This is a genomic window from Pseudonocardia charpentierae, assembly GCF_031845345.1.
Classification (GTDB): domain Bacteria; phylum Actinomycetota; class Actinomycetes; order Mycobacteriales; family Pseudonocardiaceae; genus Pseudonocardia; species Pseudonocardia charpentierae.
Genome location: NZ_JAVREJ010000001.1, coordinates 113,573 through 170,308, shown reverse-complemented (window position 1 = coordinate 170,308; position 56,736 = coordinate 113,573). Strand labels below are relative to the sequence as shown.

General features: G+C 72.4%; 53 protein-coding genes (1 of these 53 running past the window's edge). 27 read left to right on the top strand and 26 right to left on the bottom strand.

Translation table 11 applies throughout. The annotated features are described in order from the left end of the window. Positions 1-27: 27 nt before the first annotated feature. Positions 28-420: a PPOX class F420-dependent oxidoreductase gene (locus RM445_RS00835; RefSeq protein WP_311553967.1), complete on the bottom strand. Its 393-nt coding sequence runs from the start codon at positions 418-420 to the stop codon at positions 28-30. A 146-nt stretch (positions 421-566) separates the two neighbouring features. Between RM445_RS00835 and RM445_RS00830 the strand changes: the two genes are divergently transcribed. Together RM445_RS00830 and RM445_RS00825 are read left to right on the top strand one after the other, a co-directional pair. After that, complete coding sequence (locus RM445_RS00830) at positions 567-1,139, top strand: Rv1733c family protein (RefSeq protein WP_311553966.1); 573 nt, start codon at positions 567-569, stop codon at positions 1,137-1,139. A gap of 44 nt (positions 1,140-1,183) precedes the next feature. Next, positions 1,184-1,309, top strand: a complete 126-nt coding sequence (locus RM445_RS00825) for a hypothetical protein (RefSeq protein WP_311553965.1) — start codon at positions 1,184-1,186, stop codon at positions 1,307-1,309. A gap of 41 nt (positions 1,310-1,350) precedes the next feature. Here the strand turns inward: RM445_RS00825 and RM445_RS00820 are convergent, their stop codons facing one another. Then, positions 1,351-1,773 (bottom strand): VOC family protein, encoded by a 423-nt coding sequence (locus tag RM445_RS00820; RefSeq protein ID WP_311553964.1) that lies wholly within the window; start codon positions 1,771-1,773, stop codon positions 1,351-1,353. A gap of 147 nt (positions 1,774-1,920) precedes the next feature. Between RM445_RS00820 and RM445_RS00815 the strand changes: the two genes are divergently transcribed. Both RM445_RS00815 and RM445_RS00810 read left to right on the top strand, forming a co-directional pair. Further along, entirely contained in the window at positions 1,921-2,790 is an 870-nt protein-coding gene (locus RM445_RS00815; protein WP_311553963.1) for an aldo/keto reductase, read from the top strand. A gap of 36 nt (positions 2,791-2,826) precedes the next feature. Continuing rightward, positions 2,827-3,507 (top strand): alpha/beta fold hydrolase, encoded by a 681-nt coding sequence (locus RM445_RS00810; RefSeq protein ID WP_311553962.1) that lies wholly within the window; start codon positions 2,827-2,829, stop codon positions 3,505-3,507. Positions 3,508-3,511: 4 nt separating this feature from the next. On the opposite strand, the gene RM445_RS00805 is transcribed toward RM445_RS00810, so the two are convergent. Next, positions 3,512-4,060 (bottom strand): PadR family transcriptional regulator, encoded by a 549-nt coding sequence (locus RM445_RS00805; RefSeq protein WP_311553961.1) that lies wholly within the window; start codon positions 4,058-4,060, stop codon positions 3,512-3,514. A gap of 74 nt (positions 4,061-4,134) precedes the next feature. Here RM445_RS00805 and RM445_RS00800 point away from each other — a divergent pair, with 74 nt between their 5' ends. Both RM445_RS00800 and RM445_RS00795 read left to right on the top strand, forming a co-directional pair. Then, complete coding sequence (locus RM445_RS00800) at positions 4,135-5,514, top strand: carotenoid oxygenase family protein (protein ID WP_311553960.1); 1,380 nt, start codon at positions 4,135-4,137, stop codon at positions 5,512-5,514. Positions 5,515-5,539: 25 nt separating this feature from the next. After that, a complete protein-coding gene (locus RM445_RS00795; protein ID WP_311553959.1) occupies positions 5,540-5,668 on the top strand; it encodes a hypothetical protein in 129 nt (42 codons plus the stop codon). Here the strand turns inward: RM445_RS00795 and RM445_RS00790 are convergent. From RM445_RS00790 to RM445_RS00780, 3 genes are all read right to left on the bottom strand, one after another. Next, positions 5,654-6,454, bottom strand: coding sequence for a TIGR01458 family HAD-type hydrolase (locus RM445_RS00790; protein WP_311553958.1), 801 nt, complete (start codon positions 6,452-6,454; stop codon positions 5,654-5,656). The genes RM445_RS00795 and RM445_RS00790 overlap by 15 nt on opposite strands. 21 nt (positions 6,455-6,475) lie before the next feature. Next, on the bottom strand, positions 6,476-7,174 hold the full coding sequence (locus RM445_RS00785) for a Mut7-C RNAse domain-containing protein (protein WP_311553957.1): 699 nt from the start codon (positions 7,172-7,174) through the stop codon (positions 6,476-6,478). A gap of 81 nt (positions 7,175-7,255) precedes the next feature. Next, complete coding sequence (locus RM445_RS00780) at positions 7,256-9,280, bottom strand: TPM domain-containing protein (RefSeq protein ID WP_311553956.1); 2,025 nt, start codon at positions 9,278-9,280, stop codon at positions 7,256-7,258. Between the two features lie 150 nt (positions 9,281-9,430). Here RM445_RS00780 and yczE point away from each other — a divergent pair, with 150 nt between their 5' ends. After that, positions 9,431-10,084: a membrane protein YczE gene (gene yczE / locus RM445_RS00775; protein WP_311553955.1), complete on the top strand. Its 654-nt coding sequence runs from the start codon at positions 9,431-9,433 to the stop codon at positions 10,082-10,084. Here the strand turns inward: yczE and RM445_RS00770 are convergent. Then, positions 10,041-11,279 carry a multidrug effflux MFS transporter gene (locus RM445_RS00770; protein ID WP_311553954.1) on the bottom strand — a complete coding sequence of 413 codons (1,239 nt, stop codon included), beginning with the start codon at positions 11,277-11,279 and terminating at the stop codon, positions 10,041-10,043. The genes yczE and RM445_RS00770 overlap by 44 nt on opposite strands. Positions 11,280-11,405: 126 nt before the next feature. Here RM445_RS00770 and RM445_RS00765 point away from each other — a divergent pair, with 126 nt between their 5' ends. Together RM445_RS00765 and RM445_RS00760 are read left to right on the top strand one after the other, a co-directional pair. Continuing rightward, positions 11,406-12,572, top strand: coding sequence for a pyridoxal phosphate-dependent aminotransferase (locus RM445_RS00765; protein ID WP_311553953.1), 1,167 nt, complete (start codon positions 11,406-11,408; stop codon positions 12,570-12,572). Positions 12,573-12,647: 75 nt separating this feature from the next. After that, entirely contained in the window at positions 12,648-13,382 is a 735-nt protein-coding gene (locus RM445_RS00760) for a hypothetical protein (protein ID WP_311553952.1), read from the top strand. A gap of 75 nt (positions 13,383-13,457) precedes the next feature. Here the strand turns inward: RM445_RS00760 and RM445_RS00755 are convergent, their stop codons facing one another. Then, positions 13,458-13,724, bottom strand: a complete 267-nt coding sequence (locus RM445_RS00755) for a helix-turn-helix domain-containing protein (protein WP_311553951.1) — start codon at positions 13,722-13,724, stop codon at positions 13,458-13,460. Positions 13,725-13,757: 33 nt separating this feature from the next. On the opposite strand from RM445_RS00755, the gene map reads away from it, so the two are divergent. Continuing rightward, on the top strand, positions 13,758-14,528 hold the full coding sequence (map, locus tag RM445_RS00750; protein ID WP_311553950.1) for a type I methionyl aminopeptidase: 771 nt from the start codon (positions 13,758-13,760) through the stop codon (positions 14,526-14,528). Positions 14,529-14,534: 6 nt separating this feature from the next. Here map and RM445_RS00745 read toward each other — a convergent pair whose 3' ends face one another. The 8 genes from RM445_RS00745 to RM445_RS00710 form a co-directional block, all read right to left on the bottom strand. Continuing rightward, entirely contained in the window at positions 14,535-15,239 is a 705-nt protein-coding gene (locus RM445_RS00745) for a response regulator transcription factor (protein ID WP_311553949.1), read from the bottom strand. A 107-nt stretch (positions 15,240-15,346) separates the two neighbouring features. After that, a complete protein-coding gene (locus RM445_RS00740) occupies positions 15,347-18,166 on the bottom strand; it encodes a hypothetical protein (protein WP_311553948.1) in 2,820 nt (939 codons plus the stop codon). A 261-nt stretch (positions 18,167-18,427) separates the two neighbouring features. Continuing rightward, positions 18,428-19,129 (bottom strand): response regulator transcription factor, encoded by a 702-nt coding sequence (locus RM445_RS00735; protein ID WP_311553947.1) that lies wholly within the window; start codon positions 19,127-19,129, stop codon positions 18,428-18,430. Positions 19,130-19,233: 104 nt separating this feature from the next. Further along, positions 19,234-22,257 carry a phage tail protein gene (locus RM445_RS00730; protein ID WP_311553946.1) on the bottom strand — a complete coding sequence of 1,008 codons (3,024 nt, stop codon included), beginning with the start codon at positions 22,255-22,257 and terminating at the stop codon, positions 19,234-19,236. Positions 22,258-22,393: 136 nt separating this feature from the next. Further along, positions 22,394-23,272, bottom strand: a complete 879-nt coding sequence (locus RM445_RS00725; RefSeq protein ID WP_311553945.1) for a 5-oxoprolinase subunit C family protein — start codon at positions 23,270-23,272, stop codon at positions 22,394-22,396. 103 nt (positions 23,273-23,375) lie between these two features. Then, positions 23,376-23,993, bottom strand: coding sequence for a 5-oxoprolinase subunit B family protein (locus tag RM445_RS00720; RefSeq protein WP_311553944.1), 618 nt, complete (start codon positions 23,991-23,993; stop codon positions 23,376-23,378). Further along, positions 23,990-24,748 carry a LamB/YcsF family protein gene (locus RM445_RS00715; protein WP_311553943.1) on the bottom strand — a complete coding sequence of 253 codons (759 nt, stop codon included), beginning with the start codon at positions 24,746-24,748 and terminating at the stop codon, positions 23,990-23,992. The genes RM445_RS00720 and RM445_RS00715 overlap by 4 nt, the downstream gene beginning before the upstream one ends. After that, the gene (locus RM445_RS00710) at positions 24,745-26,070 is read right to left on the bottom strand and encodes an MFS transporter (RefSeq protein WP_311553942.1); all 1,326 of its coding nucleotides are present in this window, start codon (positions 26,068-26,070) and stop codon (positions 24,745-24,747) included. The genes RM445_RS00715 and RM445_RS00710 overlap by 4 nt, the downstream gene beginning before the upstream one ends. Before the next feature lie 132 nt (positions 26,071-26,202). On the opposite strand from RM445_RS00710, the gene RM445_RS00705 reads away from it, so the two are divergent. Beyond that, on the top strand, positions 26,203-26,892 hold the full coding sequence (locus RM445_RS00705) for a GntR family transcriptional regulator (RefSeq protein ID WP_311553941.1): 690 nt from the start codon (positions 26,203-26,205) through the stop codon (positions 26,890-26,892). A gap of 109 nt (positions 26,893-27,001) precedes the next feature. On the opposite strand, the gene ppc is transcribed toward RM445_RS00705, so the two are convergent. Then, complete coding sequence (gene ppc, locus RM445_RS00700; RefSeq protein ID WP_311553940.1) at positions 27,002-29,788, bottom strand: phosphoenolpyruvate carboxylase; 2,787 nt, start codon at positions 29,786-29,788, stop codon at positions 27,002-27,004. A 209-nt stretch (positions 29,789-29,997) separates the two neighbouring features. Between ppc and RM445_RS00695 the strand changes: the two genes are divergently transcribed. The 4 genes from RM445_RS00695 to RM445_RS00680 are packed head-to-tail and all read left to right on the top strand — an operon-like array spanning position 29,998 to position 35,452. Next, positions 29,998-32,133, top strand: a complete 2,136-nt coding sequence (locus RM445_RS00695; RefSeq protein WP_311553939.1) for a molybdopterin oxidoreductase family protein — start codon at positions 29,998-30,000, stop codon at positions 32,131-32,133. A gap of 35 nt (positions 32,134-32,168) precedes the next feature. Beyond that, positions 32,169-32,516 (top strand): molybdopterin oxidoreductase, encoded by a 348-nt coding sequence (locus RM445_RS00690; RefSeq protein WP_311553938.1) that lies wholly within the window; start codon positions 32,169-32,171, stop codon positions 32,514-32,516. A 3-nt stretch (positions 32,517-32,519) separates the two neighbouring features. Further along, positions 32,520-35,129, top strand: a complete 2,610-nt coding sequence (gene nirB, locus RM445_RS00685) for a nitrite reductase large subunit NirB (protein WP_311553937.1) — start codon at positions 32,520-32,522, stop codon at positions 35,127-35,129. Then, entirely contained in the window at positions 35,126-35,452 is a 327-nt protein-coding gene (locus RM445_RS00680; protein WP_311553936.1) for a Rieske (2Fe-2S) protein, read from the top strand. The genes nirB and RM445_RS00680 overlap by 4 nt, the downstream gene beginning before the upstream one ends. Before the next feature lie 106 nt (positions 35,453-35,558). Here RM445_RS00680 and RM445_RS00675 read toward each other — a convergent pair whose 3' ends face one another. From RM445_RS00675 to RM445_RS00660, 4 genes are all read right to left on the bottom strand, one after another. Then, positions 35,559-36,941, bottom strand: a complete 1,383-nt coding sequence (locus tag RM445_RS00675) for a right-handed parallel beta-helix repeat-containing protein (protein WP_311553935.1) — start codon at positions 36,939-36,941, stop codon at positions 35,559-35,561. Between the two features lie 359 nt (positions 36,942-37,300). Further along, entirely contained in the window at positions 37,301-38,131 is an 831-nt protein-coding gene (locus tag RM445_RS00670) for an ATP-binding cassette domain-containing protein (RefSeq protein WP_311553934.1), read from the bottom strand. After that, positions 38,128-39,192, bottom strand: a complete 1,065-nt coding sequence (locus RM445_RS00665; RefSeq protein WP_311553933.1) for an ABC transporter permease — start codon at positions 39,190-39,192, stop codon at positions 38,128-38,130. The genes RM445_RS00670 and RM445_RS00665 overlap by 4 nt, the downstream gene beginning before the upstream one ends. A 71-nt stretch (positions 39,193-39,263) precedes the next feature. After that, positions 39,264-40,355: a substrate-binding domain-containing protein gene (locus RM445_RS00660; RefSeq protein WP_311553932.1), complete on the bottom strand. Its 1,092-nt coding sequence runs from the start codon at positions 40,353-40,355 to the stop codon at positions 39,264-39,266. A gap of 151 nt (positions 40,356-40,506) precedes the next feature. On the opposite strand from RM445_RS00660, the gene RM445_RS00655 reads away from it, so the two are divergent. Then, positions 40,507-41,517: a LacI family DNA-binding transcriptional regulator gene (locus RM445_RS00655; RefSeq protein ID WP_311553931.1), complete on the top strand. Its 1,011-nt coding sequence runs from the start codon at positions 40,507-40,509 to the stop codon at positions 41,515-41,517. Here the strand turns inward: RM445_RS00655 and RM445_RS00650 are convergent. Then, positions 41,460-43,052, bottom strand: coding sequence for an FMN-binding glutamate synthase family protein (locus RM445_RS00650; RefSeq protein WP_311553930.1), 1,593 nt, complete (start codon positions 43,050-43,052; stop codon positions 41,460-41,462). The two genes, RM445_RS00655 and RM445_RS00650, sit on opposite strands and share 58 nt — an antisense overlap. A gap of 398 nt (positions 43,053-43,450) precedes the next feature. On the opposite strand from RM445_RS00650, the gene RM445_RS00645 reads away from it, so the two are divergent. Continuing rightward, the gene (locus RM445_RS00645; protein ID WP_449619172.1) at positions 43,451-44,647 is read left to right on the top strand and encodes a sensor histidine kinase; all 1,197 of its coding nucleotides are present in this window, start codon (positions 43,451-43,453) and stop codon (positions 44,645-44,647) included. 9 nt (positions 44,648-44,656) lie between these two features. Here the strand turns inward: RM445_RS00645 and RM445_RS00640 are convergent, their stop codons facing one another. Further along, a complete protein-coding gene (locus tag RM445_RS00640) occupies positions 44,657-45,337 on the bottom strand; it encodes a response regulator transcription factor (protein ID WP_311553928.1) in 681 nt (226 codons plus the stop codon). 90 nt (positions 45,338-45,427) lie between these two features. Here RM445_RS00640 and RM445_RS00635 point away from each other — a divergent pair, with 90 nt between their 5' ends. Beyond that, positions 45,428-45,817 (top strand): hypothetical protein, encoded by a 390-nt coding sequence (locus RM445_RS00635; RefSeq protein WP_311553927.1) that lies wholly within the window; start codon positions 45,428-45,430, stop codon positions 45,815-45,817. Positions 45,818-45,889: 72 nt separating this feature from the next. After that, positions 45,890-46,795 (top strand): aldose 1-epimerase family protein, encoded by a 906-nt coding sequence (locus RM445_RS00630; RefSeq protein WP_311553926.1) that lies wholly within the window; start codon positions 45,890-45,892, stop codon positions 46,793-46,795. 31 nt (positions 46,796-46,826) lie between these two features. Here the strand turns inward: RM445_RS00630 and RM445_RS00625 are convergent, their stop codons facing one another. Beyond that, positions 46,827-47,768 carry an anti-sigma factor RsbA family regulatory protein gene (locus tag RM445_RS00625; RefSeq protein WP_311553925.1) on the bottom strand — a complete coding sequence of 314 codons (942 nt, stop codon included), beginning with the start codon at positions 47,766-47,768 and terminating at the stop codon, positions 46,827-46,829. 290 nt (positions 47,769-48,058) lie between these two features. Here RM445_RS00625 and RM445_RS00620 point away from each other — a divergent pair, with 290 nt between their 5' ends. Beyond that, complete coding sequence (locus tag RM445_RS00620; RefSeq protein WP_311553924.1) at positions 48,059-48,304, top strand: hypothetical protein; 246 nt, start codon at positions 48,059-48,061, stop codon at positions 48,302-48,304. A gap of 89 nt (positions 48,305-48,393) precedes the next feature. Next, positions 48,394-48,870 (top strand): MarR family winged helix-turn-helix transcriptional regulator, encoded by a 477-nt coding sequence (locus tag RM445_RS00615; RefSeq protein WP_311553923.1) that lies wholly within the window; start codon positions 48,394-48,396, stop codon positions 48,868-48,870. Between the two features lie 64 nt (positions 48,871-48,934). Here the strand turns inward: RM445_RS00615 and RM445_RS00610 are convergent, their stop codons facing one another. After that, positions 48,935-49,465 carry an inorganic diphosphatase gene (locus tag RM445_RS00610; RefSeq protein ID WP_311553921.1) on the bottom strand — a complete coding sequence of 177 codons (531 nt, stop codon included), beginning with the start codon at positions 49,463-49,465 and terminating at the stop codon, positions 48,935-48,937. Between the two features lie 157 nt (positions 49,466-49,622). Between RM445_RS00610 and dacB the strand changes: the two genes are divergently transcribed. The 5 genes from dacB to hpt all read left to right on the top strand — a co-directional run bounded on the left by dacB (position 49,623) and on the right by hpt (position 54,842). Beyond that, a complete protein-coding gene (dacB, locus tag RM445_RS00605) occupies positions 49,623-51,044 on the top strand; it encodes a D-alanyl-D-alanine carboxypeptidase/D-alanyl-D-alanine endopeptidase (protein WP_311553920.1) in 1,422 nt (473 codons plus the stop codon). Between the two features lie 237 nt (positions 51,045-51,281). After that, positions 51,282-52,304 carry a zinc-dependent metalloprotease gene (locus RM445_RS00600; RefSeq protein WP_311554376.1) on the top strand — a complete coding sequence of 341 codons (1,023 nt, stop codon included), beginning with the start codon at positions 51,282-51,284 and terminating at the stop codon, positions 52,302-52,304. A 36-nt stretch (positions 52,305-52,340) separates the two neighbouring features. Continuing rightward, positions 52,341-53,114, top strand: coding sequence for an isocitrate lyase/PEP mutase family protein (locus tag RM445_RS00595; protein WP_311553919.1), 774 nt, complete (start codon positions 52,341-52,343; stop codon positions 53,112-53,114). A 96-nt stretch (positions 53,115-53,210) separates the two neighbouring features. Continuing rightward, positions 53,211-54,224, top strand: coding sequence for a tRNA lysidine(34) synthetase TilS (tilS, locus tag RM445_RS00590; protein ID WP_311553918.1), 1,014 nt, complete (start codon positions 53,211-53,213; stop codon positions 54,222-54,224). A 63-nt stretch (positions 54,225-54,287) separates the two neighbouring features. Further along, positions 54,288-54,842 (top strand): hypoxanthine phosphoribosyltransferase, encoded by a 555-nt coding sequence (gene hpt, locus RM445_RS00585; protein WP_311553917.1) that lies wholly within the window; start codon positions 54,288-54,290, stop codon positions 54,840-54,842. 1 nt (position 54,843) lies between these two features. On the opposite strand, the gene RM445_RS00580 is transcribed toward hpt, so the two are convergent. After that, positions 54,844-55,758, bottom strand: a complete 915-nt coding sequence (locus RM445_RS00580) for a trypsin-like peptidase domain-containing protein (protein WP_311553916.1) — start codon at positions 55,756-55,758, stop codon at positions 54,844-54,846. Between the two features lie 286 nt (positions 55,759-56,044). On the opposite strand from RM445_RS00580, the gene ftsH reads away from it, so the two are divergent. Then, positions 56,045-56,736 carry the 5' portion of an ATP-dependent zinc metalloprotease FtsH gene (gene ftsH, locus RM445_RS00575; RefSeq protein ID WP_311553915.1) on the top strand. 1,690 nt of this gene lie beyond the right edge of the window, so only the first 692 of its 2,382 coding nucleotides appear in the window; the start codon lies at positions 56,045-56,047; its stop codon lies beyond the right edge, outside the window.

The following is a 56,736-nucleotide window of genomic DNA, read 5'->3' as shown; positions in this document are numbered from 1 at the left end:
AGGCAGCCGGGCTCTCGCGGCGCAGCGTCAGCCTGACGTGTTGACCTTGTCCGCCGCGATCTTGAGGATGATCCGACCGTCGGGGCCGATGGGGTTGGGGTAGCTGTCGGCGTCGAGGTACTTCTTCGCCAGGAAGTCGATGTGGTCGCGGGCCTCCTGGCCGTCCACGGTGTCGGCGAGGTGGCCGCGGACCTCGGCCCAGTCCCAGGGGTTGTCGCCGAGGATCAGCACGGTGATCTTGGGATCGCGCTGGAGGTTCTTGAAGCGCTGCCGCTGGGGTTCGGTGTTGACCAGCAGGTACTCGCCGTCCGTGTCGACCCAGGTGTACTGCGCCTGCGGCTGCCCGTCGGGCATCAGGGTGACGACGGTTGCCAGGTTGGCGCCCTTGGCGAGCCGGACGACGGTGCTGTCGAGGGACAAGACGACTCCTTATCGGTGGGATGTGCTTCACGACCGTAATCGGGGCGGTGGTTCGACGCCCCCCGGATGGGGCACACTGCCTGTTGCCGCCGTGTTACATGCAGATGACGGCGATGAGCACGCTTGCAGCGAGGCGAGGTGTGGCGATGTCGCAGCACATCCCGGACCGTCCGACGGTCGACAGGCTCCCTCGTCGTCGGTCCGATCAGGTGCAGCGCGTCGTGGGTTGGCTGCTGGTTCTCGCCGGACTGTTGACGGTGGTCCTGGCCGTGGTCGCCGCGTCGGCGGCCTACGACGCGGGTCTCGACCGCATCAAGCAGGACGCCGCCACCCGCACGACCGTGGTGGGGGTGCTGCTCGACGACGCCCCGCCGATCGGTCCCGGTCCGAGCCGGCCCACCCGGGTCAGCTACGTCGACCAGACCGGACGCCCGCAGGTCGGGCAGGTGCCCGTGACCGGGAACCTGATCGCCGGGACGCCGGTGCGGGTCGAGGTCAACGGCAACGGGCGGGTGGGCATCGAGCCGCCCACACGGGGCGACGCGGTGTTCTCGGCCGTCGCCGCCGGTACGGCGGTGACCCTCGGCGGGATCCTGCTGCTGGTGTTCGCCTGGATGGGCGTGCGGGCCGTGGTCCTGGCCCGCAACTGCACGGCGTGGGAGCGGCAGTGGCGGCTGGTCGAGCCGCAGTGGAGCGGCCGGGGCACCGCCGCCCCCTGACTCCGTACCAGCGGTGGTCGGCGCGCAGGGCGTCGGCGAGGGTGGTGGCGGGCGGCCGAGCAGGCGCTCGAGGTCGCGCGGAGCAGGTGCGGGCGCTGGTGGAGCTGCTGGAGGGGGCGGTGCCCGAGGTCGTCGCGGCCCGGGACGCCTACGACGAGAGCCGGAGCTGACGGTCGGCGACACCCCCCGATGTCGCCGACCGTCAGGTCTCCTACATGTCGCCGGGCTTCGCGCCCGACGCGACGGCCGGGTCCATCCACATGACCTCCCAGATGTGGCCGTCCGGGTCGGCGAAGCTGCGGCCGTACATGAAGCCGTGGTCCTGCGGGTCGGAGACGAGGCTGCCACCGCCGGCCAGCGCCGCGTCGGCGATCCGGTCGACCTCGTCGCGACTGCACGCGCCGAGACAGAGGATGGCTTCGGTGGTCGTGCGCGCATCGGCGATCGCCCTCGGCGTGAAGTCCTTGAACCGGGCCTCGGTGAGCAGCATCGCGTAGATCGTGTCGCTGAAGACGACCGACGCGCACGTGTCGTCGCTGAACTGCGGGTTGATGGTGTAGCCGAGTGCGGTGAAGAACGCCTTCGAGCGCTCGAGGTCCGACACGGGCAGGTTGACGAAGATCGCGGTGGCCATCGGGGGATCCTCTCTCGGGGGTTTCGTCGGGTTCGACGCCCCGTCGACCGGGATCTCATCGGTGCGGCCGGAAGAATCTCGGCGGCCGCGGTGTCGAGGTCTAGGTGGGGCCGGGTGCGCCCCGAACACCGACCTGGAGGCTCGTCCATGACCCAGTCCACCTCGGCCGTCGATCGGTCGGGCACGTTCGCGATCGGTGGCGACCTGCCCGTCCACCGCCTCGGCTACGGCGTGATGCAGCTCCCCGGCCCCGGCGTCTGGGGCCCGCCGCGCGACCACGACGAGGCGATCCGCGTGCTCCGGCGCGTCGTCGAGCTCGGCGTGAACCTCATCGACACCGCCGACTCCTACGGTCCGTTCGTCGCCGACCACCTCATCCGCGAGGCCCTGCACCCCTACCCCGAGGGCCTGGTCATCGCCACCAAGGTCGGGTTCACGCGGCAGGGGCCGAGCAAGTGGGTGCCGGTCGGGCGGCCCGAGTACCTGCGCCAGCAGGTGGAGCTGAACCTGCGCCACCTCGGCCTCGAGCGCATCGACCTGCTGCAGCTGCACCGCGTCGACCCGAAGGTGCCGCTGGAGGACCAGATCGGCGAGCTCGCCGCCCTGCAGGGTGAGGGCAAGATCCGGCACATCGGGCTGTCCGAGGTGCCGGTCGAGCACATCGAGGCCGCGCGCAAGATCGCCCCGATCGTCTCGGTGCAGAACCGCTACAACCTCGCCGACCGCGCCGCGAGCGAGGTCCTCGACCACTGCGAGCGCGAGAACATCGCGTTCATCCCGTGGTTCCCGCTGGCGACGGGGGAGCTGGCCGGGGAGGGCAGCCCGGTCGCGAAGATCGCGGCGGAGAAGGGCGTGTCGCCCAGCCAGCTCGCGCTCGCCTGGCTGCTGCATCGTTCTCCGGTGATCCTGCCGATCCCGGGCACGTCGTCGGTGGCGCACCTGGAGGACAACGTGGCGGCGGCGGGCGTGTCGCTGACCGATGACGAGATGGCGGCCCTGACCGACGCGGCCGGCTGACCGATGATTCCCCGGCTCGCCGGGGGTCGGTACGGCATGACGTTCGTGCTGATCCCCGGCGCCGGGGGCGAAGCGTGGTACTGGCATCGGCTCGTCGCCGAGCTGGAACGGCGGGGCCACGATGCCGTCGCCGTCGACCTGCCCGCGGGCGACGACGGTGCGGGGTGGGCCGAGTACGCCGCCGCGGTGGTCGCCGCGGCGGGCGACCTGGACGACGTCGTGCTCGTCGCGCAGTCGATGGGCGGCTTCACCGCACCCCTGGTGTGCGACCGGTTGCCGGTGCAGCAGCTCGTGCTGCTCAACGCGATGATCCCGGCGCCGGGGGAGACCGGCGGCGCGTGGTGGGAGAACACCGGCCAGTCGACGGCGCAGGCGGAGTTCGCCGCGGCGGAGGGCCGGGTGGCGGGCGACGGGATCGACGTCATGGTCGACTTCTTCCACGACGTCCCGGACGACGTGACCGCAGAGGCGATGGACCGGGGTGACCCCGCGCAGTCCATGACGCCGTTCACGCAACCCTTTCCGCTCGACCGCTGGCCGGACATCCCGACCCGGGTGCTGGCGGGTCGCGACGACCGCCTGTTCCCGCTGAAGTTCCAGCGTCGCGTGGCCAGGGAGCGGCTGGGGCTGCCGACGGACGAGATCCCGGGCGGCCACCTGGTGGCGCTGAGCCGTCCGGGCGAGCTGGCCGAGCGGCTGGCGGCGTACGCGTCCTAGGTGGTCAGCGGTGCGCCGGCTCTGCCGTCTCGGCCGCGTCGAGCTGGGCCAGCGCCCAGAGCGCCCAGCCGTGCACGGCCTCGTACTGGCGCAGTCCGTACTCCGCGGCCAGCTGCCCGAAGCCGTCGGGGCCCGGACGCACCGGCCCGGCCTCGTCGCGGATCTGCCGTAGTTCCGCCGCCTCGTGTGCCGTGCCCGCGGCGATCCGCTCCAGGACGGCCCGGGCGTCGGCCGGGTCCAGCGCAGACAGCAGGAACATGCGCAGCACCTGCTCGTTGCGTACCCGCGCCCCCCGCCCAGGTGGGGAGAGCAGCCAGGTCCGCAGCTCGTCGCGCCCCGTCTCCGTCACCGCGTACGTCCGGCTGCCGCGTGCACCCTCGTGCATGACCTCGACCAGGCCCTGCTCGGCGAGCCGTCCCAGCTCGGGGTAGATGCTCGTGTGCCCGGCCTGCCAGGCGTAGCGGCCGAGGTCGCCCTCGAACGCCTTGGTCAGCTCGTATCCACTGCGCGGCCGCACGGCGAGTAGGCCGAGCAGCGCGTGGGGCAGTGACATGGCGCGTACTTTAACCTTCCGTTCTCCACATGTCAGTATTGACACGTGGAGAACGGCGGGAGCATCCTCTTGCCATGGCCGCGCCCACCACTGCCCTGCACATGACCGGTCACCTCGCGCCGGTTCCGGACGAGATCGACGCCGTCGACCTGCCCGTCGAGGGGGTCCTGCCGCCCGAGCTCATCGGCCGGTACCTGCGCAACGGCCCGAACCCGCTGCCCGGCGAGCCGTCACGGCACTGGTTCACCGGTCACGGCATGGTGCACGGGATCCGGCTCCGGGAAGGCCGCGCCGAGTGGTACCGCAACCGCTGGGTGCGCACGAAGGCCCTGGCCGGCGAGTCGATGATCAGCCCGACCGGGCGCGTCGACCATTCGGTGGGCGTCGCGAACACGCACGTCATCGCCCACGCCGGCCGGATCATGGCGTTGGTCGAGAGCAGCTTCCCGCACGTGCTGACGCCCGAGCTGGGCACCGTGGGGCCGTTCGACTTCGACGGCCGCCTCACCACGGCGATGACCGCACACCCGAAGACCGATCCGGTCACCGGTGAGCTGCACTTCTTCGGCTACGGCTTCGCGCCGCCGTTCCTGACCTACCACCGGCTCTCGGCCGCGGGCGAGCTCGTGACCAGCGCGGAGATCACCGTGCCGGGCCCGACGATGATGCACGACTTCGCGATCACCGACCGGCACGCCGTCTTCCTCGACCTGCCGATGACCTTCTCGCTGCAGCGCCTCGCCACCGGCATGCCGTACGGCTGGGACGACTCCTACGGGGCCCGGATCGGGGTCATGCCGCTGGACCGGCCGGGCGAGGTGCGGTGGTTCGACGTCGACCCGGCCTACGTCTTCCACGTCGGCAACGCCCACACCGACGCCGCGGGCCGGGTCGTCCTCGACGCCGCCCGCTACGCGCCCGCCGACGCGGTGGCGATGTGGGACGGGCTCCCGAATTCCAGCGGTCACGACCCCGCCGGCCACGCCGCCGCTGCGGCGGCCACCGGTGCCGCCCGGCTGCACCGCTGGACGCTCGACCCGGCGACCGGCGCCGTCACCGAGACGCCGCTCGCCGACCGCCCCGTCGAGTTCCCGACCGTCGACGACGAGCGCGTGGGCCGCGACGCCCGCTACCGCTACGCCGTGGCCGACACCGGCGACTCCGCCGGAATCGTCAAGTTCGACGCCGTGACGGGCTCCGTCGCCGAGCACACCGTCGGGGCGGACACGGTGGCCGGCGAGGCCGTGTTCGTGCCGAGCGCCGCGGCCGACCGGGCCGAGGACGACGGCTGGCTGCTGACGATCACCACGCGGCGCGACGGGAGCGCGTCGCAGCTGCTCGTGCTCGACGCCACGGACGTCGGCGGTCTACCGGTGGCAGCCGTGACGCTGCCTCGCGGGGTGCCGTCGGGCTTCCACGGGTCGTGGATCACGGACGAGGAGATCGGCGGCTGATGAGCGACGACCACCCCCGATCAGCGTGATGGTCGGGCTGAGCACCGTGATGATGGTCGCCGCCTTCGTCGCACTGATCGTGTGGAACGGCTGGTACATCCGGCGGCTGACCGTGCGGGAGGCCGCCGCGGAGGCCGCGTCACAGGCCGAGTAGTTCGGGGAGGTCGGCGATCGAGTCGACGACGTGCTGGGGACGGTCGTCGCCCTGCTCGTCGGAGTCCTGGCCCTCCTCGTCCTTCTCGGAGAACTTGCCCGTTCGCACCAGCACGCCCGTGATCCCCGCACGCTGGGCGCCGAGAACGTCGGCCTCGAGGTCGTCGCCGACCATCACGGCCTCGCTGCGGCCGACGCCGAGCGAGGAGAGCGCGGCGGCGAAGAACGCCCCGGACGGCTTGCCCAGCACCACGGCCTCGGTGTCGGCCGCCTTCTCCAGGCCGAGCAGGAAGGCGCCGGCGTCGAGCTGGAGCCCGGCGTCGGTGCGCCAGTAGAGGTTGCGGTGCATCGCCACCAGTGCCGCGCCGTGCTGGAGGTGCCGGTAGGCGGTGTCGAGGGCGTCGTAGGAGAACTCGGGGCCTGCGCCGCCGAGGACGACGACGTCCACGTCGTCGGCGTCCGGGTCGACCAGTCGGATCCCGTCGAGGTCGTCGGCGACATCACCGCTGGACAGCAGCAGGCAGGCCGCGCCGGGGTGGTGTTCACGCAGGTGCGCCGCCGTCGCCGCGGGGGCGCTGAGCACGTCGTCCGGGCCGACGGGGAAGCCGGCGTCCGCGAGGGTCTCGGCGATTCGGGCGCGGGTGCGCGAGGTGGTGTTGGTGACGAGCGCGAACGGCAGGTCCGCGCTCCGAAGCGCTTTCACCGCCTCCACCGCGCCGGGCAGCGGCTTCCAGGAGACCGTGAGCACCCCGTCGATGTCGATCAACACCGCGCGCACGCCGTCCATCCGCGAACGGTACCGGGCCGGTCAGGCCGTGAAGCGGGCGACGAGGCGGTCCAGCCGGCGCGAGTGCGCTCCGCGCCAGTAGACCCTCCCGCAGGAGCGGCAGCGGACGAAACGGACCTGGGTCCGCAGGGTCCCGGGTTCCAGGTAGGCCGCGACCTCGTCCTTGCCGACCTCCGCGATCTCGCCGTTGCACGCGGTGCAGCGCGTCCACGGCCGGAGCGTGAGTGCGAAGCGGTCGACCACGTCGGCGAGCTGGTCGTCGGGCCGGGATCCACGGACGTACGCCCCGGCCCACAGCGCGCGGCGCTTGAGCAGCCCGCGGTCCTGCGTGAGCAGCAGCCGCCGCTCGGCGTTCGCCCGGGCGACCAGTGCCGCGTCGCCGGCTTCGGCGGGGTAGGCGGTGTCGACGCCGAGGATCCGCAGGCGACGGGCGAGCGCGCCGAGGTGGACGTCGAGCAGGAACCGCCCGTCCCAGTCGGCGACCCGCTGTGGCCGGTGGACGGACTCGACCTCGATGACGTCGGTGGCGGCCGGCCGGTGCGCGGGCGGCAGCGCGGTACCGCCGACACGCAGCGACCCGATCTCCGTGAGCGGAATCCCGGCGGCCTCGACGACATGGCCGAGCGACGACGTGCCGTCGAACGGCGCCGCGAACTCGGTGCTGCGGCGGGCAGGGGGCAGGAAGAGCCACAGCGTCGGAGCCACCCGCAGCACGAGCACGCGCACCTCCCGACGACCGGCCCGTTCGTCCGAACCTAGGCGACGAGAGTGCCGCTCGTCGGATCGCCGCGCGGCCGTCCGTCAGAAGCGACCGCCGCCTCCGCGCCGGCCGCGGGTGCCCGAGCCACCGAAGCTGCCGGGCGAGAACCCGCCGCCCCGGCCGCCGCCGCGCCCACCCCCGTGCCCGCCGCCGCCGAAGCCTCCGCCGAAGCCGCCGCCGAACCCGCCGCCGAACCCGCCGCTGCGGCCGCCGAGCAGGATCCCGCCGAGCACGAGGCTGCCGAGGTCGATCCCGCTCGTCCCGCCACCGCCGGAGGGTGGCGACCAGCGCTGCACGTCGTCGCGGGCCAGCCGCAGGGCCTCCTGCGCCATGGCGTCGGCCTGCTGCGCCTCACGCAGCGCGTCCACCGGTGCCGAGCGGGCCAGCCCGGCGGCCGCGTCGAGGTGCCGCTGGGCCTCTGCCAGCCGGGTACGGGCGTCGCTCCCGACGGCGCCGCGGCGCGTGGCGATGAAGTCCGACGCCGCGGCGATCCCCGAGCGTGCCGCGATCAGGGTCCGATCCAGCTGGGCCGCCGCTCGCTCGCCCGCCACCCGCTCCTCGTGCGCATCCGACAACGCCTGGTCGAGCGCCGTCCCGGCCTCGTCGAGACGGCGTAGCGCGGCCAGCGGGTCACCGCCCGGGACGTCCGGGCCACCCACCTCGCGGCCCGCCGCGGTCAGTGCCGCGTTCGCCCGCGCCGCCGCGGCGGCGAGCTCCTCGCCCGGGAGCAGCTCGGCCTCCGCCAGGTCGGCCTCGATCTCCGCGCGGGCCTCGACCAGCCGGTTGGCGGCCTGGGACAGCTCGTCGGCGAACCGGCGCACCCCGTCGAGCAGCGTGCCGGCCTGCTCGATGGCCTCTTCCGCGGCCCGCGCCGACACCGCTGCAGCCGGCCGTTGGTCGGCGGCCAGCTCGGTGCCCGCCTCGTCGATCTCGGTGCGGGCGACGTCGAGCCGCGCCGCGGCCTGGGGGATGTTGTCGGCGACCGGCTCGAGAGCGGACTCCGCGTAGCGGGCCCGCAGCGCGTCGAGCGCCGCGGTCGTCACCGCCACCCGGCTCGCGGTGGAGTTCAGCTTGGGCTTCAGGGCCGCGAGCACGGTGGGCAGATTCTGCTCGAGGTCGCGGAGGCGGTCGAAGGCGGCCGACTGGGCGTCGAGACGCTGATCCGCAGTGCCGGACAGGTGCAGGATCTGGCTGAGCAGGTTGCGGCGCGTCGCCTCGTCCGGCTTCTCGTCGTCGATGCGCTGGCGCAGCGCGAAGGCCTGCACCAGCTCGGCGCGCGACTGCTCCAGCGCCGCGCGGAAGTCGCGCACCGCCTCGTCACCGAACTGGGTCTGCGCGAGGCCGAGCTCGTGCTCGGAGGTCTGCACGGCGTCGTCGAGCTCGATGAGCGCGCTGCTGGCGTGGTAGGCGAGATCGTCCGTGGTCTCGCCGGGCGCCGGGTCGGGGAGCGTCGGAGGCGCCGGAGCGGCTCCCGCGGGCGCCGTCTCGGGCTTGCGTCGTCGCCTGCGGGCCAGGGCGTAGGCCCCGCCACCGACCAACGCGACCCCGCCGACGACGAGCCCGACCGGCAGCGCGCTCCCACCGGAGTCGCCGCCCGCGCCGCCCGCTGCCCGGCCGGTGCGCAGTCCGTCGGCGAGCGCGACGGCCGCGCCCGCCCAGTCGCCCGCGGTCAGCCGCGGACGGACGTCCTGGGTCTCGATGGCCGTCACGACGTCGTCGGAGACCGGGAACGCCTCGTCGAGGGAGATGCCGTACGCGCGGTCGTCGATCGCGACCGCCAGCAGCGCGTCGCGCCGGCCGAGCTGCGACGCCTGGGCCGAGCGGTCCGCCCAGTCCTGGCCGCCCCGGCCGGAGAAGGAGCGCACGTAGACGACGTAGAGGCGTATGCCGGACTCGGTGCTGAGCCGGTCCAGCGCGGCCTGGACCGTGGAGGGATCGGATCCCAGCGCTCCCGCCGGGTCGGTGATGTCGCCGTTCACCCGCAGCGGGGCCTCGGCCGATGCCGTCGCACCCCCGAACGCCAGCAGCCCGAACACCAGCGCCGCCACCGCGGCCACCCTGCGCATGTGCACCCCCGGATCCGGCTACCGTTCCGCGAACGGCAGATCGTCGGAACCTAACGCACCCGCGGCCGCCCGGTGGCCTCCACGCCTCGACCAGGCCAGCGGCGTCGAATTGGCTCTGGTTCTTCAGGCCACTTCGCCGAGGATGGATCCGTGGCCCCCGTCGACCTGCGTCCCCTGTCCGTCAGAACCGCCCCTGCCCGGCGGCTTCCGCAGCTGCTGGGCGGGCTCGTGCTCTACAGCACCAGCATGGCGATGCAGATCCGCGCGGTGCTGGGCCTCGACCCGTGGGACGTCTTCCACCAGGGGCTGGCCCGGCACCTGCCGCTGAGCTTCGGGATGATCACCGCGGTCACCGGGGTCGCGGTGCTCCTGCTGTGGCTGCCGCTACGGCAGCGGCCCGGTATCGGGACCGTGGCGAATGTGATCGTCATCGCCGTCAGCGTCGACGCCGCGCTCGCCCTGATCCCGGAGCCCACCGGCCTGCCTGCCCGCGCTGCGCTGATGGCCGGCGGGATCGTGCTCAACGGTGTCGCCTCCGCGGCCTACATCGGCGCCCGGCTCGGCCCCGGCCCGCGCGACGGGCTGATGACGGGCCTCGCCGCGCGGACCGGCTGGTCAATCCGGCTGGTCCGCACCGGCATCGAGCTGACCGTGCTCGCGGTCGGTTGGCTGCTCGGCGGGACGGTCGGCATCGGCACCGTCGTCTACGCGCTGGCGATCGGCCCGCTCACGCAGGCGTTCCTGCCGTGTTTCGTGATCGCTACGCCTCGAGGTCCGCGAGGGTCCACGGACGAACTACGATGAGCAGCACGGCCAGCGCGACGAGCGTGCCGCCCGTCATCACCGCGCCCATCGCGACGGCGTCGTTGCCGAACACGCCGACCAGCGGCGACACGATCGCGCCGACGCCCATCTGGATCGCACCGAGCAGCGCTGCTGCCGTGCCCGCCGCCTCACCGTGCCGGGCCAGCGCCAGCGTGGGCGCGTTCGGCATGACGAGACCGACGGCGAACAGCACCGTCCAGAGCGGGGCCACGACGCCGACGATGCCGCCGGTGTCGGTCACGGCAAGGACCAGGAGGGTCACCCCCGCCAGCGTGCCGAGGACCAGGCCGGCCGGCAGGATGACCCGCGGCTCGAAGTAGCGCAGCAGGGCGGCGTTGAGCTGGGTCGCACCGATGAGGAACAGCGCGCCTGCGCCGAACAGCAGCCCGAACTGCTGCTGGTTCAGCCCGAACTCCTCCTGGAAGACGAACGAGCTCCCGGCGACGTAGCCGAACAGTCCTGCCATCGAGAGGCCGGCCACCAGGACGAGGCCGAGGAACGTGCGGTCACGCAGGAGACCGCGGTAGGTCCGCATGGTGTTGCGCACGCCGAGCGGGCGGCGGCGCACCGCGGGGAGCGTCTCGGGGAGGGCCTTCGCAGCGACCGCGACCAGGATGAGCCCGAGCACGGCCAGCACGACGAAGACGCCGCGCCACGAGGTGAACCGGAGCACCTCGCCGCCGATCGTCGGCGCGAGCACGGGGGCGACGCCGAGCACCAGCATCAGCCGGGAGAACAGGGTCGCCGCGGCGCGCCCGACGAACAGGTCGCGCACGATCGCCATCGTCACCACCGACGCCGCTGCCGCACCGACACCCTGCATCACCCGCAGGCCACCCAGCACGGCGACGTTCGGTGCCACGAGGCACAGGAGCGACGCCAGGACGTGCACGCCCACGCCGACCAGCAGCGGCCGCCGACGCCCGAAGGTGTCGGACAGCGGGCCGACCAGGAGCTGGCCCAGAGCGAGGCCGACCAGGGTGCCGGTCAGCGTGAGCTGCACGGCGGCCGAGGTCGTCCGGAGGTCGTCCACGATCGTCGGCAGCGCCGGCAGGTACATGTCGATGGTCAGCGGGCCGAGCGCGATCAGCGCACCGAGGATGAGGACCAGCCGCAGCCGCCCCCACCCGGTCGGTGCGACGACCGGAGCGGCCGGAGCCAGAGTCGCCGTCACGAAGTGCCTTTCGGGTTTTATGTGCATCAGGCAAGTACTTCCCTGTGCAATGCCTGAGGAACCGGTCTTGTTCCCGCGGTGACGACGACCACGGATCTTCTCGCCCCAACGGGCTACCGTGCGGTCATGCTCGTCGCGCGGATGGCGCCGTTCACGTCCACGATCTTCGCCGAGATGTCCGCGCTCGCCGTGCGGACCGGCGCCGTCAACCTCGGCCAGGGCTTCCCGGACACCGACGGCCCGGCGTCCCTGCTCGCCGATGTCGCCGCGAACGTCACCGGTGGGGTCAACCAGTACCCGCCCGGTCTCGGCGTCGCCTCCTTGCGCACCGCGGTGGCCGAGCACCAGAAGCGCTTCTACGGCATGGACGTCGACCCCGACCACGTGCTGATCACGACGGGGGCGACGGAGGCGATCGCGTCGGCGGTGCTCGCGCTGTGCGGGCCGGGCGACGAGGTGGTGACCTTCCAGCCGTACTACGACTCGTACGCGGCGACGATCGCCCTCTCCGGCGCGACCCTCCGCGCCGTCCCGCTGCGCCCGCCGTCCTTCGCCTTCGACCCGGACGAGCTGCGCGCCGCCTTCTCGCCGCGCACCCGCGTGGTGCTCGTGAACACCCCGCACAATCCGACCGGCACCGTGCTCTCCCGTGAGCAGCTGACGTACATCGGCGAGCTCGCCGTCGAGTTCGACGCGGTGATCGTCACCGACGAGGTCTACGAGCACATGACGTTCGGCTCCGGGGACGACGTTGTGGAGCACGTTCCGATGGCCACGCTCCCCGGGCTCGCCGACCGCACGCTGACGATCTCGTCGGCGGGCAAGACGTTCTCGGTGACGGGCTGGAAGGTCGGCTGGGTACACGGACCGATCGGGCTGGTCAACGCGGTGCGGGCGGTCAAGCAGTTCCTCACCTACGTCAGCGGCGCGCCCTTCCAGCCGGCCATCGCGACCGCTCTCGGGCTGCCCGACACCTTCTACCGCGACCTGGCCGACGAGCTGGCCCGCAAGCGCGACCTGCTCGTCGCGGGCCTGCGCACCGCCGGGTTCACCGTCTTCCCGACGCGCGGCACGTACTTCGTCGTGACGGACGTGGCCCCGCTCGGGTTCGACGACGGCGCGGCCTTCTGCTGGCAGCTGCCGGAGCTGATCGGGGTCGCGGCCGTGCCGGTGTCGGTGTTCTGTGCGGATCCGGACCTGGGCCGGACGCTGGTCCGGTTCGCGTTCTGCAAGCGCGACGAGGTGCTGACCGAGGCGGTGTCGCGGCTCGCCTGTCTTCGGTCGCTGAGCTGAGGTACGTCTCAGTCCTCACCCCGGCCGGACACGGGCCGGGCTAGCGTCCCGGATGAAGCGACACGGGAGGCGCGGATGGATCCCGACGGCGGTTGGCGCTATCACGACCCCCATCAGTGGGGTCCCGGCATGTACCACCACGGTTTTCACCATGGCCCGCCGCCGTGGATGGACGGGCCGGGCGTGCTCTTCCCGCTGCTGTCGGCCCTGATCCCGCTGCTCCTGCTGCTGTGGGTGCTGTCGCGGTGGTTCGTGCTCGACGCGCTCGCCGCCCGCGGACGCGATGCGCTGGCCGGTCGGGCCGACACCGTGAAGCCGCGGTGGGAGGCGGCCGTCGCCCGGTTCGGGGAGACCGCCCGGGCCTACGCCGCGTACGAGTGCGATCCCGCGGCCGTGCTGCACCGCCCGACGCTGGCCGACGTGGGCGAGCCCGCGACCGCGCGGTTCGTCGACGCCTTCGCCGAGGCGACGGCCCTGATCACGGACGCCTATCCGGGTCCGCAGGCGGGCGAGCGGTTCGTCGCGGCCGCGGAGGGGGCGGACCGGGCGTGGCAGGCGGCGGTCGACGCGGCGGATCGCGTGCGGGCGGCCCACTTCGCGCCGGGGGAGCGTGCGGTGCTGGAGCAGACACTGTCGCTGCTCGAGCTCGCGCGGTCGAGCCCCCACGAGGCGGAGCGGCGCAGCGCGTACGAGCGGGCGCGTCGTCGGCTCACGGACCTGGAGCGCCGCACCGGGTGGGCCCTGCCCCGTCCCGCGGGCGAACTCCTCGCGGCCCGGGCTCGGGGGATGCTGGGCGCGCCCGCCGCCTGACCCGCGAGTCGGCACGTTCGTCAGCGCGAGTCGGCACCTTTGTCGGCGCGAGTCGGCACGTTCGTCAGCGCGAGTTCACGCCGCGGGGTCGTCCATCGCCGGGCGGTCGGCTGCGCCCACGAGCGCGTCGAGCGACAGGCCCAGCGTGACGGCGAGCCCCGCGACCGTGAAGAACGTGGGGGTCGGGATGCGCCCGGTCTCGATCTTGCGAAGGGTCTCGGCCGAGATTCCGGCCGCGCCGGCGACCTCGACGATGCTGCGCCCACCTCGCGCCTGACGCAGCAGGCGGCCAAGCCGCTCGCCGCGCTCGCGGTCCGACGGGGTCAGGGGGACACGCACCATGGGCGTCATAGTAATACCGGTATAGTTTGGCCGGTGATCGAGTTGAAGACGCCCGGCGAGATCGATGCCGTCGCCGCAGCGGGCCACGTGGTGGCGTCCATCCTGGCGACGCTGCGCGGCAAGGCCGCGCCCGGGGTCACGCCACACGACCTGGACCTGATCGCCCGCGACATGATCGCCGACGCCGGTGCCGTGTCCAGCTTCGTCGGCTACCACCCGAGCTGGTCGCCGACGCCCTACCCGGCGGTGATCTGCTCGAGCGTCAACGACGCCGTCGTCCACGGCATCCCGGACCGCACCCCGCTCGCCCCCGGCGACCTGCTGAGCGTCGACTTCGCCGTGCACCTCGACGGCTGGTGCGCCGATGCGGCGTTCAGCGTCGTCGTCGGCGATACGCCCGACCCGCGGGACCTCGCGCTGGTCGACGCGACCGAGCGTGCCCTGCACGCGGGCATCGCCGCCTCCCGGCCGGGTGCCCGGCTCGGCGACATCGGGCACGCGATCGTCGGCGTCGCCCGCCCGGCCGGTTACGGGATGCTCGCCGACCACGGCGGCCACGGCGTCGGCCGGACGATGCACGAGGCGCCGTTCGTGCCGAACGAAGGCCGCGCGGGCAAGGGCCTGAAGCTGCGGCCCGGCCTCGTGATCGCGATCGAGCCGATGCTGCTGCTCGGCGGCCGCGACGACTACTTCCACGACGCCGACGGCTGGACCCTCCGCACGGCCGACGGCAGTCGCGCCGCGCACGTCGAGCACACGATCGCCGTGACCGCCGACGGGCCGAGGATCCTCACCGCGCTGTAGCACCGGTCACCCACCGTCGGTCGCCCGGCGGTGCTCGTTGAGGATGGCGACCGCCTCGAGCTGACCGGTGACCTCCAGCTTGTTCAGAACCGCCCGGATCTGGGTGCGCGTCGTCGCCAGGGAGACGCAGAACTCGTCGGCGATCGACTGCGCCCGCCGGCCGCGCGCGAGCAGGTCGAGCACGGCGCGCTCCCGCTCGGTGAGGCGGGCGAGCCTGCGCTCGACGACCCGGGCCTGCTCCTGCTGTTCGTGGTACTTCGCAATGAGGTACCGGCGCCGCTCCGGTTGCATCGCCTCCAGCCCCTGCGTGGCCCGACGGATCGCGGTGATGAGCACCGGGAGTGCCGCCGTCTTCGAGACGCAGGTGAGCGCGCCGGCGTCGAGTGCGTGGCCGATCCGGGCCTCGTCGGCGGTGGCCGACAGGACGATCACGCGCCAGCCCCGGTGACACAGCCCGGCGACGAGCGTGGTGCCGTCGATGGGCTCGCCGTCGGGCCCGCGGCCGAGGTCCAGGTCGAGCAGCACGACACCCGGGACGAGGGTCGCCACCGTGGTCAGGATGCCGTCGCGGCTGCGCGCGGCGTGCCGCTGGGCGTGCATGCCCTCGGCGCGGAGGCACAGCGCGAGCGACATGGCGACGAGGTCGTGGTCGTCGACGATCAGGATGTTGGTCGAGGTGAGGGTGGGGTGGTTGTCGATCGAGACAGACATTTCGGGGAGAACCTCTCCTGGTGGAAGGGGTCTCGTCCGACGGGCGGGAGCCGATGCTCCTCGACGTGGTCGACGGACGAGAGCGGAACGTGGTGTTCCGCTCTCGATCAACCAGGACCGACGACGACCTCGGGGTACCACCAGGTGATGCGCCGCTCGGGCGCGGTGAGCTCGGAGAGTGCGAAGACGAGCGGGGCCGAGTCGGGGTCGAGCAGCACGGCCGGGGGCATGGTGTTGCCGGCCGAGGTGCCCGACGAGCCGGCACCGCCGCTGCTGGCGCCGGCGGCGTCGACGCCCGCCATCGGGCCGCTGCCGCCGGGCGCGGCCGGGTTGGAGCGGTGACCGGCGGGGCTCGTCGGGTTGGGTGCAGACGAACCGGCGGCGGCGACCGAGGCTCGCAGGCGGAACTCCGCGTGCTCGACCGGGGGCAGGCCGGACAGCCGGACGGCGATGGGCCCGGAGATCTCCGCGGCGAGCTGCGTGGACAGGCCGGGCAGCTGCTGCCGGGCGGCCGTGGACGGGTCGGACGCACGGTCCAGGTTCGCCGCCGGGCTGCCGTCGACGGGGGCGGCGGCAGCGCCGGCCTGGTCGGGAGCCGGGCTTGCAGCGGGCGTGTTGGCCGTCGCCACGGTGTTCGCTGCGGGGGTGCTCGTCGCGGGGGAGCCGGTGCCGGCGGGGGTCTCGGCGGTGGAGTTGCCGGCGGCGGGGGCGGCCGGGGCTGTGGTGCCGGTGTCTGCGGGTGTGGTGGTGCCGGTGGTGGGCGTGCCCGGGTGCGTGGTCGAGGTAGGCGGGGTCGGCGTCGTGTCGGTGCCTGACGTCGTGCCCGTCCCGGCGGGGGGTGTGACGTCGGTGGCCGGCGGGGTTGTGCCGGTGCCGGTACCCGTGCCGGGGTCGGTGGTCGGCGTGGTGCCGGTGTCTGTGACCGGTGGGACGGTGTCGGGTGGGGTGTCGGTCCCGTTGGTGGGCGGGGTGGGGTCGACCGGCGTCACCGGTGGGACGACCTTGTCGGTGGGCGTGTTGCCGGTGCCGGCGGGGGTGCCTTCGTCGGTAGGCGTGTTGCCGGTGCCGGTCTCGGCGGGCGGGGTGCTGTCGGTGTCTGTGACCGGTGGGACGGTGTCGACGGGAGTGACTGGCGGGATGACCTCGTCGATGGGCGTGTTGCCGGTGCCCGTTTCGGCGGGCGGGGTGCTGTCGGTGTCTGTGACCGGTGGGACGGTGTCGGGCGGGGTGTCGGTCCCGTTGGTGGGCGGGGTGGGGTCGATCGGGGTGACCGGTGGGATGACCTCGTCGGTGGGCCCGTTGCCCGAGCCGGCAGGGCCACCCTCATCGGTGGGAGTGGTGCCGGTGTCGGTTTCGGCGGGCGGGGTGCTGTCGGTGTCTGTGACCGGCGGGACGGTGTCGGGAGGGGTGCCGGTCCCGTTGGTGGGCGGGGTGGGGTCGATCGGGGTGACCGGTGGGATGACCTCGTCGGTGGGCCCGTTGCCCGAGCCGGCAGGGCCGCCCTCATCGGTGGGAGTGTTGCCGGTGTCGGTCTCCGCGGGCGGGGTGCTGTCGGTGTCTGTGACCGGTGGGACGGCGTCAGGAGGCGTGGTGCCGGTGTCGGTGGGGTCGACGGGAGTGACCGGCGGGATCACCTCGTCGGTAGGCCCGTTGTCCGAGCCGCCGGGAGTGCCCTCATCGGTGGGCGTGCCGCTGCTGTCAGGGGGCGTGTTGCCGGAGTCCGGAGGGGTGGTGCCTTCGTCGGTTGGTGTCACCGGATCGGCCGGTGCTTCGGGGTCAGGAGCGGTGCCCGAGCCGTCGGGGATGTTGTCGGTCTCGGTCGATGTGTCTGGGATACCGGTGGAGGTGTCCGGGACGACCGGAGTGCCGGTGCCCTCCGTCGGGTCGCCACCTGTGCTGTCGGCCGGCGTATCAGTGCCATCAGGAGGCGTAGTGCCGGAACCGGGAGCGGTGGTGCCCTCGTCGGTGGGCGTCGCCGGATCGGCCGGTGCTTCGGGGTCAGGTGCGGTGCCCGGGTCGCCAGTGCCGTCGATCGGGTCGCTGCCGGTACCACCAGCGGGCGTGGCGTCAGTATCGGTGGTGGTGCCTTCGCCGGCGGGGGTGTCCGGGTTGACGATCGGGATGTCGGAGTCGGCCGGAGTTCCCGGGTTGTCGACCGGTACGATGGAGCCGTTCTGGTCACCGGAGCCCGCGGACGTGCTCTCGTCCGTCGCGGCGTCCGAACCGGCGTTGGGCTCATCGGCGGGTTCCGGATCCGTTGCCGAATTGTCCGGCTGGCTGTCGGTCGCCGTGTCGTCGCCGTTGGCCGGGCCGGCCGAGTCTGTGGGTCCCTGGTCGGCCGACGGGTCGTCGGTTGCCGCACCGTCGCCCTCGTCGGAGCCGGAGTCTTCCTCGGAGTAGGTCCCCGTCGAACCGGCGTCGGAGTCCGAGGCGGCGCTGCCGGCGTCATCCGACTCGACAGCATCGGCGTCCTCGGACGAGCCGTCTGCGGCGCTGTCCGAAGCGGTGTCGTCGGCGTCAGAGCTGTCGTCGTGGGTCGTGTCGGATTCGGAGTCCGCGTTGTCGGACTCGGAGTCAGACGAGTCCGAGGCGGACTCGGAGCCAGAGTCCGAGCGGTCCGACTCGTCGTCGGCCGAGTCGGAGTCCGAGGAGCCGGAGTCCGTCGAATCGGACTCTGCGGAGTCGGAGTGCGAGCTGTCGGAGTCGGAGTCCGAGGAGTTCGAGTCCGAGCTGTCCGAGTCGGACTCGCCAGAATCGGAAGAACTCTCCGAGGCGCTCACCGACGCGGACTCGGCGGCGGCGGCGCGCGTCGGTGCGGCCATGGCGATCACGACCAGCACCAGCCCACACAGCGCGGCGGCCAGGACGGCGATCCGGAGAGCGTCGGGGAGCAGCCGGGCACAAAGAGTGGTCTCGATGCCCGTCACCTCCCGAGGCGCGTTCCAGCAAGCGGGCGACAGTATCGCCAACTGTCTTGCAGTTTCAATCACGCGGGGTATCGAGATGATTCCGATGTCCACCGGTCAGGGGAGGGCTGTCCCGCCCGGTCGTGAACTCAGTGACCGGGCGGCGCAAGCCCATCTGGCGGCAGCCGTAACGCACCGCGCGTGATGGCGTCGTTGACGATCTCGTTGTCGTTACCGCAAACTTCCCCATCCGCTGTTTGACAACGTTGTCTGACAGCGTTGTCAGGAGCTTCCCTGCCGGAGAGTGCGCTGGTAGTCGTGCAGAAGTGAGACGGCGGCAAGCTGCGAGTCGACCTCGAGCTTCCCGAGAACCGCACGGATCTGCGTCCGCACCGTCGCAAGGGAGACCGAGAACTCCTCGGCGATCGACTGCGCTCGCCGTCCCTGCGCAAGGCGGCTGAGTACCGCACGCTCGCGCTCGGTGAGACGGCCCAGACGCCGATCCATGGCTCGAGCCTGATCCTGCCGACGCAGGTGCGCCGCGATGAACAGCCTGCGCCGCTCCGGGTGCATGACCTCGACGCCCTGCATGGCCCGCCGAACGGCGGTGACGAGAACGGGCAGCGCCGCCGACTTCGGGATGCCGGCCAACGCCCCGGCCGCCAGCGCCTTGCCGATGCGAGCCTCGTCCGAAGTCCCGGAGAGCACGAGGACTCGCCACCCGGCCGTGCAGAACCTCTCGATCAGAGTGGTGCCGTCGATGAGGGTGCCGTCGGGTTCGCGGCCGAGGTCGAGGTCGAGCAGGGCGACGCCCGGCGGAAGCGTCGCGGTCGCGACGAGGGCGTCCTCGCGGCTGCGGACGGCGTGCCGCTGGGCCCGCAGGCCGGCCGATCGCAAACACATGGCAAGAGACGTGGCGACGAGGTCGTGGTCGTCGATGATCAGGATGGTGGGGTCGGGCAGGGCGCAGGACAAGGTCGACATGGCGGGGTGAGCCTCCGGGCTGGGAAGGGACCCGTCCTGCCGGAGGCGCGCATTGAGCGCAGCGACACCGGAGGGCGGGAGCGGAACGTGAATTCCGCCCCTGGTCAGCCAGGGCTGACGACGACCTCGGGGTACCACCATGTGATGCGCCGTTCGGTGGCGCTGACGTTGCTGAGAGTCGACGCCGCGGGTGCGGTCGCCGGGTCGAGGAACGCCGCAACGGGTGTTCCGTCACCGCCCGACGACCCGGAGGCGCCACCGTTGCCCCCGGCACCGGCAGCGAGGCCGGACAGCGGACCGGTACGGAGCGGGCCCGACGGCGCTGAACCACGACCCGAACCGGACCCGCGCGAAGCAGCCGCCCGGTCCGACGGCGAGACGCCGGAGTTGAAGTTCGATCGCCCGGTGGGGGGAAGGCCGGACATGCCGGCCGGACCGCTGCCCAGGCCTGGCAGCATCGGGAGCGCGTGCGGCGCGGTGGTCGATGCGACCACCCCGAAAGCTGTACCGGCGGCAACCCGCTCGGCTGTGGCCGCGACGACCGCCACGAGCTGGGCCGCCTGCGAGCCGGCAGCCATGACCGCGGCGGGTGCGACGGTCTCAACGGTGGGCTGGGTGGGGCCGATGACCGGCTCGACGATTCCGCCGACGACCGGTGCAGCTGACCCGAGTCCGGCCTCGGTGATCGCGCCGACGATCGGAGCAACGGTTCCGACGTCGGGGGTGACGGTGTCGACGATGGGCCGCGTAAGGTCGGTGACCGGCTCGGCAACCGTGTCAACGACCGGGGCGACGGTGTCGATGACCGGAGCGACAGTGTCGAGGACGGGCTGGGTGACGCCGGTGACGGGCTCGGTCACGGTGCCGAGGACCGGGACGACGGTGTCGAGTACCGGCTGAGCAACGTCGATGACTGGCTCGGTCACGGTGCCCAGGACCGGCGGGACAGTGTCGAGGACCGGCTGGGTCAGCTCGGTCACCGGCTCGGTGATAGTTCCGACGACCGGAACGAGGGGGTCGAGGACCGGCTCGGTCACGGCGCCCAGGACGGGTGGGACGGTGTCGAGGACCGGCTGGGGCAGCTCGGTGACCGGCTCGGAGATAGTCCCGACGACTGGTACGAGGGGGTCGAGGACCGGCTCGATGACGGTCTCGACGGCGGGGGTGACGGTGTCGAGGACGGGCTGGGTGAGGTCGGTGACGGGCTCGTTCACGGTGTCGATGACCGGAACGACCGTGTCGAGGACCGGCTCGGTCACGGTGCCCAGGACGGGTGGGACGGTGTCGAGGACCGGCTGGGGCAGCTCGGTGACCGGCTCGGTGATAGTCGCGACGACTGGGACGAGGGGGTCGAGGACCGGCTCGATGACGGTCTCGACGGCGGGGGTGACGGTGTCGAGGACGGGCTGGGTGAGGTCGATGACGGGCTCGGTCGTGGTGCCGGCGACCGTGCCGAGAACAGGCTCGGTCACCGTGCCGAGGACCGGGACGACGGTGTCGAGGACCGGCTCGGTCAGCTCGGTCGCGGTTTCGGTGGCCGGCTCGGTGACTGTCTCGACGGCGGGGGGGATGGTGTCGAGCACGGGCTGGGTGAGGTCGACAGCCGGTTCGGTGACGCTGCCGAGGATCGGTGCTGCGGTCTCGGCGACGGGCTGCGCAAAGTCGGTGATCGGCTCGGTCACAGTGCCCACCACGGGCGGAGCGGTGTCGAGGACCGGCTCGGTCAGCTCCGTGACGGTCTCGGTGATCGTGCCTACCGCGGGGGCAACGACGTCGATGGCGGGCTCTGTCACGGTGTCGAGCACCGGCGTTGCCGTGTCGACGACGGGGGCGGCGAGGTCGGTCGCGATCTCGGCGACCGGCTCGGCAGTACTGCCGACGATCGGCCCGACGGTCTCGACGACGGGCCGAGCGAGGTCGGTGGCCGGCTCCCGCACGGTCTTCTCTGCGGCTGGCGGGACCGAGTCGGTGACGGGCTCGGATGCGGTGTCCGCGGCGGACGCCGCGGGCTCGATGACCGGCTTGACCGAAGGGACGACCGCGTCGAGGTCGGGTGCGTCAGCCACCGCAGTGGCGGTGTCGACGGCGGGGTTTGCGGTGGATGCGACGGTGTCGGTGGTGGGCTTCACGACGGCGTCGGTCACGCGTGCGACGGCACCGTCCACGGCCTGCTCGGTGCGGGCGCGTGCGGGCTCGGTGGCCTTCTCCACGGCGGGCTTCGCGGCGTCGGCGATCGATCCGCCGGCCGACTCCACGGCGTCCCCGACGGCTGAGGCGAGCTCGGTGGACGCCGTCGGCTTGGCGACCGCCTTGTCGTCCGAGTCGACGACCTTCGTAACCACGCTGTCGACGGCGCCGGACAGCGTGGACGAGATGCCGGCGGACGCAGGCTTCGACGAGTCGCTCGTGGCCTGCTGAACGTCCGATGCTGCCTTCGTCGACTCGGACTTGGCAGGCTTGACCTTTGCGGGCTCGGCCTTGGCCTTGGCCGGCTCGGGCTTTGAGTTCTCAGCCGTGGAGTCCTGGGTCTTGGCGGACTTGGCCTTCGAAGACTCGGCCTTCGCGGGCTTCGCGGGCTTCGCGTCGGACTTGGTCTTGCTCTTCGCGGACGCCTGGGCCTTCGACGACTCGGCCTTGGGCTCGTCGTCGCCGGCCTTATCGGTCTTGGAGCTCTTCGCCTTCTCGACCTCGGGCTTGTCGGCCTTGTCGCCCGAGTCCTTGTCGTCTTCGGACTTCTTGCTCGTGGACTCGCTCGTGGACTTGTCGTCCTTCTTGGCGCCGTCCGAGTCCTTGTCGTCCTTGGACTTGTCGTCCGAGGACTTGTCGCTCTTGGACTTGTCGCTCTTGGACTTGTCGTCGTCCGAACCGCCGGACTTCTCACCGTCGGAGCCGCCGGACTTCTCACCCGACGACTTGTCCGACCCACCGCCGTCCGACGAGCCCTTGTCCTTCCCCGCCACCGCCGCCACGAGATCGCCGACCGCACCCGCGGGCGACGTGCTCGCCCGCGCCGTGGATGCGAGCAACGCGGCGGCCAGGAGAAAGCCGCAGAGGAAGGCGGCGAGCACGAGAGTTCGGCGCATCGCGGACAGGAGCCGAGGCCGCCACGTCACGTCGATGGCCGTCACCCCCTCGCAACGCACCAGTCACCCGTTCGTGTGCCGGGTTGCCGCTGATGCCGCTGGTCAACCACTCCCGGAGGCCGAGGCCGACAGGTTGCGCCGAAGGCCGTAGACCGGTGGGCCGAACGGTCGCGAGCATCGGTCAGGGAGTGTCCTTCCAGGACGGTGGGACGACGACGAACCGGACGCTCTGGCCGGGCCGGACCTGCGCCGCGCGGTCGACGTCCGCGTCGCAGACCGTGGCGACCACCGGGTAGCCGCCCGTCACCGGATGATCGGCGAGGAACACGACCGGTTCCCCGCCCGGCGGCACCTGGATCGCGCCGCGGACCATCCCCTCGCTCGGCACCTCCGCGTCGTCGGCCCGGCGCAGCCGACCGCCTTCCAACCGCATGCCGACCCGGTCGCTGCGGCTCGACCCCGTCCACGTGGTGCGTGTCAGCTCCGCGGGGTCGGCGACGAAGTCGGCTCGTGGGCCGAAGACGGCGTGCAGCACGACGGTGTCGCCGGGCGGCGGGCAGACCGGGGCGACGTCGATGAGCGGCAGCTCGGCCGGCTCTGGGCCGACCGGCAGCTCGTCGCCGGTCTGCAGCGGAGGCGGCCCGAGCCCGGACAACGTGTCCGTGCTGCGCGACCCGAGCACCGGCGCGACGTCGATGCCGCCGCGGACCGCGAGGTAGGTGCGCAGGCCGGTCGGCGGCATCCCGAGGCGCAGCACCTGTCCGGGCCGCAGGTCGACGACGGTGTGGTGGCCCACCGGCGTGCCGTCCACCGTCGCCGGAGCCGCGGCACCAGCCAGGGCGACGGTCAGCAGGGACGTCGCCCGGACGGCGAGCCCGCCGAACACCACCTCGACGGCCGCGGCTCCCTCGTCGTTCGCGACCAGGCGATTGGCCAGCGTCAACGCCGCGCGGTCGGCGGCGCCGGACCGTCCGACCCCGGACGCCCCGTGTCCGGGCCGCCCGAGATCCTCGACGAGCGCCAGCGCGCCCACGGCGACGACCTCGAGGGCGCGACTCATGACCCCTCCCCGTGCTGACCTCGCAGCGACCCCACCCACGTCGCAGAGGCATCTAGCTCTGCGGGGAGTCGACGGATGCTGGGAGGAGCCGGAAGCCCCCGTCTCATGCTGCCCCGCCCGCCACCACGAAGCGGACCCATCCGCCGGGTTCCAGCAGCGCCGGCGGGTCGCGGTTCGGCTCCCACAGCTGGACGTCGGTCGATCCGATGAGTTGCCAGCCCCCCGGCGACGGCCGCGGGTAGACGCCGCTGAACTCCCCGGCCAACCCGACGGCGCCGGCCGGCACCGTGGTGCGTGGCTCGTCGCGGCGCGACACCCGCAGCCGCTCGTCGCCCCCGGTCAGGTAAGCGAAGCCCGGGGCGAACCCGCCGAACGCGATCCGCCACGGGGTCCCGGTGTGTGCGGCGACCACGTCGTCCTCGGAGAGCCCGGTGAGCCGCGCGACCTCGGCGAGATCCGGCCCGTCGTAGGTCACCGGGATCTCGACGGTGCCGCCCTCCGGCGCGGACGACGGGTCGACGGGCAGCGCCAGGACGGTTCTGCGCAGCGCGGCGAGATCGGTGCCGGGCGTGACCGTGACCAGCACTGTCCGAGCGGCGGGCACCACATCGAGCATCCCGGTCGGCCGCGCTTCGCGCACCGCCGCGGCCAGCGCGAGCACCTCCGGCAGCCCGTCGACCTCGACGAGCAGCGCCGCGTCGCCGAACGGCAGCACCTTCACACGAACGCCCGCACCGAGACGCCGGCCCGGGTCAGCCCGTCGCGCACGGCCTGCGCCATCTCGACGGCGCCGGGCGAGTCGCCGTGGACGCACGCCGATTCGGCCTCGACGGCGACGTCGCTCCCGTCGATCGCCGTCACGACACCCTCGTCGAGCAGCCGGAGCACGCGCGCCGTGACCTCGTCCGGATCGTGCAACACGGCCCCCGGCTCCCGACGCGGCACCAACGTCCCGGAAGGGGTGTAGCCGCGGTCGACGAAGAACTCCCGCACGGTCCGCAGCCCCGCCTTCTCCGCCGCGCGCAGGAACGCCGATCCCGGCAGGCCGAGCACCGGAAGCTCGGCCGAGTAGTCCCGGACCGCGGCCACGACCGCCGCGGCCTGCTCCTCGTGATGGACGATCGCGTTGTACAGCGCGCCGTGCGGCTTGACGTACCGGACCGCCGTCCCGGCCACCCGGCACATCCCGTCGAGCGCACCGATCTGGTAGACGACGTCGTCGGCCAGCTCGTTCGGCGCCACGTCGACGAAGCGCCTGCCGAAGCCGGCGAGGTCGCGGTAGCCCACCTGCGCGCCGACCACGACGCTGTGCTCCACAGCTCCCACGCACGTCCGCCGCAGCGTCGTCGGGTCGCCCGCGTGGAACCCGCACGCGACGTTCGCCGACGTGACGAGCGCCAGCATCGCCTCGTCGTCGCCGAGCTCCCAGCGGCCGAACGACTCGCCGAGGTCGGAGTTGAGGTCGAGTGTGGTCACCGGTGCACCGGCTCGTCATGCAGGTCCGTCCGGGCGGTCTCGGGCGCGAGCTTGAGCGCGATCAGCGTGAGCACCATCATGGCCGCCAGGTACACCGACACCGCGTAGGCGCTGCCGAACGCGCTAACCAGGGCGATCGACACGATCGGGGCGATCGCGCCGCCGAGGATTCCGGCAATCTGGTAGCCCATCGACGCGCCGCTGTAGCGCAGCTCGGTGGAGAACATCTCGGCGATGAACGCGGCCTGCGGTCCGTACATGATCGCGTGGGTGACCAGCGCGACGACGGTGGCCAGCACGATGAGGACGGTCGACTTCGTGGACAGCAGCGGGAAGAACGCGAAGCCCCACACGGCCGCGCTCGCGGCGCCGATCGCGTAGATCGGGCGGCGCCCGTAGCGGTCCGACAGCGCGCCGAACAGCGGAATGAGCGCCACCTGGAACACCGAGCCGATGAGCACGGCGTTGAGCCCGACCTGGCGCGGCAGGCCGAGGTTCGTGGTGAGGAACGTGAGGATGTACAGCGTGAAGGTGTAGAAGGCGACGTCCGTGCCGATCCGGGCGAACATCGCGACGAACAGCCCGCGCGGGTGGCGCTTGATCACCTCGAGAAGGGGCATCTTGGCCTTCTCGCCGGACTGCTCGACCTCCGCGAACAGTGGGCTCTCCGCGATGGTCGTCCTGATCCAGAGCCCGACCAGCACGAGCGCGCCGGACAGCAGGAACGCGACGCGCCAGCCCCACGACAGGAAGGCCTCGTCCGACAGGACGAGGTTCAGCACGGCCAGCACGCCGGCGGCGAGCAGGTTGCCGACCGGCACGCCGACCTGCGGCCAGCTCGCGTTGAGCCCGCGCTTGTCCGGGGCGCCGTGCTCGAGCGCCATGAGCACGGCGCCGCCCCACTCGCCGCCCAGGCCGAGGCCCTGCACGAAGCGCAGCGCCACCAACAGGATCGGCGCCCAGATGCCGATCGTGGCGTACGTCGGCAGGAGGCCGATGAGGAACGTCGCGCCACCCATGATCAGCAGGGTGACCACGAGGACCGTCTTGCGGCCGTTCCGGTCGCCGAAGTGCCCGAAGACGATGCCGCCCAGCGGGCGGGCTACGAACCCCACGGCGGCGGTGGCGAACGCCAGCAGCGTGCCGACCGCGGGGTCGAAGCCCGGGAAGAAGAGCTGGTTGAACACCAGCGCGGCCGCCGTGCCGTAGAGGAAGAAGTCGTACCACTCCAGTGACGTGCCGATCAGGCTCGCCACGATGACCTTGCGTGGAGTGCTCGGCAGCTTCGTGGGCGGGTCGGTCAGGTCGTCGCGCTCGGTCATCGCGCTCTCCTGTGCTCGGGTACCGGTCCGGCGAGCGTAGGGATTGTTCAACAATCCTGCAATCCTGCAATCCTGCGAACGTGAAGTCCGCGTTACGGCAGGCGAGCGGGAGTACCCCCTACGGTTGATGTCATGACAGCGCTCGACCCCGCCGTCGACTCGCTCGCCCGGGCCCGGCGCCAGTTCGCGTGGACCTCGACGGCCGAGCGCGTCGCCGACGCGGTGCGCGAGGAGGTCGTCGAGGGTCGGCTGCTGCCCGGCGCCCGGCTACCGGAGCAGCGGCTGTGCACGGCGCTCGGCGTCTCGCGCAACACGGTGCGCGAGGCGATGAGCCAGCTCGTGGCCGAGCGGGTGCTGATGCGGGAGCCGCACCGCGGGGTGTTCGTGGCGCGTCCGGACCGGGAGGCCGTCCGCGACGTCTACCGGGCGCGGCGGCTCATCGAGCCCGCGGCGGTCCGGGCGGGCGAGGCGGCCGACGACACCCGGGTCGCCGCCGTGCGACGGGCGGTCGACGAGGGCCGGGACGCGGCCGAGAACGGCCGGTGGGACGACCTCGCGAGCGCGAACCAGCACTTCCACCGGGCCCTCGTCGCGCTCGCCGGCAGCCCTCGGCTGGACCAGCAGATGGCGCTCCTGCTGGCCGAGATGCGGCTGGTCTTCCACCGGATGCCGGGCGTCCGCGAGTTCCACGAGCCCTACCTCACCCAGAACGCCCGGATCTGCGCGCTGCTCGAGGCGGGGGAGCGCGACGCGGCGGCGGACGCGGTGGCGGAGTACCTGCGCGCGGCGGAGGAGCACCTGCTGCGCGACTACCCGAGCTGACGGAACCGGCGAACGGCGCCGCCCGGGAGTGCAGCATGGTGGCTTTGCTGCACTCCGACCGCAGCAAAGCCACCATGCTGACGTCCTCGCGCCCACCGCGAGCCGTCGTTCAGCCCGTGTTCCGCAACCCCGCCGCGATCCCGTTCACCGTCTGCAGCAGTGCGCGGTTGAGGTCGCCGTCCGCCTCCGCCACCTTCCGCCGCTGCGCCAGGAGCTCGACCTGCAGGTGGTGCAGGGGCTCCAGGTACCCCGCGCGCACCGACAGCGTGTTGCGCAGCACCGGGTGCCGGGCCAGCAGCGTCGTCGTGCCGAGCAGGCGCAGGACCTCGCGGACGGTCATCTCGTGCTCGGCCTTGATCAGTTCGAAGATCGGCTGCAGGCCGGGCTCCACCAGGTTGCAGACGTAGAACTCGGCGATCCGCAGGTCTGTCTTCGCCAGCGTCATCTCGACGTTGCCGAGCAGGTTCGCGAAGAACGCCCACTCCCGCATCTCGTCGAGGACCGGCCCGTACCCGGCCTCGCGCGCGGCCCGCAGGCCGCTGCCCAGGCCGAACCACCCCGGCACGACCATGCGGGTCTGCGTCCACCCGAACACCCACGGGATCGCCCGCAGGTCGTCCAGCGTCGGCGCCGACGTGCCGGGCCGCTTCGACGGCCGCGAGCCCACGTTGAGCCGGCCGAGCTCGTCGACCGGCGTCGCGGCGGCGAAGAAGTCGGGCAGGCCCGGGTCGTCGACGAGCCGGCGGTAGGCGGTGCGGGCGTGGTCGCTGACGCAGTCCATGGCCTCGTCGAACCGGGCCAGCGTCGGCGGGTCCAGCCGCGAGGAGGTGTGCATCAGCGTGGCGTCGAGCGTCGAGGAGAGCAGGATCTCCAGGTTGTCGTGCGCGAGCGCGGGCAGCGAGTACTTGTCGCTGATCGTCTCGCCCTGCTCGGTGAGCTTCATGGTGGCGTCGACCGTGCCGTACGGGGTCGCCATGACCGCCTCGCCCGCCGGGCCGCCGCCGCGCCCGACCGACCCGCCGCGCCCGTGGAACAGCCGCAGGCGCACGCCGTGCTTGGCCGCGACGTCGCGCAGCTGCCGCTGCGCCCGCTGGATCTGCCACTGCGATGTGGTGATGCCGGCGAGCTTGTTCGAGTCGGAGTAGCCCAGCATGATCTCCTGGAGGTCACCACGGTTGGTCACCTGCCGGCGGTAGCCCGGCACCGACAGCAGCTCGTCGAGCAGCGCGCCGGCCTGCGACAGCTCCTCCACGGTCTCGAACAGCGGCACGAGATCGACCGACGACCGCGGGTTCTGCTTGAGCTCGACCATGTACGACTCGCGGGCCAGCACGGTCACGGCGAGCAGGTCGTCGACGCCCTGGCACATCGACACGATGTAGGTGCTGCAGACCTCCGTACCGAACTGGTGCTGCACCTCGTGCAGCATGTCGAAGATCGCCAGCACGTCCGTCGCCTCGTCCGGCAGCCCGTAGTGGCGGCGGACCAGCGGACGGCCCTGCTCCAGCTCGTGGGCCAGCAGCTCGGTCCGCTCCGCGCGAGTCAGCTCGGCGTACGGCTTGTCCAGCTCGCCGAGGGCGTCGTAGATCGCGCCGAGGGCGGCGTGGTGCTTCGCGCTGTGCTCGCGGATGTCGAGCTCGGCCAGGTGCAGCCCGAACGACTTCGCGGCGCGCCGCGTGCGGGCCAGCGTGCCGTCGGCGATGCGGTCGCCCAGGTGCGCGCGCAGGGAGCGGTCGATCACCTCCAGGTCGGCGACGTACTCCCGCGCGCCGAGGTAGTCGCGCCCGGCGACGTGCGGAGCGCCTTCCCGGATCCGCGCGCGGTTGTTTTCCAGGCGGGCGCGGACGTAGGAGAGCTTGAGCCGGTAGGGCTCGTTCTGGTTCAGGCGGATGTAGCGGTCGTAGACCTCGGGGAACCCCCGCCGGTCGCGCGCCAGCGAACCGCGCAGCTCCTCGGAGACGCCGACCACCCGCGTCGAGATCGACAGCTCGTCGACGAGTCGCTCGACGAGCTGCAGGTGGATGCGCAGCGCGCGGTCCGCGTTGAGTGCGACGACCTCACGGGTGACGTCGGGGGTGACGAACGGGTTACCGTCGCGGTCGCCGCCCACCCACGAACCCAGCACCACCGGGTGGGAGTCGTCGGGGACGGTGAAGCCGGCGGCGCGCACCTCCCGCTCGTACTCGCCGACCAGCTCGGGGACGGTCGTGCGGGCCAGCTGCTCCAGGTACCAGCCGATGGCGTTGGCCTCGTCGGCCACCGTCGGCTTGCCGGGGCGGATCTCGTCGGTCTGCCACAGCAGGTCGACCAGCGCGGCGACCTCCTCGTCGTCCGCGCCGCGGTCGAGCGCGTCGCCGACCCGGCGCAGCACCCGCAGCACCGACTGGCGTGACGACTCGGTCGGGTGCGCGGTGAAGACGGGCCGCAGCTCCAGCTTCTCCAGCGCGGCCTGCACCTCGGCCCGCGCCTCGCCGGGGAAGTCGTCGGCCAGGCGCTGCATGAGCATCCGGAGGGGACGTCGCTCCGGCGGGCGCAGCGTGCGCAGCTCGCGGGAGCGGTGCAGCTGCTCAGCGGTGTTCGCGAGCTGGAAGTACTGGGAGAAGGCGCGGGTCAGGGCGACCGCGGTGCCGGTGTCGAGGCCGGCGAGCAGGTGCGTGATCTCGGCGCCACCGCTCTCGGGCGCCTTCCGCGACAGCCGCCGGACCTCCTCGACCAGCTCCAACAGCTCGGGGCCGCCGTGGTGGGCCAGGGCCTGGCCGAGCATGGTCGACAGGCGCCGGATGTCGGCCCGCAGCGACTGGTGCTCCGACTCCGAGACGACGCCGGCGGACGCGGCGACGGAGTCGGGCGACGAGGACGGGCCCGACGACGGGCGTAGCAGGGCAGGCTCGCTCACGATCGAACTCCTCGGTGCGGCGGCGTGGTGGGGCCGCTCGCTCCGGTGGGAGAGGCCGTTCACGGCCATGGTGCCTCCGCGCGGACGGCCGACGCCACTGCTGGGGTGGCATGTCACGCACGAACGCACACGGCGCCTCGAACCCGAAGGAGCGCTCCGTAACGAGCGCACAACCAGGGCGTAACTGCGATCGCCAACGCTGGAACGCGATGAGCGCCCCGACCGACACGCACTGTCCGTACTGCTCCCTGCAGTGCGGCATCACGCTCACCCCGAAACCCGACGGCACGCTCTCCCTCGTCGGGCGTGCGGACTTCCCGGTCAACCGCGGAGGGCTGTGCATCAAGGGGGCGACGGCCACCGAGCTGCTCGACCATCCCGAGCGCCTCACCGCACCGCTCGTCCGCGACTCGCGGGATGACCCGTTCCGACAGGCGACGTGGGACGAGGCGCTGGACCGGATCGCCGCGGCGGTCACCGCCACCCAGGAGCGATACGGCCGCGACGCCGTCGGGGCGTTCGGCGGCGGCGGGCTGACCAATGAGAAGGCCTACCAGTTCGGCAAGTTCGTCCGTGTCGCGCTGCGCAGCCGCAACATCGACTACAACGGCCGGTTCTGCATGTCGTCGGCCGTCGCCGCCGGCACCCGGGCGTTCGGGATGGACCGCGGCCTGCCGTTCCCGTTCGACGACATCCCGAAGGCCGACGTGCTCGTGCTCGTCGGGAGCAATCCCGCCGACACGATGCCGCCCGCGATGCGCTTCCTGGAGGAGGGTCGCGAACGCGGCGCCCGCCACATCGTGATCGATCCCCGGCGCACCGCGACGGCGGAGCTCGCCCACACGCACCTGCAGCCGGTGCCGAACACCGACCTCTCGCTGGCCAACGGCCTGCTGCACATCGCGATCCGGGAGAACCTGGTCGATGAGGAGTACATCGCCACCCGCACCAACGGTTTCGACGCCGTGCGCCGGGCCGTGCGCTCGTACTGGCCGGACCGCGTCGAGCGGGTCACCGGCATCGCGGTCCCGGACCTGTACGAACTGGTCCGGGCGATGGCCGCCGCGCCGACCGCGATGATCCTCACCGCCCGCGGCGTCGAGCAGCACGCCGACGGCACGGACACCGCACAGGCCTGGATCAACCTCGCGCTGGCACTCGGCCTGCCCGGCAGCGGCCCGGGCAACGGCTGGGGGACGATCACCGGCCAGGGCAACGGGCAGGGTGGCCGCGAGCACGGCCAGAAGGCCGACCAGCTCCCCGGCTACCGCCAGCTCACCAACCCGGCGCACCGGGCGCACGTCGCGGGCGTATGGGGCGTCGACCCGGACGAGCTGCCCGGCCCGGGAGTCTCCGCCTACGAGCTGCTCGACCGGATGGGCACGGACGCGGGCGTGCGTGCGCTGCTGGTCAGCGCGTCGAACCCGGTCGTGAGCGCGCCCAATGCGCGCCACGTCGAGGAGCGGTTCGCGGCGCTGGACTTCCTCGCCGTCACCGACATCTTCCTCTCCGAGACCGCTCGGCTGGCCGACGTCGTGCTGCCGACCACGCAGTGGGCCGAGGAATCCGGGACCATGACCAACCCCGAGGGGCGGGTGCTGCTGCGGCGCAAGGCCGTCGAGCCGCCCCCCGGGGTGCGCAGCGACCTGGGCATCTGGCGGGGGATCGCGGACCGGCTCGGCCGGGGGCAGTTCTTTCCGACCGAGCCCGAGGAGGTCTTCACCGAGCTGCGCAGGGCGAGCGCGGGCGGGATCGCCGACTACGCCGGGATCACCTACCAGCGGCTGGCCGCCGGAGAAGAGCTGTTCTGGCCGTGCCCTGCCGAGGACCACCCGGGAACCTCGCACGTGTTCACCGAGCGCTTCGCCACGCCGGACGGGCGGGCCAACTTCCTGCCGGTGCGGCCCCGGCTCGCCGCCGAGCTGCCCGACGAGGCGCACCCGTACCTGCTGACGACCGGCCGCGCGCGCTCGCACTACCAGTCGGGCACCCAGACCCGGCGGAGCCCGACGCTCGCCGCGGCCGTCCCACGCCCCTACGTCGAGCTGCACCCGGAGCTGGCCCGCTCGCTCGGGATCTCCGACGGCGACCCCGTGCGGCTGTCCACCCCGCGTGGGAGTGCGGTGCTCGACGCCCGCCTCGATCCGGGCAGCCGGCGCGACACCGTGTTCGTCCCGTTCCACTGGGGCGGTGCCGCCTGCGTCAACGCGCTGACCAGCGACGCGCTCGACCCGACGTCGCGGATGCCGGAGTTCAAGACGTGCCCCGTCGCCGTCGAGAAGGCCGCGATCGATCCCGAAGAGAAGAACGGTGCGGTGGTCCGCCCGGCCGTCGCACGCACCTGATTCCCCGCCACATTCCCCACCACGAGGAGACACCGATGCACAGCACGCCCCGCTTCCTGCAGGGGATCTTCCCGTTCGAGGGACAGGGGGTGGACAAGCCCGCCCCCTTGCATAAGGCGCTGACCTACACCGTGCCGATGGGCGTCACCACCCAGCCGCTCTACTTCCGCGGCGGCAACAGCACGGACGAGCTGATCACCGTGGTACTCGTCCGCGACGGCGCCCCGATGCGCTACTTCCCGATCGGGGCGCGGGCCGGCACCCACGTCGCGCTCGCCGTGGTCGAGGACCTCGACGACGACACCGTGCTCGAGCTGCACGTCGCGGCGCGCGAGGGTCTGACGGGGACCGTCGTCGTCGACCTCGGGCTGGTCGAGGTCTAGACGATGGCGACCCCGGAGAAGCTCCACCTCGTCGTCATCGGGAACGGCATGGCCGGTGCGCGCGCCGTCGAGGAGATCCTGGAGCGTGGCGGCGACACGCAGTTCCGGATCACGATGTTCGGCGACGAGCCGTACGGCAACTACAACCGGATCATGCTCAGCCACGTGCTGGCAGGCGACGACGCTGTGCGGGACTCCAATCTGGAAGAGATCTACCTCAACCCACTCGACTGGTACGCCGAGAACGACATCACCCTGCATGCCGGCGTGCGCGTCGTCCGGGTCGACCGGTTCTCGAAGAAGGTCTACGGCAACGACGGCACGATCGAGTCGTACGACAAGCTGATCATCGCGACGGGCAGCCGCACCTTCTACCCGCCGATGGACGGCATGTGGGTCGACGACAAGACGCTCACGCCGGGGGTCTTCGGGTTCCGCACGCTCGACGACACCACCGCGATGCTCGACTACGCCGCGGAACGGCGCACTGCCGTCGTCGTCGGTGGCGGCCTGCTCGGGCTGGAGGCGGCCTACGGGCTGATGCAGCACGGGCACGACGTGCACGTGGTGCAGTCCGGGCCGATCCTCATGAACCAGCAGCTCGACGAGGAGGCGGGCGCGATCCTGCGCGTGGTCCTCGAGCGGATGGGCATGACGGTCCACACGGGCAAGCGGACCACCGCGATCAGGGCGCACGGCGGCGGCGTGAGCGCGGTGGTGTTCAAGGACGGCAGCGCGATCGACTGCGACATGGTCGTCCTCACCGCCGGCATCCGGCCGAACGTCGGCCTCGGCGTCGTCTCCGGGCTGACCGTCGAGCGCGCGATCGTCACCGACGACCAGATGCGCTCGGTGGACGACCCCGACATCTACGCCGTCGGCGAGTGCGCCCAGCACCGCGGCGAGGTCTACGGCCTGGTCGCGCCGCTGTGGGAGCAGGCCGTCGTGCTCGCCGACCACGTCACGGGCGTGAACCCGAAGGCCGCCTACCACGGGTCGCGGATCGCGACGAAGCTCAAGGTGGCCGGGGTCGACGTGGCGGCGATGGGCGTCAAGGGCCCCGAGAAGCCGGACGACGAGTGGGTCCGGTTCGCCGAGCCCAAGCACGGCGTCTACAAGTCGGTGGTCATCCGCGACGGCAAGCTGATCGGCGCGATGCTGCTCGGCGACGTCAAGAAGGTCGCGTTCCTGACCCAGAGCTTCGACCGCGGACTGCCGCTGCCCGAGGAGCGCGTCGAGCTCCTGTTCGAGCTCGCCGGGCCGTCCGAGGAGCAGGGCGCGGCCGAGATGGACGACTCGGTGCAGGTCTGCAACTGCAACGGCGTCTCCAAGGGCGACCTGGTCGCGTGCGTGCGCGGCGGGGAGCACACCGTGTCGGGCTGCATGGCGGCCACCCGGGCGGGCAAGGGCTGCGGGGCGTGCAAGCCGCTGGTCAAGGACGTCGTCGAGTGGGCGGTCACGGAGAGCGGCGGCGAGCTCGGGGTCGACGAGAGTGCCAACTGGTACGTCCCGGCGATCCCCATGGACAAGCCCACGCTGATCGCGGCGATCAAGGAGCAGAACCTGCGGTCGGTGTCCGCGGTGCTGGCGGCGCTGGCGCCCGAGGGCGAGGACGCGGGGTCGAAGATGCCGCTGACGTCGCTGCTGCGGGTGGTCTGGAACGGCGACTTCGTCAGCGAGAGCGACGCGAAGTTCATCAACGACCGCGTGCACGCCAACATCCAGCGCGACGGCACGTTCTCGGTGGTGCCGCAGATCAAGGGCGGGGTCACGGACTCGGCGCAGCTGCGCCGGATCGCCGACGTCGCCGACAAGTACGACGTCCCGATGATCAAGATCACCGGCGGGCAGCGGATCGACCTGCTGGGCGTGCGCAAGGAGGACCTGCCCGACGTCTGGGCGGACCTTGACATGCCGTCGGGCTACGCGTACGGCAAGTCGTTCCGCACGGTCAAGACCTGCGTCGGCACCGACTTCTGCCGCTTCGGCCTCGGCGACTCCACGGATCTCGGGATCAAGCTGGAGCAGCGCTACCAGGGGCTGGAGAGCCCGGCGAAGATGAAGCTCGCCGTCGCCGGGTGCCCGCGTAACTGCTCGGAGGCGCTGGTCAAGGACGTCGGCGTGGTCGCGGTCGGAGAGGACCGGTGGGACCTGCTGATCGGCGGTGCCGCGGGGGCGTCGGTCCGGCGAGGCGACGTGCTGGCCACCGTCGACGGCCACGACGAGGTGGTCCGGCTGGCCGGAGTCTTCATGCAGTACTACCGCGAGAACGGCAAGTGGCTCGAGCGCACGTACGACTTCGTGCCGCGGGTCGGGCTCGACGAGCTCAAGGCGATCCTGGTCGACGACCGCGACGGCATCGTCGCCGGCCTGGAGGAGCGGATCCAGGAGTCGATCGACGCCTACCGCGACCCGTGGCAGGACGGGCGCGAGCCGTCGGGGCCGGGGCAGTTCGCGAACAACCTGCCGCTGATCCCGCTGCCGATCGTGCCGGTGCGACGGGCGCCCGACGGGAGCCTGCTGGCGTCGTCGGCAGGCCGCGGCCCGGCGTCGAGCGGGCCGTTCGCGAGCGGACACGGGACCGTGTCGGACTACGAGGGGGCGCAGGCATGACCACAGTGTCTTCTTCGGAGATCACGAGCTATGCCATCGCCCCGAGCGGCGACCTGCCCGTGGGCGGCTCGCGCGCCTATGCGGTGGGCGACGCGATGGTGGCGGTGTTCCGGCTGCGGTCGGGTGAGCTGCGGGCGGTCGACGCCGTCTGCCCGCACTCCGGCGGCCCGCTGGCCGACGGGCAGTTCGATGCGAAGAAGGTCATCTGCCCCCTGCACAACTACTTCTTCTCGCTCATGGACGGCACGTGCCTGAACGGCGACTACGCCGTGCGCACGTACGCGGTGCGCGAGGAGGGCGGCGCGATCGTCGTCGACGCGTAGCGGCCGAAATGAGCGAACGCGGCGTCTGGTAGGTCAGACCTACCCGACGCCGCGTTCGCTCGGTGGGGATGGGCGCCGACCGGGGTCCCGATCCGGCGCCGCCTGATCAGGAGGGGCCCTTGAAGCCCTGCCGGGCGGAGTTGTCGTCGATCCCGACGAGCTGCTTGTAGCCCGGGCCCTTGACGTTGTCGTTCGTGACGGTCGCGCCGCTGGCGCGCTTCTGCAGTGCGATCGCCTTGTTGCCGCTGCCCGCGAAGTTGTTGTTGGAGAACGTCACGTTCTGGATGTCCTGAAGCGCGACCGTCTGGGCCGGGGCGTGGCACTCGAAGTAGTTGCCGGAGACCGTCCAGTTCGCGCTCTGGCCCACCCCGTTGCCCTCGCCGTCGCCGTCGTCGTCGTGCGGGCCCTCGGCCATCAGGCACTGGCGGAACTGCGAGCTCGCGCACTTGTTGTTCAGGATCTTGATGTTCGAGCTGGCCGACTCGGAGTCCGAGGTGTAGGTCTGCATGCAGTCCGTGTGCGGCGAGCCGCCCTTGCCCGGGTTCGCCCAGATGTCGTGCGAGTAGTTGTGCTGGATGGTGATGTTGTTGCCGAAGAAGCGCATCGCGTCGACGTCGTCGCTGCCGATGTTGACCGACGAGATGTCGTTGTCCTGCACGGTGATGTTGCTGCCCGAGACGTAGATCCCGTGGTCCTGCGCGCCCTTGGAGACGAATCCCTCGAGCACGATGTTGTTGCCGCGGGCGGTGATCCCGGGAACGGTCGCCGTACCCATTCCTGAGTAGACGATCGGCGCCCCCGGCGTGCCGCCCCCACGGATGTTGAGCCGGCTGGTGAGCGCACCGGTGAAGCACACCGTGTCGCCTGCCTTCGCCGCGGGAACATTGGCGCCGCTGGCCTTGACCGTGCACTTCGACGACACCGGCCGCTTGCCCAACACGCCCGAGTCCTTGGCCGGGGCGGCGGCCGCCGCGGGGGGGCCGGCTGCGGTGGGCCCGGCCGGGGCCGGCGCCGCCGTCGCACCGCCGTTCGGGTTGTCGATCACGAACGAGGTGGTGGCCGACTGGGTCCCGGCCTTCACCGTGGCAGTCGCCGGCCCGGTGCAGGTCGGCGTGATCGCGAACTGCGCGAGCAGGGCGTCCGCGGTGGCGAGCATCGAGCTGCGCCCGGTGCATCCGCCCATCGTCACGGTGAAGTCGACGTTGGACTGCCGGGCGAAGCCCGTCGCCAGGAGCGAGACGGAGGAGGCGCTCCGCTCGGAGACCACCACGGCCGGCGCGGCCGGGACCGCGGGAGCGGGTGGAACCGCCGGAACTGCGGCAGGGGCCGGAACCGCTGCGGGCGCCGGGACCGCCGGTGCGGCCGGAACCGGGACGCGGGGGATGGCAGGGATGGCCGCGGCGGGAGCAGCCGCGAGGCCGAGCAGCGCGAGGACACTCGCCGCTGTGGTGAGGAGCTGCGCAGTGCGCCGCACCCTCTGATGTCTCACGTTCGCCATGACGCTCCTGGGTTGCTGCTTCGATGGCGATCGTAGCCAAGGTGTTATGTGCGTCATCCCCGAATGCGAGGGATGCCCCGGATCGTGCGACCCCGCGCCGTTCGTCGACACAACCGGTCCTGTCGGCGCCCGCGGGCGATCACGGCTTTGACGCCGCAATCCGCGTCGCGGTAATTGCCGCAGCCGCCTGTCCCCGAAAGTGCACGAGCCCCCCGTTCCGGTGAGTGCCCGGATCGCACCCTGCTGCAACGGGGGTCTCGTCGATCTGGTTGCTTTCGTTACCGCCGCGCTGCTGCGGACGGTCGGCGTTCAGCGGTCGATGACGCCGTCCGGGACCGCCGTTCTCCCGCTCACGCGACGGGCGGTGGTGGCTCCGCGGCACCCGTCATGATCGCCACCGCCTCCGACATCGAGTGCGACTGCGGAGTGATCACCGTCGCCCGCTTGCCGAGGCGCTGGATGTGGATCCGGTCGGCGATCTCGAACACGTGCGGCATGTTGTGGCTGATCAAGATCACGGGCAGCCCGCGGTCACGCACGTCGCGGATGAGCTGGAGCACCCGGTTGCCCTCCTTGACGCCCAGCGCCGCGGTCGGCTCGTCGAGGATCACGACCTTGCTCCCGAAGGCCGCCGACCGGGCCACCGCCACGCCCTGTCGCTGCCCGCCGGACAGGCTCTCCACCGCCTGGCCGATGTTCTGCAGCGTGGCGATGCCCAGCTCGCTCATGTACCGCTTGGCCTCGTCGCGCATGTGCTTGCGGTCGAGCATGCGGAAGACCGAGCCGAGGATGCCGGGCTTGCGCACCTCCCGGCCCAGGAACAGGTTGTCCGCGATGTCCAGGCCCGGTGCGACGGCGAGGGTCTGGTAGACGGTCTCGATGCCGGCCGTGCGGGCGTCCATCGGACTCCGGAAGTTGACCTGCTTGCCCTCCAGGAAGATCTCGCCCTCGTCCGGGACGAGCGCCCCGGACAGGGCCTTGATCAGGCTGGACTTGCCGGCCCCGTTGTCGCCGATGACCGCCAGGATCTCCCCGGGGTAGAGCTCCAGGTCGCTGCCGGCGATGGCCGTGACCGGGCCGTACCGCTTGGTGAGGCCCTTCGCCTGCAGCACCGGTGTGGGGCGGTCGGCGCCGGAGTGGTCGGGGGCGGCGTGGCGGGCCGCGGGCTCGGTCGCGGTCATACCTTCACCTTCCGGATCCACTGGTCGATCGAGACGGCGACGAGCACGAGCAGGCCGATCGCGAAGCCCTGCCAGACGACGTCGACGCCGCCGAGCTGCAGGCCGTTGCGGAAGACGCCGACGATGAGCGCGCCGACCAGCGTGCCGAGCACCAGGCCGCGGCCGCCGAAGAGGCTCGTGCCGCCCAGCACCACGGCGGTGATGGAGTCGAGGTTGTACTCGACGCCGACGTTCGGGCTGGCGGACGCGAGCCGGCCCATCAGCACCCAGGCGCCGATGCCGTAGATCAACCCGGCGACGGTGTAGACCGAGAGCAGCACGCGGTCCGTCCGGATGCCGGCGAGGCGGGCGGCCTCGATGTCGTCGCCGGTCGCGTAGACGTGCTTGCCCCAGGCGGTGCGGCTGAGCGCGTAGAAGAAGAACGCGAACAGCAGCAGCATGATGATCGAGCCGTAGGTGATCCGGAAGCCGCCGACGCCGAAGGTGTTCCCCGTCCACGTCATGATGTCGGGCATGTCCGAGCCGCGGACGGTCTCGCTCTTGCTGACCACCGAGTTCAGCGAGAAGAAGATGCTCAACGTGCCGAGCGTGACGATGAACGGCGGGAGCTTCATGCGCGTCACGAGCAGCCCGTTGAGCAGGCCCATCGCCGTGCCGAAGGCGAAGCCGAGCAGCAGGGCGACCGGACCGGGCAGGCCGGCCTTGGTCGCCAGGTTCGCCATGATGATCGACGAGAACACCGCGATCGCGCCCGCGGAGAGGTCGATGCCCGCCGTGAGGATCACCAGTGTCTGGCCCAGCGCCAGTGTCGCGATCACCGTGACCTGGGCGAGCACGAGCCCGAGGTTCGCGACCGACAGGAACCGGCCGCTGACGAGCGAGAACGCGATGATCGCCAGCACCAGCACGGCGAGCGGGCCGAGGATCGGGTTGGCGTGCAGGACGTGCTGGATGCGCAGGCCGAGCGGCTCCGGCTTGCGGTCCGGGAAACCGGCGTCGGGCTCGCGGGGCGCCGTGGTCACCGCACCACCGGACTTGTCAGGGGCGGGGTCGTTCGCCATCGGGGACCTCCCGGTCCATGAAGAGGAGGAGCCCGGTCGGCGCGGTGCACGCGCCGGCCGGGCGCGAACCGTCAGCCCCAGCAGTTCTGCTGGCCGAAGGTGGTGTCCTGGGACTCGACCCCGGTCTGCGGTGCGTCGGTGATCAGGTTGACCCCGGTGTCGGTGAAGGTCTTTCCGGCGGTCGCCTCCGGCTTGGTGCCGTCCTTGGCGAACTGCGCGACGGCGGCGACGCCCTCCTGCGCCATCTTCAGCGGGTACTGCTGGGACGTCGCGCCGATCTGACCGGCCTTGACCGCAGCCACGCCGGGGCAGCCGCCGTCGATCGAGACGATCGTGACGTCGTTCTGCTTGCCTGCGGCCTCGAGCGCGGCGTACGCGCCGGACGCGGCCGGCTCGTTGATCGTGTAGACGAGGTTGATCGACGAGTCCTTCTGCAGGAGGTTCTCCATCGCGGTGCGGCCGCCCTCCTCCGCGCCGTCGGTCACGTCGCGGCCGACGATCTGCGGGTCGGCGATGTCGGTGATCACATCTCTGTCGGGCACGTTGATGCCGAAGCCGGTGAGGAAGCCGTTGTGCCGCTGGACGTCGACGGAGACGCCGTTCGGGCTCAGGTCCAGCAGCGCGATCTTGGCCTGCTTGCCCTCGGCCGCGAACTTCGCCTTGGCCCACTGCCCGATGAGGTTGCCGGCCTGGAAGTTGTCGGTCGCGAACGTGGCGTCGGCGGCGTCCGCCGGGTCGACCGGCGTGTCGAGCGCGATGACGAGCATGCCGGCCTGCTTGGCCTTGTCCAGCGACGGGACGATCGCCTTGGAGTCGTTCGCCGTGATCATGAAGCCCTTGGCGCCCGCGGAGATCAGGTTCTCGATCGCCTGGACCTGGGCCTCGTTGTCGCCGTCCTGCTTGCCCGCGAACGACTGCAGCGTGACGCCCGCCTGCTGGGCGGCCTGCGTCGCGCCGTCCTTCATCTTCACGAAGAACGGGTTGGTGTCGGTCTTGGTGATCAGGCCGACGATCACCTCGTCGCCGGACGCGCTCCCACTGGCACCCGATCCGCTCGATCCGGTAGACCCGCCGCCACCGCACGCGGCGAGCACGAGGGAGGCCGTGAGGCCGGTCGCGATCAGGGCGGCACGGCGGCCGCCGGGGGAGATGGGGTTCCTCACTGGTGGGACCTCTCGTCCTCGTCGACGATGGACAACGTTGTCGGCGAAGCGTGAGGCACGCCACACTGTCGGGCAAGCGCGGATCCGGGCAGGCGGAATCACGGTTCCGTCACGATCACCCGGTTCTCGGCGGGACCGGAGCGGGGGCAGCGTGGGCGACGGCAGGCGGCCGACGATGCGCGACGTCGCCGCCCGGGCCGGGGTCAGCCTCAAGACGGTGTCGCGGGTGGTCAACGATGAGGCCGGGGTCTCGCCCGCGTTGATCGGGCGCGTCCGGCAGGCGGTCGACGAGCTGGGCTTCCACCCGAACGTGGGTGCCCGTGTGCTGCGCCGCGGCGACACCCGCACGGCGTCGATCGGGCTGCTCCTCGACGACGTCGCCGACCCGTTCTGCGCGACGGTGCTGCGTGCGGTGCAGGACGTCGCCGTGGCGCGCGGGGTGGTCGTGCTCTCGGCCAGCGTCGACGGCGACGCCGGGCGCGAGCGGGCACTGGCGGCGGCGTTCTCCGCCCGCCGGACCGACGGGCTGATCCTCGTGCCCGCCGCCGACGACCAGTCGTACCTCGGCTCCGAGGTGGCCTCGGGCACCGCGGTCGTGTGCGTGGGCCGGGTGCCCGGGCGGCTCGACGTCGACGCCGTGGTGGCGACCGACGCGGCCGGCGCGGCGTCCGCGGTCCGGCACCTCGCAGCGGCCGGCCACACCCGGATCGCCTTCCTCGGCGACCGGGCCGCGCCGAGCGCTCGCCTCGCCGGTTACCGGGCCGGGCTCGAGGCGGCCGGGATCGTCCCGGACCCGGCGCTCGTCGTCGGCGGTCTCCCGGACGCGGGGCACGCCGAGCGGGCAGTGAGCGCGCTGTTCCGCACGGCCACCCCGCCGACGGCGCTGTTCACCGCGCGGGACGCGGTGACCGTCACCGCGCTGCGGGCGCTGCACCGGCTCGGGTTGCAGCGGCTGGTCGCGCTGGTGGGGTTCGGCGACTTCGACACCGCGGACCTGCTGTCGCCCGGCGTGACGGTCGTGGCGCAGGACGCCCGACGGATCGGCACCCGGGCCGCGGACCTGCTGTTCGCCCGGATGACAGGCCACGCCGGACCTCCGGCGATCTACCCGGTGCCGACGGTCCTGGTCCCGCGCGGCTCGGGGGAGCTCTCGCCGCGGTGACCCTCCGGGGCGGTCTCCCGCATGAGCCGGGCGATCTCCTTCCGGTCCACATCCGACGGGAAGCCCCACGCGGGGTCGTAGCCGTACACCTCGTGCAGCGGCGTCGCCTCCGACTGGCCCGTCAGGATCTCCACCGACGAGCACCCGATCAGGCCGGGATGCTCGACGCCCGTGGCCTCGGCCAGCTTGAGCAGGTCGCGGCGCAGCGTGCGGATGTAGTTGGCGCAGCGCACCGACTTGAGCGCGGGATCCAGCCCGTGCGCGAGCCAGGGGTTCTGCGTCGCCACGCCCGTCGGGCAGGTGTCGGCGTGGCACTTCTGCGCCTGGACGCACCCGACGGCGAGCATCGCCTCGCGGCCCACGTTGACCAGGTCCGCGCCGAGCGCGAAGGCGACCACGGCGTTGTCGGGCAACCCGAGCTTGCCCGAGCCGGCGAATATTACGCGTTCGTGCAGCCCGGCCTCGGCGAAGATCCGGTAGACGCGGCTGAAGCCCAGGCGGAACGGCATGCTCACCGAGTCGGCGAAGACCAGCGGCGCCGCGCCGGTGCCGCCCTCGCCGCCGTCGATCGTCACCAGGTCCACCCCGCGGCCCGTGTCGGCCATCAGCCGGACCAGCTCGTGCCAGAACGACAGGTCGCCGACGGCCGACTTGATCCCGACCGGCAGCCCGGTCTCGGCCGCCAGCATCTCGACCCAGTCGAGCATGCCGTCGACGTCGGAGAACTCCGCGTGCCGCGACGGGCTCACGCAGTCGGCCCCCTGCGGCACCCCGCGCGTCGCGGCGATCTCGGCCGAGACCTTGACCCCGGGCAGTACCCCGCCGAGCCCGGGCTTGGCCCCCTGGCTGAGCTTGACCTCCAGCGCACGCACCGGAGCCGACGCCACCGTGTCCTTGAAGCGGGCGAGGTCGAACCGGCCGTTCTCGTCGCGACAGCCGAAGTAGCCGCTGCCGACCTGGTAGACCAGCCCGCCACCGCTGCGGTGGTACGGCGAGATGCTTCCCTCGCCGGTGTTCTGCAGGCAGCTCGCGAGGGCGGCGCCGCGGTTGAGCGCGGTGACGGCGTTGGCCGACAGCGCCCCGAAGCTCATCCCGGAGATGTTGACCACCGAGTCCGGCCGGAACGCGTGCTGCCGCCCCCGCGCGGCGCCAAGCACCTTCGCGCACGGCAGCCACGCCTGCTCGCCGCTGTGGCTCGCCGTCGGCGGGACCGCCGGGCCGAAGGTCCGGTGCTTGATGATCACGTAGCCGGGGGTGTGCTCGATGTCGTTGTCGGTGCCGAAACCGAAGTTGTTGTTCTCGAGCTTCGACGACGCGTAGACCCAGCGGCGCTGGTCGCGGCTGAACGGTCGTTCCTCGTCGTTGCCGGCGACGATGTACTGGCGCAGCTCCGGGCCGATCCGCTCGATCAGGTAGCGGGCGTGCCCCACCACGGGGAAGTTGCGCAGGATCGCGTGCCGGCGCTGGAGCAGGTCGTGCGCGGCGACCGACGCCACGGCCGCCGCCGCTCCGAGGGACGCCCTCGTCCATCTCATGGCGCGAGTATGCGCTCACGCTTCTCAGGCTGCTCTTGGCCGACCGTCGATACCCTCGACACGTGTCCGGCGCCCTCGGCTGGCTGCGTGCCCGGCTGGGCGTGCGGGCGGTCACCTCGCTCGCGGCCGCCGTCTCGGTGGCCGTGGTGCTGCTGCTCGCCGGTGCCGCGCTCGTCCTGCTCACCGACCGGTTGCTGCGCAGCTCCCTGGAGGAGACGGCGACGGAGCAGGCCGAGGTCGTGGCCCAACGTGTCGCGGCGAACTTCGAGGACGACGTCAAGAAGAACGCCGTCGACGCCACCGCGCAGCGCAGCGACCTGGTACAGGTGGTCCGCGACTACGGGGAGGACGGCGACCGCGACATCGAGGTCCTCGGCGCGTCGAACCCGCTGTGGACGATGAAGCCGATGGCCTCGGTCCTGCCGGAGCCGGGCGACACCGAGGTCGTCGGGAGCGTGTGGGTGACCCACCGCGACGGGATCAAGGAGACCGATCCCGAGACGACCGAGCAGGTCATGGTCGTCGCCTACGGCACGTCCGTGAAGGGCCGCGACCTCGCCGTCTATGCCGCACAATCGCTCGGCGACGTGCACGAGGCCGTCACGACCGTCTTCCACCTGGTGCTCATCGGGATCCCGCTGCTGGTGCTGATCACCGGCATCGTCACCTACCTCGCCGCGGGGCGGGCGCTGCGGCCGGTCGAGGCCATCCGCGCCCGGGTGGCCACCACCCGGGATCCCTCCGTGCGGGTCCCGGTGCCCGCGGCCCGCGACGAGGTCGGCCGCCTGGCCGAGACGATGAACGCCATGCTCGCCCGGCTGCAGGCGGGGCAGGCCGTGCAGCGGCGCTTCGTCGCGGACGCGAGCCACGAGCTGCGCAGCCCGCTCGCGACGATCGCCACCGGCCTGGAGTTGCTGTCGCGCGACAGTGCCAGGCCGGCCGCCGACCGCGACACGGTCACCGCCCTGCGGGGCGAGGCCGAGCGGCTGGGCCGGTTGGTCGACGCCCTGCTGCTGCTGGCCCGCGCCGACGAGAGCGGGTTGCGGCCCCGCTTCGAGGACGTCGACCTCGACGAGGTGGCCGAGGCGGAACGCCTGCGGCCCGCAGGGCGGATCGTCCCCCGGATCGAGGCGGCACACGTGCGCGTGGTCGGCGACCGGGGGCAGCTGGCCCAGGTCGTGCGCAACCTCGTCGACAACGCCTGCCGGCACGCCCGCTCCACCGTCGTGGTCTCGGTGCGGCGCTCCGGCGGGCACGCGGAGCTCGACGTCGCCGACGACGGGCCGGGCGTGCCGCCGGACGAGCGGGCGCGCGTGTTCGAGCGGTTCGTCCGCCTCGACGACGCCCGTGCGCGGGCGGACGGCGGCGCCGGGCTGGGGCTCGCCATCGTCGCGGAGGTCGTCGCCGCACACGGCGGGACCGTGGACGTCGTCGGCAGCCCGATGGGCGGTGCCCTGTTCCGGGTGCGGCTGCCGCTGCCCCCCGACGAGGTCGCCGTCGAGGAGGAGGTCGTGGTGCCGGACGTGGCTGAATCCGCCGCCCCGGCCTCGCGCGCCCCGCGACCGAGCTCGCTGCCGCGCACGGCGCCGGGCTGAATGCGCCGGCTACGCCGGAGTCGGGTCCGCCATCCGGTAGCCGACGCCGCGCAGCGTCTCGATGCTGGCCGTCCCGAACGGCGCGTCGATCTTGCGACGCAGGTAGCCGACGTAGACCTCGACGACGTTCACCTCGCCCTCGTAGTGCGCGTCCCAGACCGCGCGCAGGATGTCGGTCTTGGTGACGACCTCGCCCGCGCGCCGCATCAGGTGCTCCAGCACGCCGAACTCCCGCGGGGTCAGCGTGATCTCGGTGTCGTCGCGGAACACCCGGTGCCGCGCGGGGTCCAGCCGCAGCGTCCCGACCTGCAGGACGGACGGACGCGCATCGCCCCGCCTGCGCAGCAGCGACCGCAGGCGGGCCAGCAGGACGACGAACGAGAAGGGCTTGACCAGGTAGTCGTCGGCGCCGAGGTCGAACGCGTCGGCCTCGTCGTACTCGCCGTCCTTGGCGGTGAGCATGAGGACCGGGGTCCAGTTGCCGGCCGCGCGCATCCGCTCCAGCACCCGGTAGCCCGAGAGCCCGGGCAGCATGATGTCGAGCACCACGACGTCGTGCCGGCCGCTGGACGCGGCCGCCAGCCCGGCGACCCCGTCGTGCGTCACCTGCACCGCGTAACCCTCGGCGGCGAGCCCGCGGCGCACCATCTCCGCGAGCGGCACCTCGTCCTCCACCAGCAGCACGTGCACATCCCGACGGTAGTGGCCGGTGTGGGCAGGCGCCCGCCCCGTACCCGGACGCGGTAGCGTCCGCGAGAGAAGAGAGAGGGCGGTGGCGACGTGGCCGGCTGGGACGACCTGGTCTCGTACGTGCGGTTGCGCTACGAGGTGATGCGCCAGGCCGAAGGTGAGCTGTGGTTCAACCTGCCCACCACCGGCGACCGGACGCAGCTCGTCGTCGTGCGCAAGGTGGTCGGCACGGACGACGAGCCGTGGGCGCAGATCGCCTCGCCGATCTGCAAGGTCGGCGACGCGCAGCTCGACGAGCTGCTCGGGCTCGCGTCGGAGGCGGTGGTCGGCGGGATCGTCGCGGTCGACGGGGTGACGATGTTCCGCCATTCGGTACCGCTCGACGCCGACGCGATCAAGGGGTTCGAGCGGTCGTTCCGGCTCGTCGTCGAGACGGCGGACCGGCTCGAGGAGCACGTCACCGGTGAGGACGTGCACTAGTAGTTCCACCTGTGAACCGGCGCCTCGCTCCGCTGCGGCGCCGGTTCACAGGACACGCGTAGCCTCCCGACCGTGTCTCCCCTTCCTCTCACCGGCGAGCAGTTCGACATCACCGCGGGCGAGGTCCACGCGGTCGTGACCGAGGTCGGTGCCGGCCTCCGCACGTTCACCGCGAACGGACTGCCCTACGTCGAGCCCTTCCCGCTCGACAGCCGCCCGCCGCGCGGCGCGGGGACCGTCCTCGTGCCCTGGCCGAACCGGACCTCAGGCGGCCGCTGGACGTGGGAGGGCACACCCCAGCAGTTGGCACTCAACGAGCCCGTCCCCGGCAATGCCATCCACGGCCTGCTCCGCTACACCTTCTACGAGGTCGTCGAGCGTGCGACGGACACGATCACCCTGGCGGCCCGGGTCGCGCCGCAGCCCGGCTGGCCGGTACCGCTGGCCACGCAGGTCCGCTACGCCGTGAGTGCCGACGGACTGACCGTCACCCACACGGTGAGCAACGTCGGCGCCGCTGCCGTCCCGTTCGGCGTCGGGGCCCACCCCTACATCCGCGCGGGCGACACCGCGACCGACGACTGCACGCTGCAGCTCGCGGCCACCACGTCCCTTCCGCTGCAGGGCGGCCTGCCCTCGGGCCCGGCCCGGCCCGCGGAGGGCGACACAGACTTCCGCGACGGCCGCCCGCTCAAGGGGGTGACGTTGGACGACGCGTTCGGCGGCTGCGTCCCTGCTGCGGGCGACGAGCTCGTGCGCCACCGGCTGCTCGGGCCGGACGGCGGCGTCGAGGTGTGGGCGGAGCCCGCCTTCGGGTGGGTGCAGGTCTTCACGCCGAGCGACCACCCCGGCCGCGGGCGGGCGGTGGCCGTCGAGCCGATGACCTGCCCGCCGGACGCGCTGAACTCCGGCACCGGCTTGATCACGCTGGAGCCCGGCGAGACCTGGCAGGGCAGCTGGGGGCTCCGCCCGATCTGAGGCCCGATCTGAGGCCCGATGTGAAGCCCGGCTACGAGGCCTCGTGGTCCATCCGCAACCGGACCACGGTGCCCTCGCCGTCGCTCCACACCTGCATGACGTCGCACAGCTCGGAGGCGAGCCACAGCCCGCGCCCGCGGATCCCGGCCGCGGCCGGTGCCACCATGCCGGGGAACGGCAGGTCCGCCCGACCCCGGTCGGCGACCTCGGCGACGACGGCCTCGTCGGTCACCCAGAGCCGCAGGCGCCCCTGTCCGGGGCCGTGCTCGATGCTGTTCGACCCGATCTCGTTCACGGCCAGCACGAGGTCCGCGATCCGCTCGGGAGCCGTGGCGCCCCGGGCGGCGACCTCGGCGACGAGGTGGCGCAGGTCGCCGAGGTCGTCGGCGGTGAAGGTCAGTTCTGCGGTGCAGGGCCCGAGCTCGGGCGGTGGCGGCGGCGGGTACTCGACGAGTGCGTCGGTGGGCGGACGGTAGGTGCCGCTCGACACCATCCCGGTCGCGGTCACCAACCGGGGGTGCGTCGCCTCCACCCGCGCCAGTTCCGGGTCGTCGGTCCGGTACGGGCAGAGCACGGTGATCGGCAGTCCGACGACGGCGACGTTGAGCGCGAGGTCCAACCGGGCCCAGTGGTTCCCGTCGCAGCCGGGCAGGCCCTCGACGTGCTGGCCGACGACGGTCGCGCGGCCCGTCGAGGTGCGGACCCTGCGGCTCAGCCGCGCCCACCGGGACGCGACGGTGAACGGCGGGACGCGGTGCACCACGGCGGGATCGGGGAACTCGACGCGCTCGGCCGCGTCGCCCAGCGCCCGGCGGACCTCCGCACGCGTGGTCTCGTCGAGCACGGCGACGACGGGGGCGCCTTCGTCGAGCGATGGCAGCAGGCGCGGCACGAGCCGCTCCGCCAGCTCGTCGGGCGCCGAGTACAGGACGGCCTCGTGCAGCGCACCCGCCAGATCGATGGCTGTGCTCACGTCATCCCGCCACTCATGTCACCCGGGCGGCCTCCCGCCGAGATCGCCATCTGCTCCGCCCATTTCCGGTACGGCAGCGCGCGCCGCACGATAGTGCCCGCCGGAACGGACGCCACGGGTGGAGCACGGTTAGCCCGTTCGTCGGCACGTCCGAAAGGTGAATGCCCGCTGAGCGGCCGGTGAACCGCAGCCGGAGCGGGTATGTCGGTTCCGCATGTGGATCACGGCACGTTTTCGTTCCAGCTGTCGTTCCCGCCGTCGGTCCACAGGGCACGCATGAGGGAGGCGTGATGTCGGAAGAAGAACCGTTGCAGATCTGCGGTCGCGACCGGGCGGTGCTGCGGGCCGTCGCGGCAGGCCGGTGCGAGCTGTCGCCGGGCTGCGAGCCCGTGCTGATCGTCGACGGCGTGCGGTGCGCCGACTCGGGGGTCGCGAAGCGCCTGATCGCGGCCGGGCTGGTGGTGAAGCCGGTCAACAGTGCGGTCGCACAACTGACGCCGGCCGGGCGGGCGGCCACGGGATTCGTCTCCGCCTGACCCGCACCCCACAGGTCTGTCCACTTCGGGCATACTTGTGACGAGCATGTTCTTGCGTGCGTCACGCAAGCAGGGTCCTCGGAGGAGACGTGTCCACGACCGACGAGCTGCAGACCGCCGACGAGATCGGCAGCCAGCTCGTCCGACTCGTGCGCCTTCTCGAGCGCGTCCAGGCCCAGTACCAGGCCGAGCATCCCGACGCCGTCGACCGCGCAACCTATCTGCTGCTGGTGCACCTGGCCAAGGACGGGGCCCGCCGCGCAGGCGCCCTCGCCGAGGCCGTGCACTCCGACCCGTCGACGGTGAGCAGGCAGGTGGCCCATCTCGTGCAGCTCGGGCTCGTCGAGCGGGTCGCCGACCCCGCCGACGGGCGGGCGACCCTGCTCGTCGCCACCGACGAGGGCCGCCGGGTGTTCGACGAGAACCGGCAGCTGCGCAACCGCGGGATCGCCTCGCTGATGAGCGAGTGGCCGGACGACGACCGGCGCACCTTCGCGCGGTTGCTCACCCGCTTCACCGACAGCTTCGAGTCGCACAAGGCCCGCACGGCCCTCCCGAAGTCCTGAAGAGCCGAAGTCCTGAGACGGGAGCGGCTCCACGCGCGCCACTCCCGCCCGAGGGTGGGAAGCGTCAGAGCGCGGGGCCCTGCCCGCCCTTCTCCTCCGCCTCTGCGACGGCTTCCTCGTCCCGCGCGCGCTGGTACGAGTTCTTGATCTCCCGCTCGGCCTCCGCCCGGCCGACCCACGTCGCACCCTCGACGCTCTTGCCCGGCTCGAGCGCCTTGTAGATCTCGAAGAAGTGCTGGATCTCCATCCGGTCGAACTCGGGGAGGTGGTGGATGTCACGCAGGTGTTCCTGGCGCGGGTCGTCGCTGGGCACGCAGAGGACCTTGTCGTCGCCGCCCTTCTCGTCCTTCATCCGGAACATCCCGATCGCGCGGGACCGGATCAGGCAGCCCGGAAACGTCGGTTCCTGGACGAGGACGAGCGCGTCCAACGGGTCGCCGTCCTCACCGAGGGTCTCCTCGATGAAGCCGTAGTCCGCGGGGTACTGCGTCGCCGTGAACAGCGTCCGGTCCAGCCGGATCCGGCCGCTGTGGTGGTCCACCTCGTACTTGTTGCGGCCGCCCTTGGGGATCTCGATGAGAACGTCGAAGTCCACGGTTCGTTTCTCCTGGTGTCGGTGCGCGGGTGGGTCGAGTCACGACCGGTCGGCCGACCGGCGCGGTGCCTGGCTCTAGTGTGGGGGACCGCGTCCAGTTCGAGGAGACCGGTCGACGCCGTCGGGGCGATCGACGCACGCAGGAGGGGGTGCGGCCGTGGGCGCCAGATCACGTGAGAGCGGGGCGGCTGCCCCGCCGCGGCCCCGGCTGCGCAGGACCGCGGCCGTCCTCGTCGCCCTGGCCATCGTCGGCTCCAGCGGCACAGCGACGGGCCTCACCGTCCGCACGCTCACCGGCCGCGACATCCCGGCCCCAGCTCCCGTCGCGATCATCGCCCCGGTGCCCGCACTCGGCCCGCTGGCCGCGGCGGCGCCCACCGCCACCGCCACCGGTGTCGGCGGGGTGCTCGGCCCGCTGGCCGCGGCGCGCGGGCTCGGAGATTTCACCGGATCGGTGACCGACCCGGCCACCGGCGCCGTCCTGTGGAGCCAGGACGCCGGCACGCCGCTCGTGCCGGGCAGCACGGCGAAGCTGCTCACCACGTCGGCCGCACTGCTGACGCTCGACCCGACGGACCGGCTCGCCACACGGGTCGTCTCGGGGCCGGACCCCGGCACGGTGATCCTCGTCGGCGGAGGCGACCCCACCCTCACGGCGCTGCCCACCGACAAGACGGGCGTCTACCCGGACCCGGCCCGGCTGACCGCGCTCGCGGACGCCGTGCGCAAGGCCACGACCACGCCCGTGCGGCGGGTGCTGGTCGACACCAGCCGCTACACCGGCCCCACGCTGCAGCCCACCTGGGACCCCGCGGACGTCGCCGGCGGTTTCGTCACCCCGATCGAGCCGCTGATGCTCGACGGCGGCCGGAAGGACCCCACCCAGGAAGACGGCGCGCGCGTCGACGATCCGGCCCTGACGGCCGGGCGGGCGCTGGCGGGGATGCTGGGTGCGGACGCCGGCAGCGTCGCGGAGGCGACCGCCGCGCCGGGCGCCTCGGTGCTCGGCATGGTCACCTCGGCGCCGATCTCGGACCTCGTCGAGCACGCGATCCGCGCGTCGGACAACGTGCTCGCGGAGGTGCTGGCTCGCGAGGTCGCGATCGAGCGTAACGCCGACCCGTCGTTCGAGGGGGCGTCCGCGCAGACGTTGCTGGCGCTGTCCCAGGCTGGCTTCGACACGACGGGGGCGCAGCTGGTCGACGGCAGCGGCCTCTCGTTCGACGACAAGGTGCCCGCGCAGCTGCTCGGCGCGGTGCTCGCCCAGGCGGCGGCGCCGGCCCAGGGAGCGCGCGACACCCAGTTCCTCCGGCCGATCCTCACCGGCCTCCCGGTCGCGGGTGGCGACGGCACCCTGGTCGACCGGTTCGCGTCCGGCTCGCCCTCGGCCCCGGGCCGCGGTGTGGTGCGGGCGAAGACCGGCACGTTGACGGGGGTGAGCAGCCTCGCGGGCATCGTGACCGACGCCGACGGCCGGTTGCTGGTGTTCGCCCTGATGAGCAACGGCGTGAACCCGGGGCTCGTGCGCCCGAGGTTGGACGCGTTCGCCGCCCAGCTGAGCCGCTGCGGCTGCCGCTGACCGCGAGTTGCGCGTCCGCGCCCGGCGAGTTGCGCGGTTCTGCCCGGCGAGTCTTGCGTTCGTGCTCGGCGAGTCTTGCGTCTGTGCACACGAGTCTTGCGTTCGTGTGCGCGAACCCCACCCGGTCGGGTGCGCAGGCCGTGCCGGCTCCTGCCGTCTGCACGTAGCGTGGGGCAGGTGCGCCTAGCCTCCGATCCCTCCCCGGCGCCGGCATCCGGGCTCGAGCTCGACGCCGGCCTGCCCGTCGACTGGGCCCTCGCCCGGCGCACCGCGGCACGCCTCGTCCCCGCGGGCCCGACCGTGAGCCGGGACGTCGCCGTCGAGCTCGTCCGCAGGTTGCGGTCGGACGCCGCCGTCGCCGAGGGGCACGTCCGCGCCGTCACGAACATGGGCGAAGGGCTGCCGCTGCTGCCCGCCGACGTCGTCGACCGGCCCGCCTGGGCCGCCGCGGCGATCGACGGAATGGCCGCGCTCACCGCGGGGGCGCGTCTGCCGCACACCCCGAAGGTCGCCCGCGCCGTCACCGCCACAACGGCCGGCCTGCAGGTCGGCGGCGTACTCGCCTACCTCGGCGGCCGGGTCCTCGGCCAGTACGACCCCTTCGGCGGTGCCGACAGCCAGGGCCGGCTCCTGCTCGTCGCCCCGAACGTCTACGCCGCCCAGCAGGCTCTCGACGTCCCGAGTGCCGACTTCGGCATGTGGGTGTGCCTGCACGAGGCCACCCACCGGCTCCAGTTCACCGCGGTGCCGTGGCTGCGCGACCACTTCGCGCACGAGGTCGGGCAGTTCCTGTCGATGGCCGACGGCACGCGCGGCGGGATCCTCGAGCGTCTGCCCGAGGCGATCTCGGCGATCCGCGGCTCGGGCGGCGACTCGCTGGTGCTCGTCGAGCTCCTGCAGGGGCCTGAGCAGCGCGCGGTGCTGGATCGGCTGCTCGCGCTCACGACCCTGCTGGAGGGGCACGCGGACCACGTCATGGACGCCGCCGGCCCGGACGTGGTGCCGAGCGTCGAGACGATCCGCGCCCGGTTCACCCTCCGTCGTCGCGGCGGGGGGCTCGTGGACCGGCTGCTGCGGGCGCTGCTGGGCGTCGAGGCGAAGGTCAAGCAGTACGCGGTGGGCTCGGCGTTCACCAAGTACGTCGTCCTCGCGGCGGGCATGGACGGCTTCAACCGGGTGTGGGAGTCGCCGGAGACGCTGCCGACGCGCGCCGAGCTGGCCGACCCCGCGTCGTGGGTGCGCCGGCTCCGCCTGGACTGAGAGCACAAGATCGGGGACCTGACGTAGCGTCGGGCCGTGACCACTGCCGACAAGGCCGCCGACCTGCTTCGGCTGCACACCGACCCCGAGCTCCTCGTCGTCGTCAACGTCTGGGACGTCGTCAGCGCCACGGTCGTCGCGGACGTCCCGGGAACGAAGGCGCTCGCCACGGCGAGCCACTCGATCGCCGCGACTCTCGGCTACCCGGACGGCGAGCAGATCCCGCGTGACCTGATGATCGACATGGTCGGCCGGATCGCCGCTGCGGTCGACCTGCCCGTGACCGCCGACCTGGAGGCCGGGTACGGCGACGCGGGGGAGACCGCCCGCCGCGCGATCGGCGTCGGGATCGTCGGGGCGAACCTCGAAGACCAGATGAAGCCGCTGCCCCAGGCCGTGGCGGCGGTCGAGGCCGTCGTGAAGGCCGGTGAGGCCGAGGGCGTGCCGTTCGTCCTCAACGCCCGCACGGACGCCTTCCTGAAGGCCGCCGACCGCGACCGGAAGGACGTGATCGCCGACGCGGTCGAGCGCGGCCGCGCGTTCCTGGACGCGGGCGCGACCTGCGTGTTCGTCCCGGGCCTGCTCGACGAGCCGACGGTGACGGCGCTGGTCGACGGCATCGGCGAGCGGAAGGTCAGCGTGATCAACGTACCGGGGTTGCTGCCGCAGGCGCGGCTGGCGGAGCTGGGAGTGGCGCGGGTGTCGTTCGGGCCGTGGACGCAGCGCTCGACGTTGACCTACCTCGCCGACCTGGCGAAGGACCTCTACGCCGGTGGTGCGCTCCCCGAAGGCGTGCGCCCCTTGAACTGACCTCGCAGACTCCGCGCCCTCCTCGCAGGGGCGATCGCCTCTGCGAGGAGGCGGGTGGTTCTGCGAGGAGGCGGCCGGGTCTGCGACCGTGAGCCCGTGAGCGCCGCCGATCCCGCCGTCGCCGCCGTGCGCCGGGCGGTGCGGTCCGCGCTCGACGGGCTACCCGCGACGGTGCCCGTGCTCGTCGCCTACTCCGGTGGTGCCGACTCGACGGCGCTGCTCGCCGCCGCCCGGGCCGTCGCACCGGATCGCGTGCACGTGGCGGTGGTCGACCACGGGCTGCAGGACGGATCCGCCGAACGCAGCGCCGCACTGGTGGCCGAGCTCACCGACCAGGGCGTTCCGGCGGCCGTGCACACGGTGGACGTCAACGGCGGCGGCGGGCTGGAGGCGGCGGCCCGCCGGGCCCGCTACACCGCGCTGCGTGCCGCCCGCCCGCATCCCGACTCGCCCGTCCTGCTCGGTCACACCCTCGACGACCAGGCCGAGACCGTGCTGCTGGGCCTGGGCCGCGGCTCGGGTGCCCGATCACTCGCCGGGATGACGACCTGGGACCCGCCCTGGCTGCGGCCGCTGCTCGGGCTGCGCCGCACCGACACCGCGGCCGCCTGCCGGGCGCAGGGCCTGGAATTCTGGGACGACCCGCACAACGTCGATCCCCGCTTCACCCGTGTCCGCCTCCGCCGCGAGGTGCTGCCGCTCCTGGAGGACGTCCTCGGCGGCGGGGTGGCCGAGGCGCTCGCGCGCACGGCGGCGCAGCTGCGCGACGACGGCGAGGCGCTCGACGCCGTCGCACGCGACCTGCTCGCTCGGGCTTCGGCGGACCGAGACGCGCAAGACGGCATACCCGGACGCGCAACCCGCGGTGAGGAGAGGCTCGACGCCGACGTGCTCGCCGACGCCCCCGCTGCGGTCCGGAGACGGGCCTTGCGTGCCTGGCTGGGCGCCCGCGGCGTCACCGGGCTCACCGACCTCCACCTGCGCGCCGCCGACGACCTCGTCGGCCGCTGGCGCGGACAGGGCGCGGTCATGCTGCCGCAGCGGTTGGAGCTGGTTCGTGAGCATGGGAAGCTCCGGGTGCGCACGGCGGCGTGGCCGGGCGCTCGATGAGATCCGGCCCGGCGTCCGGGGGACCGTCGACGCCGCCGCCCCGAACCCCCAGGAGGACCGTCCGTGTACGACGGGGACATCGCGTCAGTACTGATCACCGAAGACGCGATCCGCGACAAGACCGCCGAGCTCGCCGCGGCGATCGGCAAGGACTACGCGGACCGCTGTTCCGGCACGAACGACCTGCTGCTCGTCGGGGTCCTCAAGGGCGCGGTGATGTTCATGACCGACATCGCCCGCGCACTGCCCCTGCCGGTGCAGCTGGAATTCATGGCGGTGAGCTCCTACGGCTCGTCGACGTCGTCGTCGGGCGTCGTGCGGATCCTCAAGGACCTCGACCGCGACATCGCCGGCCGGCATGTCTTGATCATCGAAGACATCATCGACTCGGGCCTGACGCTGTCGTGGCTGCTCAAGAACCTCGAGTCGCGGCAGCCGGCGTCGATGGAGGTCTGCACGCTGCTGCGCAAGCCCGACGCGATCACCGTCGACGTGCCGGTCACCTACGTCGGCTTCGACATCCCGAACGAGTTCGTCGTCGGCTACGGGCTCGACTACGCCGAGCGCTACCGCGACCTGCCCTTCATCGGCACGCTCGAGCCCGCGGTCTACTCCTGACCTATCCCCGGTCCGCGAGCGACCGGGGCAGCAGCGCCGCCGGCTTCGGGGTGAACGGCTCCGTGCCCGGCTCGAGCTCCACGTCGGCGAACCCGTGGTCCGCCGCATAGCGCAGGGCCTCGGCCAGGTTCGTCATGCCGTTGCTGACCGGCAGCGGTGCGAGGTTGAGCGTCGAGAGCACCCCGACCGCTTCGCCGTTGCGGGTCAGGAATCCGCCGCCGGAGTCGCCGGGGATGCCGGGGCTCGCCATGTACACCTCCTGGCCGAAGCCGCCGGAGGTGGTCGACACGATCGAGCCCGCCTTCGGGCTCAGTGCCGCGACGCCGGCCCGCGTCGTCGAGTTGCCGTACCCGAGCACCGGTGCGCCGACGCGGAGGGTCCCCTCACGCAGGCTCTTCGGACCGCCGAAGAACGGCATGCTCGGGTTGACGTCGGTCGCGTCGTCCGGGCTCAGCTCGACCAGGGCGAAGTCGTTGTTGGCGCACGCGTCGCGGTCGGTCTCGTGGTCGGCCTGCATCGTCACCCAGGAGCTGTAGGCCACCGTGCCGGTCCGGTCGCGACCGTCGGATCCGTGGATGGTCACCTCGGTGCCCACCGGGCCGGTGGAGGAGCTGCAGCCGTCGGTCTCGGTGACGTCGCCCGTGCCGGCGCAGTGTGCGGCCTGTCCCAGGAACACCCGCTCGCCCGCGGTGAACACGAAGTTGGCGGTGCAGCTGCCGCCACCCGCGGTCTCGGTGACCACGCCGGGGTGCAGCCCGGCCCGGCCGGCAGGGGCCCATCCGGTGACGACGGGGGACCCGGCCACCGCCGGTACGGCCGGGGGCGCGGCCAGGGCGGCCGGCGCCGCGAGTGCCCCGAGCCCCACCACGACGGCGATGGCGGCCGACGCGACCGTGCCGCGGGCACCGATGACCATGTACTTGCTCCTCCCGCAACGCCCCAACCGTTCCGGTCAACGACGCCGGTGCGGGCTCGATACGCTCGCCCGGCGCGCCGGGAACCGGCGGCGGGCACCGGGCGTTGACCGATCGGACGCTCCGAGAGTCCGGGCCGCGCCGCTGTGCCCCCGCGTTCTGCACAGCGGCGGCGCAACCGGGCGTCGCGACCGCTACCCTGGTGGGATCGGGGCAGTTCGCCGTACTCCGGTGGGACACCCCCGGAGGATCTCGTCAGGGAGGTAGGCCGACCGAGGCCGAAGCTGCATGGACCGCAAGCGCCTGCTCCGCAACCCACTGATCTGGATCCTCGCCGCGATCCTGGTCTACTTCACGTTCAGCGTGCTGTTCGACGACACGCGCGGCTTCAAGCAGGAGCCCACCTCGGTCGCGCTCACGCAGATCGAGAGTGGGAACGTCCGCGAGGCGCTGATCGAAGACAAGGAACAGCGCCTCCGGCTGACATTGAACCAGCCTGTCGACGGCAGCACGCAGATCATCACGCAGTACCCCCTCGACTCCAGCTCGCAGATCCTCACGGCGCTGCAGCAGGCTCAGAACAAGCCCGAGTTCAACACCACCGTGCGCCAGGAGTCGTTCCTGGTCACGATGCTGATCTACCTCATCCCGCTCGGCCTGGTGCTGCTCATCCTGTTCTGGATGATGAACAACGCCCAGGGTGGCGGGAACCGCGTGATGAGCTTCGGCAAGTCGCGCGCGAAGCAGCTCAACAAGGACATGCCGAAGACGACGTTCGCCGACGTGGCGGGCGCGGACGAGGCGGTCGAAGAGCTGTACGAGATCAAGGACTTCCTGCAGAACCCGGGCCGCTACCAGGCCCTGGGCGCGAAGATCCCGAAGGGCGTGCTGCTCTACGGCCCGCCCGGCACCGGCAAGACGCTGCTGGCCCGTGCCGTGGCCGGCGAGGCGGGCGTGCCGTTCTACACGATCTCGGGTTC

What these genes read in the sequence shown, in the direction of transcription:
- RM445_RS00710 (WP_311553942.1), bottom strand. Translation starts at nt 26,070, where the DNA reads ATGACCGAGCGCGACGACCTGACCGACCCGCCCACGAAGCTGCCGAGC.
- RM445_RS00780 (WP_311553956.1), bottom strand. Translation starts at nt 9,280, where the DNA reads ATGCGCAGGGTGGCCGCGGTGGCGGCGCTGGTGTTCGGGCTGCTGGCG.
- RM445_RS00810 (WP_311553962.1), top strand. Translation starts at nt 2,827, where the DNA reads ATGACGTTCGTGCTGATCCCCGGCGCCGGGGGCGAAGCGTGGTACTGG.
- RM445_RS00705 (WP_311553941.1), top strand. Translation starts at nt 26,203, where the DNA reads ATGACAGCGCTCGACCCCGCCGTCGACTCGCTCGCCCGGGCCCGGCGC.
- RM445_RS00790 (WP_311553958.1), bottom strand. Translation starts at nt 6,454, where the DNA reads ATGGACGGCGTGCGCGCGGTGTTGATCGACATCGACGGGGTGCTCACG.
- nirB (WP_311553937.1), top strand. Translation starts at nt 32,520, where the DNA reads ATGGCGACCCCGGAGAAGCTCCACCTCGTCGTCATCGGGAACGGCATG.
- RM445_RS00680 (WP_311553936.1), top strand. Translation starts at nt 35,126, where the DNA reads ATGACCACAGTGTCTTCTTCGGAGATCACGAGCTATGCCATCGCCCCG.
- RM445_RS00765 (WP_311553953.1), top strand. Translation starts at nt 11,406, where the DNA reads ATGCTCGTCGCGCGGATGGCGCCGTTCACGTCCACGATCTTCGCCGAG.
- RM445_RS00690 (WP_311553938.1), top strand. Translation starts at nt 32,169, where the DNA reads ATGCACAGCACGCCCCGCTTCCTGCAGGGGATCTTCCCGTTCGAGGGA.
- RM445_RS00830 (WP_311553966.1), top strand. Translation starts at nt 567, where the DNA reads ATGTCGCAGCACATCCCGGACCGTCCGACGGTCGACAGGCTCCCTCGT.
- RM445_RS00650 (WP_311553930.1), bottom strand. Translation starts at nt 43,052, where the DNA reads ATGAGATGGACGAGGGCGTCCCTCGGAGCGGCGGCGGCCGTGGCGTCG.
- RM445_RS00745 (WP_311553949.1), bottom strand. Translation starts at nt 15,239, where the DNA reads ATGTCTGTCTCGATCGACAACCACCCCACCCTCACCTCGACCAACATC.
- RM445_RS00725 (WP_311553945.1), bottom strand. Translation starts at nt 23,272, where the DNA reads ATGAGTCGCGCCCTCGAGGTCGTCGCCGTGGGCGCGCTGGCGCTCGTC.
- RM445_RS00820 (WP_311553964.1), bottom strand. Translation starts at nt 1,773, where the DNA reads ATGGCCACCGCGATCTTCGTCAACCTGCCCGTGTCGGACCTCGAGCGC.
- RM445_RS00755 (WP_311553951.1), bottom strand. Translation starts at nt 13,724, where the DNA reads ATGGTGCGTGTCCCCCTGACCCCGTCGGACCGCGAGCGCGGCGAGCGG.
- RM445_RS00760 (WP_311553952.1), top strand. Translation starts at nt 12,648, where the DNA reads ATGGATCCCGACGGCGGTTGGCGCTATCACGACCCCCATCAGTGGGGT.
- RM445_RS00805 (WP_311553961.1), bottom strand. Translation starts at nt 4,060, where the DNA reads ATGTCACTGCCCCACGCGCTGCTCGGCCTACTCGCCGTGCGGCCGCGC.
- RM445_RS00735 (WP_311553947.1), bottom strand. Translation starts at nt 19,129, where the DNA reads ATGTCGACCTTGTCCTGCGCCCTGCCCGACCCCACCATCCTGATCATC.
- RM445_RS00665 (WP_311553933.1), bottom strand. Translation starts at nt 39,192, where the DNA reads ATGGCGAACGACCCCGCCCCTGACAAGTCCGGTGGTGCGGTGACCACG.
- RM445_RS00620 (WP_311553924.1), top strand. Translation starts at nt 48,059, where the DNA reads ATGTCGGAAGAAGAACCGTTGCAGATCTGCGGTCGCGACCGGGCGGTG.
- RM445_RS00695 (WP_311553939.1), top strand. Translation starts at nt 29,998, where the DNA reads ATGAGCGCCCCGACCGACACGCACTGTCCGTACTGCTCCCTGCAGTGC.
- RM445_RS00815 (WP_311553963.1), top strand. Translation starts at nt 1,921, where the DNA reads ATGACCCAGTCCACCTCGGCCGTCGATCGGTCGGGCACGTTCGCGATC.
- RM445_RS00800 (WP_311553960.1), top strand. Translation starts at nt 4,135, where the DNA reads ATGGCCGCGCCCACCACTGCCCTGCACATGACCGGTCACCTCGCGCCG.
- RM445_RS00645 (WP_449619172.1), top strand. Translation starts at nt 43,451, where the DNA reads ATGAAGCCGATGGCCTCGGTCCTGCCGGAGCCGGGCGACACCGAGGTC.
- RM445_RS00580 (WP_311553916.1), bottom strand. Translation starts at nt 55,758, where the DNA reads ATGGTCATCGGTGCCCGCGGCACGGTCGCGTCGGCCGCCATCGCCGTC.
- RM445_RS00670 (WP_311553934.1), bottom strand. Translation starts at nt 38,131, where the DNA reads ATGACCGCGACCGAGCCCGCGGCCCGCCACGCCGCCCCCGACCACTCC.